Origin of the sequence: Allobosea sp. LjRoot9 (assembly GCF_964252745.1) — a bacterium.
In the GTDB taxonomy this organism is placed as follows: Bacteria; Pseudomonadota; Alphaproteobacteria; order Rhizobiales; family Beijerinckiaceae; genus Allobosea.
The window spans coordinates 166,819-222,707 of record NZ_CAXUPC020000004.1 but is presented as its reverse complement, the minus strand read 5'-3'; the positions used below and the strand labels follow the sequence as shown (position 1 = coordinate 222,707).

Annotated in this window: 56 protein-coding genes and 1 pseudogene (2 of these 57 only partly in view); 25 read left to right on the top strand and 32 right to left on the bottom strand. The window is 65.1% G+C overall.

From position 1 onward, the window contains the following. A protein-coding gene (locus tag ACSQ3P_RS18360; protein ID WP_436167187.1) for an FAD-binding oxidoreductase crosses the window boundary here: on the bottom strand, positions 1 to 356 show its beginning. It extends 1,069 nt beyond the left edge of the window; only the first 356 of its 1,425 coding nucleotides appear in the window; the start codon lies at positions 354 to 356; the stop codon falls past the left edge of the window. Between the two features lie 136 nt (positions 357 to 492). Further along, positions 493 to 1,821: a cytosine deaminase gene (locus ACSQ3P_RS18355; RefSeq protein ID WP_436166949.1), complete on the bottom strand. Its 1,329-nt coding sequence runs from the start codon at positions 1,819 to 1,821 to the stop codon at positions 493 to 495. A 159-nt stretch (positions 1,822 to 1,980) separates the two neighbouring features. Between ACSQ3P_RS18355 and folD the strand changes: the two genes are divergently transcribed. After that, positions 1,981 to 2,841 carry a bifunctional methylenetetrahydrofolate dehydrogenase/methenyltetrahydrofolate cyclohydrolase FolD gene (gene folD / locus ACSQ3P_RS18350; protein ID WP_436166948.1) on the top strand — a complete coding sequence of 287 codons (861 nt, stop codon included), beginning with the start codon at positions 1,981 to 1,983 and terminating at the stop codon, positions 2,839 to 2,841. 120 nt (positions 2,842 to 2,961) lie between these two features. On the opposite strand, the gene lpdA is transcribed toward folD, so the two are convergent. The 10 genes from lpdA to zapE form a co-directional block, all read right to left on the bottom strand. After that, entirely contained in the window at positions 2,962 to 4,359 is a 1,398-nt protein-coding gene (lpdA, locus tag ACSQ3P_RS18345; RefSeq protein ID WP_436166947.1) for a dihydrolipoyl dehydrogenase, read from the bottom strand. A gap of 26 nt (positions 4,360 to 4,385) precedes the next feature. Continuing rightward, the gene (locus ACSQ3P_RS18340; RefSeq protein WP_069688836.1) at positions 4,386 to 4,808 is read right to left on the bottom strand and encodes a VOC family protein; all 423 of its coding nucleotides are present in this window, start codon (positions 4,806 to 4,808) and stop codon (positions 4,386 to 4,388) included. Positions 4,809 to 4,826: 18 nt separating this feature from the next. Further along, entirely contained in the window at positions 4,827 to 5,252 is a 426-nt protein-coding gene (locus ACSQ3P_RS18335; RefSeq protein WP_436166946.1) for a hypothetical protein, read from the bottom strand. Positions 5,253 to 5,313: 61 nt separating this feature from the next. Then, entirely contained in the window at positions 5,314 to 6,549 is a 1,236-nt protein-coding gene (gene odhB, locus ACSQ3P_RS18330) for a 2-oxoglutarate dehydrogenase complex dihydrolipoyllysine-residue succinyltransferase (RefSeq protein WP_436166945.1), read from the bottom strand. Positions 6,550 to 6,603: 54 nt separating this feature from the next. After that, positions 6,604 to 9,561 (bottom strand): 2-oxoglutarate dehydrogenase E1 component, encoded by a 2,958-nt coding sequence (locus tag ACSQ3P_RS18325; RefSeq protein WP_436166944.1) that lies wholly within the window; start codon positions 9,559 to 9,561, stop codon positions 6,604 to 6,606. A gap of 121 nt (positions 9,562 to 9,682) precedes the next feature. Beyond that, positions 9,683 to 10,567: a succinate--CoA ligase subunit alpha gene (gene sucD / locus ACSQ3P_RS18320; protein WP_069688840.1), complete on the bottom strand. Its 885-nt coding sequence runs from the start codon at positions 10,565 to 10,567 to the stop codon at positions 9,683 to 9,685. Positions 10,568 to 10,576: 9 nt separating this feature from the next. Continuing rightward, positions 10,577 to 11,773 carry an ADP-forming succinate--CoA ligase subunit beta gene (gene sucC, locus ACSQ3P_RS18315; RefSeq protein ID WP_436166943.1) on the bottom strand — a complete coding sequence of 399 codons (1,197 nt, stop codon included), beginning with the start codon at positions 11,771 to 11,773 and terminating at the stop codon, positions 10,577 to 10,579. A gap of 120 nt (positions 11,774 to 11,893) precedes the next feature. After that, on the bottom strand, positions 11,894 to 12,856 hold the full coding sequence (gene mdh / locus ACSQ3P_RS18310; protein ID WP_436166942.1) for a malate dehydrogenase: 963 nt from the start codon (positions 12,854 to 12,856) through the stop codon (positions 11,894 to 11,896). A 262-nt stretch (positions 12,857 to 13,118) separates the two neighbouring features. Beyond that, on the bottom strand, positions 13,119 to 13,718 hold the full coding sequence (locus ACSQ3P_RS18305; protein ID WP_245928214.1) for a TetR/AcrR family transcriptional regulator: 600 nt from the start codon (positions 13,716 to 13,718) through the stop codon (positions 13,119 to 13,121). A gap of 3 nt (positions 13,719 to 13,721) precedes the next feature. After that, entirely contained in the window at positions 13,722 to 14,900 is a 1,179-nt protein-coding gene (gene zapE / locus ACSQ3P_RS18300) for a cell division protein ZapE (RefSeq protein WP_436166941.1), read from the bottom strand. Between the two features lie 238 nt (positions 14,901 to 15,138). Here zapE and ACSQ3P_RS18295 point away from each other — a divergent pair, with 238 nt between their 5' ends. The 18 genes and pseudogenes from ACSQ3P_RS18295 to ACSQ3P_RS18210 all read left to right on the top strand — a co-directional run bounded on the left by ACSQ3P_RS18295 (position 15,139) and on the right by ACSQ3P_RS18210 (position 32,842). Beyond that, on the top strand, positions 15,139 to 16,794 hold the full coding sequence (locus ACSQ3P_RS18295) for an acetolactate synthase large subunit (RefSeq protein WP_436166940.1): 1,656 nt from the start codon (positions 15,139 to 15,141) through the stop codon (positions 16,792 to 16,794). A 14-nt stretch (positions 16,795 to 16,808) separates the two neighbouring features. Further along, positions 16,809 to 18,191: an aldehyde dehydrogenase family protein gene (locus ACSQ3P_RS18290; RefSeq protein WP_436166939.1), complete on the top strand. Its 1,383-nt coding sequence runs from the start codon at positions 16,809 to 16,811 to the stop codon at positions 18,189 to 18,191. Between the two features lie 652 nt (positions 18,192 to 18,843). Then, a complete protein-coding gene (locus ACSQ3P_RS18285) occupies positions 18,844 to 19,434 on the top strand; it encodes an RNA polymerase sigma factor (RefSeq protein WP_436166938.1) in 591 nt (196 codons plus the stop codon). Positions 19,435 to 19,569: 135 nt separating this feature from the next. Further along, a pseudogene (locus ACSQ3P_RS18280) lies at positions 19,570 to 20,089 on the top strand (flagellin); the annotation flags it as partial. A gap of 101 nt (positions 20,090 to 20,190) precedes the next feature. Beyond that, positions 20,191 to 20,745, top strand: a complete 555-nt coding sequence (locus tag ACSQ3P_RS18275) for a flagellin (protein WP_436167186.1) — start codon at positions 20,191 to 20,193, stop codon at positions 20,743 to 20,745. Positions 20,746 to 20,817: 72 nt separating this feature from the next. After that, complete coding sequence (fliD, locus tag ACSQ3P_RS18270; protein ID WP_436166937.1) at positions 20,818 to 22,560, top strand: flagellar filament capping protein FliD; 1,743 nt, start codon at positions 20,818 to 20,820, stop codon at positions 22,558 to 22,560. A 17-nt stretch (positions 22,561 to 22,577) separates the two neighbouring features. Further along, on the top strand, positions 22,578 to 23,024 hold the full coding sequence (locus ACSQ3P_RS18265; RefSeq protein ID WP_436166936.1) for a flagellar protein FliS: 447 nt from the start codon (positions 22,578 to 22,580) through the stop codon (positions 23,022 to 23,024). 190 nt (positions 23,025 to 23,214) lie between these two features. Continuing rightward, on the top strand, positions 23,215 to 23,496 hold the full coding sequence (locus ACSQ3P_RS18260; protein WP_436166935.1) for a hypothetical protein: 282 nt from the start codon (positions 23,215 to 23,217) through the stop codon (positions 23,494 to 23,496). A 562-nt stretch (positions 23,497 to 24,058) separates the two neighbouring features. Further along, positions 24,059 to 24,379, top strand: coding sequence for a flagellar hook capping FlgD N-terminal domain-containing protein (locus ACSQ3P_RS18255; protein WP_436166934.1), 321 nt, complete (start codon positions 24,059 to 24,061; stop codon positions 24,377 to 24,379). A gap of 35 nt (positions 24,380 to 24,414) precedes the next feature. Beyond that, a complete protein-coding gene (flgE, locus tag ACSQ3P_RS18250; RefSeq protein WP_436166933.1) occupies positions 24,415 to 25,677 on the top strand; it encodes a flagellar hook protein FlgE in 1,263 nt (420 codons plus the stop codon). Then, positions 25,674 to 25,991: a hypothetical protein gene (locus ACSQ3P_RS18245; RefSeq protein WP_436166932.1), complete on the top strand. Its 318-nt coding sequence runs from the start codon at positions 25,674 to 25,676 to the stop codon at positions 25,989 to 25,991. The genes flgE and ACSQ3P_RS18245 overlap by 4 nt, the downstream gene beginning before the upstream one ends. Before the next feature lie 23 nt (positions 25,992 to 26,014). Further along, complete coding sequence (locus tag ACSQ3P_RS18240) at positions 26,015 to 26,479, top strand: flagellar protein FlgN (RefSeq protein ID WP_436166931.1); 465 nt, start codon at positions 26,015 to 26,017, stop codon at positions 26,477 to 26,479. A 10-nt stretch (positions 26,480 to 26,489) separates the two neighbouring features. After that, the gene (gene flgK / locus ACSQ3P_RS18235; protein WP_436166930.1) at positions 26,490 to 28,232 is read left to right on the top strand and encodes a flagellar hook-associated protein FlgK; all 1,743 of its coding nucleotides are present in this window, start codon (positions 26,490 to 26,492) and stop codon (positions 28,230 to 28,232) included. A 23-nt stretch (positions 28,233 to 28,255) separates the two neighbouring features. Then, positions 28,256 to 29,167: a flagellin gene (locus ACSQ3P_RS18230; RefSeq protein WP_436166929.1), complete on the top strand. Its 912-nt coding sequence runs from the start codon at positions 28,256 to 28,258 to the stop codon at positions 29,165 to 29,167. A 102-nt stretch (positions 29,168 to 29,269) separates the two neighbouring features. Beyond that, positions 29,270 to 29,632, top strand: a complete 363-nt coding sequence (locus ACSQ3P_RS18225) for an IclR family transcriptional regulator domain-containing protein (protein ID WP_436167185.1) — start codon at positions 29,270 to 29,272, stop codon at positions 29,630 to 29,632. Between the two features lie 177 nt (positions 29,633 to 29,809). Further along, on the top strand, positions 29,810 to 31,039 hold the full coding sequence (locus ACSQ3P_RS18220) for a hypothetical protein (protein ID WP_436166928.1): 1,230 nt from the start codon (positions 29,810 to 29,812) through the stop codon (positions 31,037 to 31,039). Further along, entirely contained in the window at positions 31,036 to 31,620 is a 585-nt protein-coding gene (locus ACSQ3P_RS18215) for a protein-S-isoprenylcysteine O-methyltransferase (protein WP_436166927.1), read from the top strand. The genes ACSQ3P_RS18220 and ACSQ3P_RS18215 overlap by 4 nt, the downstream gene beginning before the upstream one ends. Positions 31,621 to 32,275: 655 nt before the next feature. After that, positions 32,276 to 32,842, top strand: coding sequence for a hypothetical protein (locus ACSQ3P_RS18210; RefSeq protein WP_436166926.1), 567 nt, complete (start codon positions 32,276 to 32,278; stop codon positions 32,840 to 32,842). Between the two features lie 243 nt (positions 32,843 to 33,085). On the opposite strand, the gene ACSQ3P_RS18205 is transcribed toward ACSQ3P_RS18210, so the two are convergent. From ACSQ3P_RS18205 to ACSQ3P_RS18155, 11 genes are all read right to left on the bottom strand, one after another. Continuing rightward, positions 33,086 to 33,580: a L,D-transpeptidase gene (locus ACSQ3P_RS18205; RefSeq protein ID WP_436166925.1), complete on the bottom strand. Its 495-nt coding sequence runs from the start codon at positions 33,578 to 33,580 to the stop codon at positions 33,086 to 33,088. A gap of 125 nt (positions 33,581 to 33,705) precedes the next feature. Continuing rightward, complete coding sequence (locus tag ACSQ3P_RS18200; protein WP_436166924.1) at positions 33,706 to 34,434, bottom strand: SDR family oxidoreductase; 729 nt, start codon at positions 34,432 to 34,434, stop codon at positions 33,706 to 33,708. Next, positions 34,431 to 36,083, bottom strand: a complete 1,653-nt coding sequence (locus tag ACSQ3P_RS18195; RefSeq protein WP_436166923.1) for an FGGY-family carbohydrate kinase — start codon at positions 36,081 to 36,083, stop codon at positions 34,431 to 34,433. Before ACSQ3P_RS18195 ends, ACSQ3P_RS18200 begins: the two co-directional genes overlap by 4 nt. A gap of 80 nt (positions 36,084 to 36,163) precedes the next feature. Then, entirely contained in the window at positions 36,164 to 37,603 is a 1,440-nt protein-coding gene (locus tag ACSQ3P_RS18190; protein WP_436166922.1) for an FAD-dependent oxidoreductase, read from the bottom strand. 80 nt (positions 37,604 to 37,683) lie between these two features. Continuing rightward, entirely contained in the window at positions 37,684 to 38,979 is a 1,296-nt protein-coding gene (locus tag ACSQ3P_RS18185) for an ABC transporter substrate-binding protein (RefSeq protein ID WP_436166921.1), read from the bottom strand. 23 nt (positions 38,980 to 39,002) lie between these two features. After that, entirely contained in the window at positions 39,003 to 39,836 is an 834-nt protein-coding gene (locus ACSQ3P_RS18180; protein ID WP_436166920.1) for a carbohydrate ABC transporter permease, read from the bottom strand. Then, positions 39,826 to 40,701, bottom strand: a complete 876-nt coding sequence (locus tag ACSQ3P_RS18175) for a carbohydrate ABC transporter permease (RefSeq protein ID WP_436166919.1) — start codon at positions 40,699 to 40,701, stop codon at positions 39,826 to 39,828. The genes ACSQ3P_RS18180 and ACSQ3P_RS18175 overlap by 11 nt, the downstream gene beginning before the upstream one ends. A gap of 64 nt (positions 40,702 to 40,765) precedes the next feature. After that, complete coding sequence (locus ACSQ3P_RS18170) at positions 40,766 to 41,851, bottom strand: LacI family DNA-binding transcriptional regulator (protein ID WP_436166918.1); 1,086 nt, start codon at positions 41,849 to 41,851, stop codon at positions 40,766 to 40,768. 102 nt (positions 41,852 to 41,953) lie between these two features. Further along, complete coding sequence (locus ACSQ3P_RS18165) at positions 41,954 to 42,349, bottom strand: hypothetical protein (protein ID WP_436166917.1); 396 nt, start codon at positions 42,347 to 42,349, stop codon at positions 41,954 to 41,956. A gap of 236 nt (positions 42,350 to 42,585) precedes the next feature. Further along, entirely contained in the window at positions 42,586 to 42,834 is a 249-nt protein-coding gene (locus ACSQ3P_RS18160) for a DUF2249 domain-containing protein (protein ID WP_436166916.1), read from the bottom strand. Beyond that, the gene (locus ACSQ3P_RS18155; protein WP_436166915.1) at positions 42,834 to 43,169 is read right to left on the bottom strand and encodes a metal-sulfur cluster assembly factor; all 336 of its coding nucleotides are present in this window, start codon (positions 43,167 to 43,169) and stop codon (positions 42,834 to 42,836) included. Before ACSQ3P_RS18155 ends, ACSQ3P_RS18160 begins: the two co-directional genes overlap by 1 nt. Before the next feature lie 195 nt (positions 43,170 to 43,364). Here ACSQ3P_RS18155 and ACSQ3P_RS18150 point away from each other — a divergent pair, with 195 nt between their 5' ends. Further along, complete coding sequence (locus tag ACSQ3P_RS18150) at positions 43,365 to 43,565, top strand: DUF1858 domain-containing protein (RefSeq protein ID WP_436166914.1); 201 nt, start codon at positions 43,365 to 43,367, stop codon at positions 43,563 to 43,565. Positions 43,566 to 43,616: 51 nt separating this feature from the next. Here the strand turns inward: ACSQ3P_RS18150 and ACSQ3P_RS18145 are convergent, their stop codons facing one another. Next, positions 43,617 to 44,315 (bottom strand): Crp/Fnr family transcriptional regulator, encoded by a 699-nt coding sequence (locus ACSQ3P_RS18145; protein ID WP_436166913.1) that lies wholly within the window; start codon positions 44,313 to 44,315, stop codon positions 43,617 to 43,619. A gap of 362 nt (positions 44,316 to 44,677) precedes the next feature. Between ACSQ3P_RS18145 and ACSQ3P_RS18140 the strand changes: the two genes are divergently transcribed. The 3 genes from ACSQ3P_RS18140 (at position 44,678) to ACSQ3P_RS18130 (ending at position 47,050) form a co-directional block, all read left to right on the top strand. Next, positions 44,678 to 45,133 carry a pseudoazurin gene (locus ACSQ3P_RS18140; protein ID WP_436166912.1) on the top strand — a complete coding sequence of 152 codons (456 nt, stop codon included), beginning with the start codon at positions 44,678 to 44,680 and terminating at the stop codon, positions 45,131 to 45,133. A gap of 100 nt (positions 45,134 to 45,233) precedes the next feature. Further along, a complete protein-coding gene (locus tag ACSQ3P_RS18135) occupies positions 45,234 to 46,415 on the top strand; it encodes an NnrS family protein (RefSeq protein WP_436166911.1) in 1,182 nt (393 codons plus the stop codon). Positions 46,416 to 46,591: 176 nt separating this feature from the next. Beyond that, on the top strand, positions 46,592 to 47,050 hold the full coding sequence (locus ACSQ3P_RS18130) for a DUF6455 family protein (RefSeq protein WP_436166910.1): 459 nt from the start codon (positions 46,592 to 46,594) through the stop codon (positions 47,048 to 47,050). A 46-nt stretch (positions 47,051 to 47,096) separates the two neighbouring features. Here the strand turns inward: ACSQ3P_RS18130 and ACSQ3P_RS18125 are convergent, their stop codons facing one another. Further along, positions 47,097 to 47,381: a hypothetical protein gene (locus tag ACSQ3P_RS18125; protein WP_436166909.1), complete on the bottom strand. Its 285-nt coding sequence runs from the start codon at positions 47,379 to 47,381 to the stop codon at positions 47,097 to 47,099. An 84-nt stretch (positions 47,382 to 47,465) separates the two neighbouring features. Between ACSQ3P_RS18125 and ACSQ3P_RS18120 the strand changes: the two genes are divergently transcribed. Then, positions 47,466 to 48,302, top strand: coding sequence for a shikimate dehydrogenase (locus ACSQ3P_RS18120; protein WP_436166908.1), 837 nt, complete (start codon positions 47,466 to 47,468; stop codon positions 48,300 to 48,302). A gap of 128 nt (positions 48,303 to 48,430) precedes the next feature. Here ACSQ3P_RS18120 and ACSQ3P_RS18115 read toward each other — a convergent pair whose 3' ends face one another. The 3 genes from ACSQ3P_RS18115 to ACSQ3P_RS18105 all read right to left on the bottom strand — a co-directional run bounded on the left by ACSQ3P_RS18115 (position 48,431) and on the right by ACSQ3P_RS18105 (position 51,459). Next, complete coding sequence (locus ACSQ3P_RS18115; protein WP_436166907.1) at positions 48,431 to 49,261, bottom strand: amidohydrolase family protein; 831 nt, start codon at positions 49,259 to 49,261, stop codon at positions 48,431 to 48,433. Between the two features lie 207 nt (positions 49,262 to 49,468). After that, positions 49,469 to 50,782, bottom strand: coding sequence for a hydantoinase/carbamoylase family amidase (locus ACSQ3P_RS18110; RefSeq protein ID WP_436166906.1), 1,314 nt, complete (start codon positions 50,780 to 50,782; stop codon positions 49,469 to 49,471). After that, positions 50,779 to 51,459 (bottom strand): orotate phosphoribosyltransferase, encoded by a 681-nt coding sequence (locus ACSQ3P_RS18105; protein ID WP_436166905.1) that lies wholly within the window; start codon positions 51,457 to 51,459, stop codon positions 50,779 to 50,781. Before ACSQ3P_RS18105 ends, ACSQ3P_RS18110 begins: the two co-directional genes overlap by 4 nt. A gap of 178 nt (positions 51,460 to 51,637) precedes the next feature. Between ACSQ3P_RS18105 and ACSQ3P_RS18100 the strand changes: the two genes are divergently transcribed. Further along, positions 51,638 to 52,558 (top strand): LysR substrate-binding domain-containing protein, encoded by a 921-nt coding sequence (locus ACSQ3P_RS18100; protein WP_436166904.1) that lies wholly within the window; start codon positions 51,638 to 51,640, stop codon positions 52,556 to 52,558. Positions 52,559 to 52,848: 290 nt separating this feature from the next. On the opposite strand, the gene ACSQ3P_RS18095 is transcribed toward ACSQ3P_RS18100, so the two are convergent. The 4 genes in view from ACSQ3P_RS18095 to ACSQ3P_RS18080 are tightly spaced (at most 14 nt apart) and all read right to left on the bottom strand, a layout consistent with a single transcriptional unit that may run on beyond the window. Beyond that, positions 52,849 to 53,721 carry an alpha/beta hydrolase gene (locus ACSQ3P_RS18095; protein WP_436166903.1) on the bottom strand — a complete coding sequence of 291 codons (873 nt, stop codon included), beginning with the start codon at positions 53,719 to 53,721 and terminating at the stop codon, positions 52,849 to 52,851. Continuing rightward, positions 53,718 to 54,725, bottom strand: a complete 1,008-nt coding sequence (locus tag ACSQ3P_RS18090) for an ABC transporter ATP-binding protein (RefSeq protein ID WP_436166902.1) — start codon at positions 54,723 to 54,725, stop codon at positions 53,718 to 53,720. Before ACSQ3P_RS18090 ends, ACSQ3P_RS18095 begins: the two co-directional genes overlap by 4 nt. Continuing rightward, a complete protein-coding gene (locus ACSQ3P_RS18085) occupies positions 54,722 to 55,720 on the bottom strand; it encodes an ABC transporter ATP-binding protein (RefSeq protein ID WP_436166901.1) in 999 nt (332 codons plus the stop codon). The genes ACSQ3P_RS18090 and ACSQ3P_RS18085 overlap by 4 nt, the downstream gene beginning before the upstream one ends. Before the next feature lie 14 nt (positions 55,721 to 55,734). Beyond that, positions 55,735 to 55,889, bottom strand: the 3' end of a protein-coding gene (locus ACSQ3P_RS18080; protein WP_436166900.1) for an ABC transporter permease. It continues 784 nt past the right edge of the window; 155 of the gene's 939 nt are visible here — the last part of the coding sequence; its start codon lies off the right edge, out of view; its stop codon occupies positions 55,735 to 55,737.

Genomic DNA, 55,889 nt, shown 5'->3' with positions numbered 1-55,889 from the left:
GCGCCAGGCTCGGCGACATAGCGGCCGGGCGCGATCGCCTTGACCTTGTTGAAGCCGGAGAGGTCGAGCAGCACGCCGCCCGAGAGCGGCATGGCCTGGCCGTAATTGCCCGTGCCGGTGCCGCGCGGCGTCACCGGAATGCCCAGCGCATGTGCGGTGGCAAGCACCTCCAGCACCTCGGCCTCGCTCGTCGGCGACACGATGATGTCGGCCGTGACATGGTCGAGCTGGCGCTTCAGCACCGGCGAATACCAGAAGAAGTCGCGGCTCTTCTGCTTCACCAGCGCCGGGTTGTCCTCGCTGCGGATGCCGCCGAGGCGCGCCTTCAACGCGGCGATGTCGTAGCGGGCGGTCATGCGCGACGGGCCTCGGCCGTCATGCTCGCCCTTGTGGCGAGCATCCACGTCTCGAACACCGTCCTCGACATGCGAAGACGTGGATGGCCGGGACAAGCCCGACCATGACGACAGCGGGCGATGGACGAGCCCGCCATCATGCCGAACGCCCCATCAGATGATCGAGCTCGCGATGGTCCGGCAGCGTCGTGTCGATCGCGCGGCCGTTCACCAGCACGGTCCGGTCGGCCTGGGGGCGGGCAAAGAACTCGGTCCAGTCGCGGGCGCGGGTCAGGATCAGGTCGGCCGCTCCGCCAGGCGAGAGCACGCCGGCGCCGATCGTGCCCATGATCGCGGCCGGCGTCCGCGCCACCGCATTCGCCCAATCGGTCCCGGAATGATCGAACTGGAGGATGCGCGTGCCCTCGCGCAGCACCTCGATCAGGTCGAGATCGCCATAGGCATAGAACGGGTCGCGGGTGTTGTCGGAGGCGATCATCACCGGCACGCCCGCCGCCTTCAATTCATGCAGCGCCGTGACCCCGCGCCAGCGCGGCGTGCGGCCGGCTGCGCGGTCCTGCAGATACATGTTGCACATCGGCAGCGAGACCACGCTGATCCCCGCCTCCCTGACCTTGGCGATGATGCGCGCCTCGTCATCAGGCCGCTGCACGGCAAGCGAACAGCAATGCCCGCACAGAATCTTACCGGCGAAGCCATGGCGGATCGCGGCATCCGCGATGTTCTCCAGCGAACGCGCCTCAGGATCATTGGTCTCGTCGACATGGAAATCGAGGTCGAAGCCGTTCTCGATCGCCGCGCGGAAGACGATGTCGAGCGCCGCATCAAGCTCCGGGATCATATAGCTGACGCAGCCGAAGATGCCGTCTCCATGCGCCTTCACCGCCGCCGTCACCGCCCGCATATGCTCGGGCTCGAGCGCGAGCTGGATGCCGAACAGCGGCGATGCCTGCAATGCGATGCGGCCGGCCCATTCCGCCCTGAGCTCGGCGAAGACCGGCCAGGAGATGCCGATCTGCTTGCCGAGCGAGTCGAGATGCGTCCGCATCGCCGCCGTGCCGTGACTGAGCGCGCAGCGCAGGCCGAACTCCATCCGGGCCCGCACATCGTCTGCGGACCAATTCGCCTCGCGGTCGATCAGGACATTGCTCAGCGCGCCCATGAAGCTGCCATCGGGATTGCGGCGGCGCGGCCAGATATGGCCCTTGTCGAGATGGACATGGCAGTCGACGAGGCGCGGCAGCACGATGCCGCCGTCGAGATCGAAACTGGCGCTTGCCTCCAGCGGTTCGGTTCCCGCCGGCAGGATCGAGACGATACGGCCATGCTCGATGCCGATATCGACCTGCGCCAGCCCGTCGCGATCAGCGGCGAGCGAAGCGCCGTCGAGCAGGCAGAGCGGCGCGCGGGCATTGCTCAGGCGAAAGGAGGCTGTGCCGGGCAGGGAAGCAAAACCGCTGGTCACGTCGTCGTCTCTCCCGCTCGGCCCTGTATCCCTATAAGCAGCGATCGATACCGGCCCGCAATGACGCGTGCAACCAAGACGGCGTCGCATCCGGGCTTGTCCCCGCCGGGCCGATCGCGCATGAGGACGGCTCGCGGACGAGACGAGGATTGTCGGACCATGCCGGATCAGGCGCGCATCATCGATGGCAAGGCGGCAGCTGCCGCGCTACGGGCCGAGATCGGCCGCGAGGTCGCGGCGATCAAGGCGGAGCGTGGCCTCGCGCCCGGCCTGCATGTCGTGCTCGTCGGCGAGGATCCGGCAAGCCGGGTCTATGTCACCTCGAAGGAAAAGCTCGCCGCCGAGATCGGCATGAATTCGGTCGCGCACCGCCTGCCAGCGGAGACCAGCGAGGCCGAGCTCCTGGCCAAGATCGCCAGCCTCAACGCCGACGACACGGTCGACGGCATCCTGGTGCAATTGCCGCTGCCCAAGCATATCGACACAGGCACGATCATCGACGCGATCGACCCCGCCAAGGATGTCGACGGCCTGCATCCGATCAATGCCGGCAAGCTCGCCGGCGGCAAGAACGGCCTCGTGCCCTGCACGCCGCTCGGCTGCATGCTGCTGCTGCGGCAGGCGCTGCCGACGCTTGCGGGGCTGGAGGCCGTCGTGATCGGCCGCTCCGAGCTTGTCGGCCGCCCCGTGGCGCAATTGCTGCTGCAGGCCGACTGCACGGTGACGATCGCCCATTCCCGCACGCGCGACCTCGCCGCCGTAGTGCGCCGCGCCGATATCGTCGTGGCCGCGGTCGGCCGCCCGCATTTCGTTAGGGGCGACTGGATCAAGCCCGGCGCGACCGTGATCGATGTCGGCATCAACCGCACGCCCGACGGCAAGCTGGTCGGCGACGTCGATTTTGCCGAAGCGGTCGGTATCGCCGCCGCGATCACGCCGGTGCCGGGCGGTGTCGGCCCGATGACGATCGCCTGCCTGCTGCGCAACACGCTGACGGCGTTCAGGGCAAGGCGGGGGTAGGCGCAACCGTCATGCTCGGGCGAAGACCCGAGCATCTCAGGATGGTGGGGCTACTCTTCCTGCATGAGATTCTCAGGTCGGCGCTGCGCGCCGCCCGAGAATGACGAGAGCCGCCGCCGCTCACATATGGATCTGACGCTTGTCGACGGCGAGCGCGGCTTCCTTGACCGCTTCCGCCAGCGTCGGATGCGCATGGCAGGTGCGGGCGAGGTCCTCGGCCGAGCCGCCGAACTCCATCAGCACCGTGACCTCGGCGATCAGATCGCCGGCATGGGGGCCGATGATGTGGCAACCGAGCACACGGTCCGTCGCGGCATCCGCCAGGAACTTCACAAAACCGTCGGTATGGCGCATGGCGCGCGCCCGGCCATTGGCCGTGAAGGGGAACTTGCCGACCTTGTAGGCGACGCCCGCGGCCTTGAGCTCTTCCTCGGTCTTGCCGATCGCGGCGACCTCGGGAGCCGTGTAGACGATGCCGGGAATCGCGTCGTAATTCACATGGCCCGCCTTGCCGGCGATGATCTCGGCGACCGCCATGCCCTCATCCTCGGCCTTATGGGCGAGCATCGGGCCGCGCACCACGTCGCCAATGGCGTAGATGCCGGCGACATTGGTCTTGAAATGATCGTCGATGATGACGCGGCCGCGCTCGGTCGCAACGCCGGCCGCTTCCAGGCCGAGCCCGTCGGTGTTCGGGCGGCGGCCGATCGCGACCAGCACGATATCGGCGGAAAGCGTCTTGGCCTCGCCCCCAGCGGCGGGCTCGACCGTGACGGTCGCGCCCTTTTTGGCCGTCTCGACCTTGGTGACCTTGGCGCCGAGCTGGAAGGTGAAGCCCTGCTTCTCCAGGATGCGCTGGAACTGCTTGGCGATCTCGCCATCCATGCCGGGCAGGATGCGGTCGAGATATTCGACCACGGTGACCTTGGCGCCGAGACGGCTCCAGACCGAGCCGATCTCGAGCCCGATCACGCCGGCGCCGACCACGACCAATTCCTTGGGAACGGCGGTCAGCTCGAGCGCGCCGGTCGAGGTCACGACGACCTTCTCATCGACGCTCACGCCCGGCAGGTTGGTGGATTCCGAGCCCGTCGCGATGACGATGGCCTTGGTCTCGAGCTCCTGCGTCTTGCCGTCCTCGGCTGTGACGACGACCTTGCCGGCAGCCGGGATCGAGGCCGTGCCGTGGAAGGGCTCGATCTTGTTCTTCTTCAGCAGGAAGGCGACGCCGTTGACGTTGGCGTCGACCGTCTCCTGCTTGTGGACCAGCATCTGCTTGAGATCGAGCTTGGGCGTGCCCACCGTGATGCCGAGGCTCGGGAAGGTGTGGCTCGCTTCCTCGAACATCTCCGAAGCATGCAGCAGCGCCTTGGACGGGATGCAGCCGACATTCAGGCAGGTTCCGCCATGGGTCTTGCGCTTCTCCACCACCGCGACCTTGAGGCCGAGCTGGGCAGCGCGGATGGCGCAGACATAGCCGCCGGGGCCGGTTCCGATGACGACGAGATCGTAGGACATGGTCTCTCTTTCAGTCAGTCTTATGATTACTGCGCCAGCGGCGCGTTGAAGGCCCAGACATGGCCGAAGGGGTCGCGCAGGCGGCCGTAGCGGGCGCCCCAGAACACGTCGCTCGCCGGCATGAACACCTCGGCCCCAGCAGCCTCGGCCTTCGCCACGGCGGCGTCGACATCGGCCGGCGCCGGCAGGTTGATGCTGATCGTGATGCTCGCTGCGGCATGACCGGCCGGCGCCATGACATGTCCGCCGAACTCGGGAAACTCATCATGCAGCATGACCTCGCTGCCGAACAGCGCGAGATTGGCGTGCATCACGCGCAGGCCGTCATCGGCCATGGCCTTGAAGGTGCACTGCGCGCCAAAAGCCTTCTCATAGAAGGCGATCGCCTCAATGCCGCCCTTCACGCAGAGATGCGGCTGGATCGGCGGAGGATTGGGTCCGAAGGCCATGTTCGATCTCCCTGCGGCTCAGATCGCAGGCGCGCCGCCATCAGCGCCATCGCCACCAAGCCGTCTCCGTCCCTTTTCGTTAAAAGCGATCATAATTGTCAGGTGAGCACTGCCAGGTTCAGGATAAGAGGTAATTGATGGGAAAATCCCATCGGCATTCAGCTGAGCCCGTCTTTTTATTATCTCTGGCGCGTTATTATACCCAAATGCTTCTGCAGATTGCTCTTCGGCAGCCGATGAGCCGACAAAATCCAACGGGTCAAAATAAAAACGATATTCGCCGCTCGGATATTCTGGCGCGTTAACTCCGCGACCATCCAGCCGATAGACTCCCCGAAGAGATTCGATATCAAGCATCCGTAAGAATACTGATATCTTTTCATCTATAGACTGGCAGGCGAGATAGTCAGACACAAAACCTGTAGCGACCATCTCACCCGCCATCGCAGTATATGCTCTAAAAATTATATCGCTTTTCTTTATGTAACCGTAACCTACCTGATCTTCAGAGATCCAACACGAGACGCGCCGGATCCTCCAGCGCTTCCTTGATGCGGACGAGGAAGGTCACGGCCTCCTTGCCGTCGATGATGCGGTGGTCGTAGGAGACCGCCAGATACATCATCGGCCGGATCACGATCTGGCCGCCGACGACCATCGGGCGCTCCTGGATCTTGTGCATGCCCAGGATCGCCGATTGCGGCGCGTTCAGGATCGGCGTCGACATCAGCGAGCCATAGACGCCGCCATTCGAGATGGTGAAGGTGCCGCCCTGCATGTCCTCGATCTTGAGGGCGCCGTCGCGCGCCTTCTTGCCGAGCACGCCGATCGCCTTCTCGACGCCAGCAATCGAGAGCTGGTCGGCGTCGCGCACCACCGGCACGACCAGGCCCTTATCGGTGCCGACCGCGACCGCGATGTGATAATAGTTCTTGTAGACGATGTCGGTGCCGTCGATCTCGGCATTGACGGAGGGGATCTCCTTCAGCGCCTGCACGCAGGCCTTCACGAAGAAGCCCATGAAACCGAGCTTCACACCGTGCTTCTTCTCGAAGACGTCCTTGTACTGGTTGCGCAGCGCCATCACCGCCGACATGTCCACCTCGTTGAAGGTGGTCAGCATCGCCGCCGTCGACTGAGCTTCCTTGAGGCGGCGCGCGATGGTCTGGCGCAGCTTGGTCATCTTGACGCGCTCTTCGCGCGAGGCGTCGTCGGGAGCCGACGGGGCGCGAACCTGGATCGGCGCAGCCGGGGCAGCGGGCGCAGGAGCCGCGGAACCCGCTGCGATCGCGGTCAGCATGTCGCCCTTGGTGACACGGCCATCCTTGCCGGTCGCTGCGACATTCGCCGGGTCGACGCCGCTCTCGGCCGCGAGACGGCTGACCGCAGGGCCTGAATCGGCAGCCTTCGTCGCCGCGACAGGCGTAGCCGCAGCGGGAGCAGGCTTGGCCGCCTCAGTGGCAGGAGCGGCGGCGGCAGGAGCGGGAGCTGCGGCCTTGCCGTCGCCAGCCGTGATCATGCCGAGCAGCGCGCTGACGCCGACCGTGTCGCCTTCCTTGGCGACGATCTCGCCGAGCACGCCGGCGGCCGGTGCGTTGACCTCGAGCGTGACCTTGTCGGTTTCCAGCTCGACCAAAGGCTCGTCGGCCTTCACCGCGTCGCCAGGCTTCTTGAACCACTTGCCGATCGTGGCCTCGGAGACGGATTCGCCGAGGGTGGGTACGCGGATTTCAGTCGCCATGTCAGGCCTCTGTTGGTGTCTTTGTCTGGCGTGTCGTGATGGGCGCTACTGGTGTCAGGCCGCGAAGGCTTCGTCCAGGAACGCGTTGAGCTGTGCGAGGTGCTTGGACATCAGGCCGGTCGCCGTCGCGGCCGAAGCCGGGCGCCCGACATAACGCGGCCGCTTCGACTTGACCCCGGCATGACCCAGCACCCATTCCAGATAGGGCTCGACGAAGGTCCAGGAGCCCATGTTCTTCGGCTCTTCCTGGCACCAGACCACGTCGGCGCCCTTGAAGCGCGCCAGCTCCTGCGCCAGCGACTTCAGCGGGAACGGATAGAGCTGCTCGACGCGCATCAGATAGACGTCATCCAGCCCGCGCTTCTCACGCTCTTCCAGCAGGTCGAAATAGACCTTGCCCGAGCACAGCACGACGCGACGGATCTTCGCGTCCTTGACCAGCTTGGTGGTCGAGCGGCCGCGCTCGGCATCGTCATGCAGCACACGATGGAAGGTCGAGCCCTCGGCGAGCTCGGCGAGGTCGGAGACGCAGCGCTTGTGGCGCAGCAGCGACTTCGGCGTCATCAGGATCAGCGGCTTGCGGAAGTCGCGCTTCAGCTGGCGGCGCAGGATGTGGAAATAGCTCGCCGGCGTCGAGCAGTTCGCCACCTGCATGTTGTCTTCCGCGCACATCTGCAGGAAGCGCTCCAGGCGGGCCGAGGAATGCTCCGGCCCCTGCCCCTCATAGCCATGCGGCAGCAGGCAGACGAGGCCCGACATGCGCAGCCATTTGCGCTCGCCCGACGAGATGAACTGGTCGAACAGCACCTGCGCGCCATTGGCGAAGTCGCCGAACTGCGCTTCCCAGCAGGTCAGGGCGTTCGGCTCCGACAGCGTGTAACCGTATTCGAAGCCGAGCACCGCCTCTTCCGAGAGCATCGAGTTGATGACCTCGTAGCGCGACTGACCCTCGCGGATATCGTTCAGCGAGGTGTGGCGCGCCTCGGTCTCCTGGTCGATCAGAACAGAATGGCGCTGCGAGAAGGTGCCGCGCTCGCAATCCTGGCCCGAGAGCCGGACCGGGTTGCCGTCGAGCAGGAGCGAGCCGAAGGCCAGCGACTCGGCCGTCGCCCAGTCGATGCCCTGCCCGGTCTCGACCGCCTTGCGGCGGTTATCGAGGAAGCGCTGGATCGTCTTGTGGACGTTGAAGCCGGGCGGGGTCGCCGTGATCTTCTCGGTGATCTCCTTGAGCACCGCGGCGGGAACGCCGGTCGCACCGCGACGCGGATCGTCCTCGTCGGCGCGGATCGCCTTCATGCCGGCCCAGCGGCCGTCGAGCCAGTCCGCCTTGTTCGGCTTGAAGGCCTGGCCCGCATCGAACTCGATCTCGAGCTTGGCCTTCCAGGCAGCGCGCGCCTCATCGACCTCGCCGGGCTGGATCACGCCCTCGGCCTCGAGCTTGGCGGAATAGAGCTCCAGCGTCGTCTGGTGGCTGCGGATCTTGCGGTACATCAGCGGCTGGGTGAAGCCCGGCTCGTCGCCCTCATTATGGCCGAAGCGGCGATAGCAGAACATGTCGACCACGACCGGCTTGTGGAACTTCTGCCGGAATTCGATCGCGATCTTGGCGGCGAAGACGACGGCTTCGGGATCGTCGCCATTCACATGGAAGACCGGAGCCTCGACCATCTTGGCCACATCGGACGGATAGGGCGAGGAGCGCGAATAACGCGGATAGGTCGTGAAACCGATCTGGTTATTGATGATGAAATGCACGGAGCCGCCGGTGCGATGGCCTTTCAGACCGGACAGGCCCAGGCATTCCGCCACCACGCCCTGGCCGGCGAAAGCGGCGTCGCCATGCAGCAGGAGCGGCAGAACCTTGGAGCGCTCGACGATATCGCCGAACTGGTCCTGCTTGGCGCGGACCTTGCCGAGCACGACGGGGTCGACGATCTCGAGATGCGACGGATTGGCGGTCAGCGAGACGTGGACATTGTTGCCGTCGAACTCGCGGTCGGACGAGGCGCCCAGATGGTACTTGACGTCGCCCGAACCCTCGACGTCGTCAGGCGCGAAGGAGCCGCCCTTGAACTCGTGGAACAGCGCACGGTGCGGCTTGCCCAGAACCTGGGTCAGCACGTTGAGGCGGCCGCGATGGGCCATGCCGAAGACGATGTCGCGCACGCCGAGCGCGCCGCCGCGCTTGATGATCTGCTCCAGCGCCGGGATCAAGGATTCAGCCCCATCGAGGCCGAAACGCTTGGTGCCGGTGTATTTCAGGTCGATGAACTTCTCGAAGCCTTCGGCCTCGACGAGCTTGTTCAGGATCGCCTTCTTGCCCTCGCGGGTGAAGGCTATCTCCTTGTCGGGGCCCTCGATCCGCTCCTGCAGCCATGCCTTCTGCTCCGGATCGGAGATGTGCATGAACTCGATGCCGACCGTGCTGCAATAGGTGCGCTGCAGGATCGCGGTCATCTCGCGGATCGTGGCGAACTCCATGCCGAGCACGTTGTCGATGAAGATCTTGCGGTCGAGATCGGCCTCGGTGAAGCCGAAGGCGGCGGGCGAGAACTCCTCGGGATCCCGGGCTTGCTCGATGCCGAGCGGATCGAGCTTGGCGTGGAGATGGCCGCGCATGCGGTAGGCGCGGATCAGCATGATGGCGCGCACGGAATCGCGCGTCGCCTGCTGCACGTCGGACGCGCTCAGGGCGGCACCGGCGGCCTTGGCCTTGGCGCCGAGCTTGTCGGAGACGACCTTCTCGACCACGGCCCAGTTGCCGTCGAGCGCCGAGACCAGCTCGCCATTGGCATGGACCGGCCAGTTCGGCTTGGTCCAGGAGGCGCCTTTGGCGTTCTGGATGATGGCCGAGCCTTCATCCTTCAGCCCGGCGAAGAAACCCTGCCACTGCTCATCGACCGATTTCGGATCGGCCTGATAGCGGGCGTAGAGATCCTCGATATAGGCTGCGTTGCCGCCATAGAGGAAACCCGTCTGGGCGAGAGCCTCGTTGATGTCCTGGCGAGCCATGATCTGTCCTGCCTTTTCCTGCCTGCAACGTCATGGTCGGCCTTGAGCCGACCATCTTTTCGGTAGCGTCCAGCGCGTCACGAGATGGTCGGGCCAGGCCCGACCATGACGCGCGCGACCCTCAGCCCTTCAACACGTCGACCAAGGTCTTTCCAAGGCGCGCCGGCGAAGGCGAGACCCGGATGCCGGCCGCTTCCATGGCCGCGATCTTGTCTTCCGCGCCGCCCTTGCCGCCCGAGATGATCGCGCCGGCATGGCCCATGCGACGTCCGGGAGGTGCCGTGCGACCGGCGATGAAGCCGACCATCGGCTTCTTGCGGCCGCGCTTGGCTTCGTCCTTGATGAACTGCGCCGCGTCCTCTTCCGCCGAGCCGCCGATCTCGCCGATCATCACGATCGACTTGGTGTGCTCGTCGGCCAGGAACATCTCCAGCATGTCGATGAACTCGGTGCCCTTGACCGGGTCGCCGCCGATGCCGACGGCCGTGGTCTGGCCCAGACCCTCGCGAGTGGTCTGGAACACCGCCTCATAGGTCAGCGTGCCCGAGCGCGAGACGATGCCGACAGAACCCGGCTTGAAGATGTTGGCCGGCATGATGCCGATCTTGCTTTCGCCGGCCGTGACGACGCCGGGGCAGTTCGGCCCGATCAGGCGCGACTTGGAGCCCGACAGCGAGCGCTTGACGCGCACCATGTCGAGCACCGGGATGCCCTCGGTGATGCAGATGATCAGCGGGATCTCGGCGTCGATCGCCTCGCAGATCGCGTCCGCTGCACCCGGAGGCGGCACATAGACGACGGACGCCGTGGCGCCGGTCTTGTCACGGGCTTCGGCGACGGTATCGAAGACCGGCAGGCCGAGATGCAGCGCGCCGCCCTTGCCCGGCGAGGTGCCGCCGACCATCTGCGTGCCATAGGCAATCGCCTGCTCGGAATGGAAGGTGCCGTTCTTGCCGGTGAAGCCCTGGCAGATGACCTTGGTGTTCTTGTCGATCAGGATGGACATGGTTTCTCCTCAGGCCTTCTTGATCGCAGCCACGATCTTCTGGGCGGCATCGTCGAGATCATCGGCGGGAATGACGTTCAGGCCGGAGGACGAGATGATGTCCTTGCCTTCCTGCACATTGGTGCCCTCGAGGCGCACCACCAGCGGAACCTGAAGGCCGACCGCCTTCACCGCGGCGATGACGCCGCGCGCGATGACGTCGCACTTCATGATGCCGCCGAAGATGTTGACCAGGATGCCCTTCACCTGCGGGTCGGCGGTGATGATCTTGAAAGCCGCGGTGACCTTCTCTTCCGTGGCGCCGCCACCGACATCGAGGAAGTTCGCCGGCTCCTCGCCATAGAGCTTGATGATGTCGAGTGTCGCCATGGCGAGGCCGGCGCCGTTGACCATGCAGCCGATCGTGCCGTCGAGCGCGATATAGGCGAGGTCATACTTCGAGGCCTCGATCTCCTTGTCGTCCTCCTCGGTCGTGTCGCGCAGCGCCACGATCTCGGGGTGACGGTAGAGCGAGTTGGAGTCGAACGAGATCTTGGCGTCCAAGCACTTGATCTGGCCCTGCGTCGTCACGATCAGCGGGTTGATCTCCAGCATGTCCATGTCCTTGGACACGAACGCCGTGTAGATCTGGCCAAGCACCGTGCCGGCCTGCTTGGCGAGATCGCCGGAGAGACCCAGAATTCGCGCCATGGTGCGGCCGTGATGGGGCATGATCCCGGTGGCGGGATCGACCGAGAAGGTCTCGATCTTCTCCGGCGTGTCATGGGCGACGGCCTCGATGTCCATGCCGCCTTCGGTCGAGATCACGAAGGCGACGCGCGAGGTCTCGCGGTCGACCAGGGCTGAGAGGTAGAACTCCTTCTCGATGTCCGAGCCGTCCTCGATATAGAGGCGGTTGACCTGCTTGCCGGCATCGCCGGTCTGCGCGGTCACCAGCGTGTTGCCGAGCATTTCCTTGGCGTGGCTCTCGACCTCGGCGACCGATTTGGCCAGCCGCACGCCGCCCTTGGCGTCAGGGCCGAGTTCCTTGAACTTGCCCTTGCCGCGGCCGCCGGCGTGGATCTGGCTCTTCACCACATAAAGCGGTCCGGGCAGCTTCTTGGCGGCCTCGACGGCCTCGGCGACCGTCAGCGCCGGAAAACCGGCGGAGACCGGCGCGCCGAACTCCTTGAGTACCGCCTTACCCTGATATTCGTGGATGTTCATGTGCTCGGTTTCCCTGAAGCGAAGGTTATTTTGGCAGTCGGCAATAGGCAGTCGGCAGTAGCGAAGCGAGCCGGCGCCATTTTCACGACTGCCGACTGCCTATTGCCGACTGCCCTTATGTCACGCCAATGACGGATCGACAGCCTTGCAGGCGTCGATGAGGGTCTGGACCGAAGCCACCGACTTCTCCAGCATCGCCTTCTCGGCAGCGTTGAGGCGGATCTTGACGACCTTCTCGACGCCCTTGGCACCGATCACCACCGGCACGCCGACGAACATGTCCTTGACACCGTACTGGCCTTTGAGCGCGGCGGCCGCCGGCAGGACGCGCTTCTGGTCCTTGAGGTAGCTCTCGGCCATCGCGATCGCGGACGCCGCAGGCGCATAGAAGGCCGAGCCGGTCTTGAGCAGGTTGACGATCTCGCCGCCGCCCTTGCGGGTGCGCTCGACGATGGCGTCGAGGCGCTCCTGGGTGGTCCACTTCATCTTGACGAGGTCGGGCAGCGGGATGCCGGCGACGCCGGAGTAGCGCACGAGCGGCACCATGTCATCGCCATGGCCGCCGAGCACGAAGGCCGAGACGTCCTTGACCGAGACCTTGAACTCATCGGCGAGGAAGTGGCGGAAGCGGGCGCTGTCGAGCACGCCGGCCATGCCGCAGATCATGTTGGGCTTGAGGCCCGAGAACTTCTGCAGCGCCCAGACCATGGCGTCGAGCGGGTTGGTGATGCAGATGACGAAGGCCTTGGGGGCGTATTGCTTGATGCCCTCGCCGACCGACTTCATCACCTTGAGGTTGATGCCGATCAGGTCGTCGCGGCTCATGCCGGGCTTGCGCGGCACGCCGGCGGTGACGATGATCACGTCAGCGCCCTTGATGTCCTCATAGGACTGCGTGCCGGTATAGCTCGCGTCGAAACCGTCGACCGGTGCGGATTCGGCGATGTCGAGGCCCTTGCCTTGCGGGATGCCCTCGGCGATGTCGAACATGACGACGTCGCCCAGTTCCTTCAGACCGGCTAGGTGCGCGAGCGTTCCGCCGATCTGGCCGGCGCCGATGAGGGCAATCTTCTTGCGGGCCATATCCTAGTCCTTGTCCTTAGGTGCTGCGGGAGGCCGGTGGCCGGCCGAAACCGTGGGTTTCTTTGGCCCAAACGGGGCTTTTGCCGCAACCCTGTCGTTTGCGGGGATGAAGACCGGCCTCGATGCGCGCCAGTTTGGGGCCCAACCGACCAATCGACCTGATTTCAAGCACTTGCACCGGGCGAAAATGCGGCCGCCCTGTCCAATGTCGAGAAAACCGACAATGACAATTTACATAATTTGTAATTTGTCACAAGATTTTTCAGATGATCCCGGTCTCCAGCACGCGCAGCGCGACGCGGATCAGCGTGGCCAGACGCATATCGACAGAGGCCTGGGGCACATCCGCCTCGAGCGCGAGCGCAGCCGGATGGATGAAGCGGTGCGTGGCGTCGATGACGAAGGCGATGGCCCGGTCGCGGTCGCGCGGCTCGAAGGCGCCCGACGCAATGCCCTCGTCGATGACGCGCTCGAACAGCGCGCGCACGCGGGTACGGTTGCGCCGGCTGATCGCATGGCGCTTGGCGACCGCCTGCGAGAGCGCGGCAAAGAGATGCGGATCCTCGCTCAGCAGATCGCGATTGCCCTTGGCCAGCGCCAGGATCAACCGTTCGAGCTTGTCGGCGGCGGGGTCGGGCCCATCGGCGATGTCGGCGAGCCGCCGCTCGGTCGTCTTCAGCCAGACATCGACGACGGCATCGACCAGCGCCCCGCGCGACGGGAAGTAGCGATAGACATTGGCATGCGTCATGCCCGCTTCCGCCGCCACCGCCACGACGGTGAAGCGCTTCAGGCCGAATTGGCGCAGATGCTCGCTGGCGACCGAGAGGATGCGGGTCTCGCTCGGCTCGCGCATCGGCATGGCTCAGGTTTCCACCAATCCGCCGCTATCGCCGCTCGCGGCGGAATCGGCGCGGCCATGCGGCAAGGCGAGATAGTCGTCGGAGCGCATCTCGATCAATCGCGAGACCGTGCGGTCGAACTCGAAGGCCTCGCGGCCATTGCCGTCCTTGTAGAGTTCGTGCGGCTCGGCCGCCGCCGAAGCGACGAGCTTGACGTGATGCTCATAGAGCGTGTCGATCAGGATGATGAAACGCTTGGCCTCGTTGCGCCGGTCCCGCACCAGCACCGGGATGTCGTCGAGCACCAGCGTGTGGAAGCGCTGCGCCAGCGCGATATAGTCGGAGGCGCCATAGGCCTGGCTGCAGAGATCGGAAAAGCTCGCCCGCGCCACGCCGCCGGCCGCTTGCGGAATCCGCATGTCGTGCCCTTTGACCGACAACGTCACCGGCACGCCATGCGCCGCGCCGGAGACGCGCCTGAACGCCTCGTCGAGCGCAGCCTGCGCTGCGGTATCGGCCGGGACGTGATAGGTCGGCGCGCCCCCGAGCTTCTCCAGGCGGAAATCGGTGCGCGCATCCAACCTGAGCACCTCGACCTTCTCGGTCAGCAGCGCGACGAAAGGCAGGAACAGCGCCCGGTTGAGCCCGCCCTCATAGAGCCGCGACGGCTCGACATTCGAGGTCGCGACCACGACGACGCCGGCCGCGAACAGCGCTGTGAACAGCCGGCCGAGGATCATCGCATCGGCGATGTCGGTGACGGTGAACTCGTCGAAGCAGAGCAGGCTCGCTTCTGTCGCCAATTCGGCCGCGATGGGGGCGATCGGATCGGGCTCCTTGACCTCGCCGGCCTTGAGCTTCTGCCGGTAGGCAAAGATGCGCGAATGCACGTCGGCCAGGAATTCGTGGAAATGCACGCGCCGGCGCTTCGGCACCGGCGCTGCATCATAGAACATGTCCATCAGCATGGTCTTGCCGCGCCCGACAGAGCCCCAGATGTAGAGCCCCCTGGGAGCCTCCGTCGAAGCCTGCTTGCCGCCGAGCAGCCAGCCGAGCGCACTGCTCTTCCTGCCCAGGCGGCGCGCGCCGAGGGTCTCGGCCAGCGCCGCCAGGCGCCTGACCACGGCGACCTGCGCCGGATCGCGTTCGATCGCGCCCGCTTCGACCAGGGCGGAGTAACGGTCTGAAATCGAGGCGGCCATGGCTGGGGATCGTCGGCGGAAGGGAATTTCCGGTTACGGCAGGCAAGGCCCAGCCGCAAGGCCTGTCCCGGCATGGCAGGGCCTCGAAGCCATGCCGCCCTTCCTTGGTAGGCGCGCCTTCCCTGCGCAATCCGGCGCGCTGCATGGCAGCTCTTCCCGGCTCCGCTTTCCGTCCGGGCCGCAAGGGCCTAGCCTGACCGCCCGATGAGGCAATCTTCTTAGCGAAAGGCGGCCAGTGATGAAGAAGGGCTCCGACCTCCTGGTTGAAGCGCTCGAGAACGAGGGCGTCGACCGCATTTTCGGTGTGCCGGGCGAGGAGAACCTCGATGTCGTCGAGTCGCTTCGCACCTCCAGCATCAAGCTGATCCTGACGCGGCACGAGCAGGCGGCCGCCTTCATGGCTGCGACCCATGGCCGCTTGACCGGCAAACCCGGCGTCTGCATCGCGACGCTTGGACCTGGTGCGCTCAACTTCTCGACCGGGGCGGCCTATGCCCATCTCGGCGCCATGCCGATGATCCTGATCACCGGCCAGAAGGCGATCATGACCGCCAAGCAGGCGCGCTTCCAGATCGTCGATGTCGTCGCCTCGATGAAGCCATTGACCAAGATGACGCGGCAGATCGTCAGCGTTGCCAGCATCCCATCCGTGGTGCGCGACGCCTTCCGCGTCGCGATGGAGGAGCGGCCGGGTCCGGTCCATCTCGAATTGCCCGAGGATGTCGCGGCCGAGGAGATCGCGGATGCCTCGGTCATTCCGGTCCACCCGCTGGAGCGCCCGGTCGCTCAAGCCACCGCGCTCGACCGCGCGGCCGAAATGATCCTGGCCGCCAAGCACCCGCTCGTCATGATCGGCGCAGCGGGCAACCGGCCACGCCTCGTCGAGGCATTGTCGTCCTTCGTCAGGCGCACGGGCCTGCCCTTCTTCAACACGCAGATGGGCAAGGGCGCCGTCACCGGCGGCTCGAACCTCTATATGGGCACCGCCGCCCTGTCCGAGCGCGACTATGTCCATCTCGCCATCGACAAGGCGGACCTGATCATCTCGATCGGGCATGACACAGTGGAGAAGCCGCCCTTCCTGATGAAGAGCGCCGGCGGATCGAAGGTCGTCCATATCGGCTACCAATCGGCCAATGTCGAACAGGTCTACCATCCCGACGCCGAGGTCATCGGTGATATCGGCGCGACCGTGACGGCGCTTGCCGACCGGCTCGAAGGCAAGCTCGCGACCGATCCCTCGATGCTGGAGCTGCGCCAGACGATCCTTGCCCGGATCAATGATCGCGCCGAGGAGGACCGCTTCCCGGTCACGCCGCAGCGCATCGTCCACGATATCCGCCAGGTCATGCCGGAGGACGGCATCGTTTGCCTCGACAACGGCATGTACAAGATCTGGTTCGCTCGGAACTACCGCACCCATGTCGCCAACACGCTGCTGCTCGACAATGCGCTGGCGACGATGGGCGCGGGGCTGCCCTCGGCGATGATGGCGGCGCTGCTCTATCCCGAGCGACGCGTCATGGCGGTGTGCGGCGATGGCGGCTTCATGATGAACTCTCAGGAGATGGAGACGGCGGTCCGGCTAGGCCTGAACCTCGTCGTCGTCATCCTGAGCGACAACGCCTATGGCATGATCCGCTGGAAGCAGGCGGTCGACAGCTTCCCGGATTTCGGGATGACCTTCGGCAACCCTGATTTCGTCCGCTATGCGCAGGCCTATGGTGCGAAGGGCTCGCGGGTGACGGCGGTCGAGGAGCTCGTGCCGACGCTGGAGGCCGCCTTCACTGGCGGCGGCGTCCATCTCGTCGAAATTCCGATCGACTATTCCGAGAACACCCGCGTGCTCGTCGAGGAACTGCGCAACCGCAGCCCCGACATCCAGCTCGCCTGACCGGGAGAAAACCCATGCTGCAGGTCGTACAGGCCTTCGACCGCGCGCCGATCACCGAGATCGCAACCGACGACGCGGTCGCGCTGGAAGCCAAGCTTCAGGCCGCCGAGCGCGTCTTCCGCAACCGCGACGGCTGGCTCAAGCCGCATGAACGGATGGCGATCCTGCGTCGCCTCGCCGGGCTGATCGCGGGCAAGCGCGACCATCTCGCTCTGCAGATCGCGCGCGAAGGCGGCAAGCCCCTGCCGGACGCGATCGTAGAGGTCACCCGCGCCATCGACGGCGTGCACAACGCCGCCGACGAATTGCGCAACTTCGCCGGCCGCGAGATCCCGATGGGGCTGTCGCCGGCCGCAGCCGATCGCTGGGCCTTCACCACCAAGGAGCCGATCGGCATCGTCGCCGCGATCTCGGCCTTCAACCATCCGCTGAACCTGATCGTGCATCAGGTCGCTCCCGCGATCGCCACCGGCTGCCCGGTCATCATCAAGCCGGCAGGCACGACGCCGCTCTCCTGTCTCGACTTCGTCGCGCTCGTGCATGAGGCCGGTTTGCCCGAGGCCTGGTGCCAGAGCTTCGTCCCCGAGACCACCGAGCTTGCCGAAAAACTCGCGACCGATCCGCGCATCGCCTTCCTCAGCTTCATCGGCTCGGCCAAGGTCGGCTGGTATCTCCATAGCAAGCTTGCCCATGGCGCGCGCTCGGCGCTGGAGCATGGCGGTGTCGCACCTGCGATCGTCGACAAGAGCGCCAATCTCGAAGCGATCATCGAGCCGATCGTGAAGGGCGGCTACTACCATGCCGGCCAGGTCTGCGTGTCGACGCAGCGCATCTATGTGCATGATTCCATCGTCAACGACTTCACCGAGCGTCTCGTCGCGCGAGTGAAGACGCTACGCACCGGGGATTCCGTGCTGAAGGACACTGAAGTCGGCCCGCTGATCACGCCGAAGGAAGCCGACCGCGTCGCCTCCTGGATCGACGAGGCGGTGAAGGGCGGCGCCAAGCTGCTGACCGGCGGCAGGCGGCTCTCCGAGACGACGCTGGAGCCCACCGTGCTGGTCGATCCTTCCGAGGAGGCGCGCATCTCGCGGGAGGAGATCTTCGGCCCGGCCGTTGCGATCTACCGCTATCGCGACCTCGACGATGCGATCGCCCGGGCCAATTCCCTGCGGGTCGCCTTCCAGGCCAGCATCTTCGCGCAGGACATCGACATCGCCTTGCGCGCCGCCAACCGGCTCGATGCCTCGGCCGTCATGATCAATGATCCGACGACCTTCCGCACCGACTGGATGCCCTTCGCTGGCCGCCGCGAATCCGGCTACGCCACCGGCGGCATCCCCTTCACCATGCGCGACATGACGCAGGAGAAGATGATCCTGATGCGCCGAAGCTAGCGGATACGCTTCACCATCCGAAACCCTCGCGGCGTGAGCCAGCCGAGGTTTTCGGCATGAGCATCCTTCCCTTCCCCCCTGGCGGGGGAAGGTGGATCGGCGAAGCCGAGACGGATGAGGGGGCGCTGTGAGCTTTCCGGCTCAACATAACACGACGCCAACCGGACAGGGCACGGCGCCCCCTCATTCGCCCCTGCGGGGCACCTTCTCCCGCCAGGGGAGAAGGGAAAAAGGGCGCTCGCAAATGGCGCTGGAGCAGCCTTCAGAGCGCGCGATTCGTCCCGTCCTCGGATGAAAACAGCGGCGATCGATCGCCCGTGCCCGCAGCCGGGCCATCTCCGACGCGTGCCCGCTTGCCTCGAGAGTGCCCGGAACAGGCCTCCCGATCGGCAATTCTTGCCTAGTGCTGGGAAAATTTTTCCTAGTTAAGTCTTTGAAATTTATGACCTTTTTTTGATTTTTCCGCGCCTGGTTTCCGCCGCTGCTCCGTTTCACTGGAAGGGACAAGCCACAACTCCATCGATTTGTGCGCGATCTCTCCCTGGGAAATGCCGCTATGACCTGTCCGCCGTCTCATCTAGATATCGCGACATTCGCCGTTCCCATGCCGCCGATCGGGGCCCTGGAGGCGCGCACGGAGCTTCTGCCGAACTTGGGGGACCTCTCAATCCGCAGGCCATTGGATCGCGATGACGAGCTCCTGCGGCTGATCGCGCTCAGCGACGAGACGGCTTTCCGTCAATTGGTCGAACGCCATGTCGACCGGGCCTATGCGCTGGCCCTGCGCATCCTGCGCAATGCCGCCGATGCGGAGGATGTGGTCCAGGACACGCTGCTCAAGATCTGGACCCATCGCGGCAGCTGGGAGACCGGGCGGGCGAAATTCACGACCTGGCTCTACCGTGTCGTGACCAATCGCTGCCTCGACATGCGCCGGCGGCCGCAGACCGAGGGCATGGAGAACCTGCCCGAGATCATCGACGAGCAGCCAGACGCCCTCACCGCGCTGCACCGCCACGAAGTCAATGACCTGCTGACCCGGGAAATGGGGCGCCTGCCCGACCAGCAGCGCGTCGCCCTCATCCTGTCCTATTACGACGATTTCAGTAATGCGCAGATCGCGGAGATCATGGAGACGACGGTGTCGGCCGTCGAGGCCCTGCTCAAGCGCGGCCGCCAGCATCTGCGCAAGCATCTGCGCCGTTCGGAACGCGACATCCGGCAGTCGTTCACAGACGATTAGCCATAGTCCGCTTCTCCCGTAGAAACCGCGCCCACCTGGCTCTGCCGTCCCGTTGAACTGGCAGACACGGAAGCACCGCGTCCTCGCCCTCCTGAATTGGAGGGCGGATTCCCAGCCGCGCAAGGAGAAGCCGTCATGGCTGTGATCTCGACCAACATCGCCGCCAATTCGGCGGTCCGATACCTCAACATGAACTCCGTCGACCAGTCGTCCTCGCTGTCCAAGCTGGCCAGCGGCTCGCGCATCACCAAGGCCTCGGACGATGCCGCGGGCCTCGCCATCTCGACGCGGATCTCGTCCGATGTGACGGCGCTGACCCAGGCGGCCACGAACGCCTCCCACGGCACCTCGATCCTGCAGACCGCCGATGGCGGCGCCTCCAACATCAGCGACATGCTGCAGCGCATGAAGGCGCTGGCCTCGCAGTCGGTCTCCGGCACCGTCACCGATTCCGAGCGCGCCTATATCGACGCGGAATTCTCGCAGCTCGCAGAGGAAATCGACGGCATCAGCGAGAGCACGCGCTATAACGGCGCCAGCCTGCTCGACGGCACCAGCGACTTCGCCAACGGCATGGTCGTCGTCGTCGGCTCGAACGCCACCAGCGACACCATCAAGGTGACGATCGACGCCCTGACCACCTCGGCGCTCGACATCACCGCCGCGACGGATGAGGCTCCCGCCAGTCTCGTCGGCAGCGCCAGCGGCTATGACGCCAGCGGCGGCGACGTCTCCTTCACCGTCAACGGCACCTCGGTGACGCTGTCGGCGACCGGCGGCACGGCCTCGGACGGCGTCTATACCGCCGACGACATCGCAACCGCGATCAATACGGCGCTGGGCACCAGCACCGTGTCGGCTTCCGTCGATGCGACCACGGGCAAGCTGACCCTGTCGAACACCGCGACGGGCTCCACCGCCGGGATCACCATCGCGGGCACCGGCAGCTTCGATGTCGCCGATCTCGGCTTCGACGACACCAGCAGCACGGGCCGCGATGCCGGGACCACTCTCTCGGTCGCGACGCAGGATGGCGCCCAGGCGGCCATCGCCGTGATCGACGCCGCGATCGACACGGTCTCGAACGCCCGCGCCAATATCGGCGCGCTCGAATCGCGCTTCGAGTTCCGCTCGAACACGATCGCCACCAGCATCGAGAACCTCGAGGCCGCCAATTCGGCGATCAAGGATGTCGACGTGGCCTCCGAATCCGCCACCCTGGCCGCAGCCAAGGTCAAGACCCAGGCCTCCGTCGCTGCCGCCGCCCAGGCGAACCAGATGCCGCAGGAACTGCTCAAGCTGCTGCAGTGATCCGATGCAGTGATCCGATGAACGAAGCGGGCCGGTATCCTCCGGCCCGCCTTTCCACCGGGATGCGATGAGATGGCGTCAGTCAGCAGTACGAGTTCGAGCACGTCGGATCTGTTGTCCTCGGCCTATAGCACCTCGACGACATCGAGCTCGGGCAGCACGTCGAGCACCTCGGCAACCACCGATCCGTCCGATATCGATTGGAGCGCGCTCATCGAGGCCTCGGTCCAGGCCAAGCTCAGCAAAGCCGACACGATCGATCTCAAGATCACCGCGAACCAGGCCAAGATCTCCGCCTATGAGCAGCTGCAGTCCCTGCTCGACGATCTCTCGGACGCCGCCGATGCGCTGCGCGCCGTCTCCGGAACCTCGAACAGCTCCACCGACGTTTTCCTGGACCGGGCCGCCTATCTCTCCGCCAATGGCGATGTCGACGCCGCCTCCTCGCTATCCGCGACGGTCGAGGACGGGACCGATGTCGGCAGCTACGACATCCAGATTCTGCAGCTCGCCAAGGCCCACAAGATCGCGAGCAGCGTTGTCGCCAGCAGCTCGGAGGATCTCGGCTATTCCGGCGTGATCTCGCTCGGCACCGAAAGCGGCAGTTCCGTCGAGTTGACGGTCACCGAGAGCATGTCGCTGGCCGATCTCGCCGAAGCGATCAATGACCAGTCGAGCACCACCGGCGTACAGGCCACCGTGCTGAAGGTGTCGTCCTCGCAATATCAGCTCATTCTTTCCACGAGCGAGACCGGCGAGACGATCAGTGCGAGCACCGTCTCGGGCGACGATGTGCTCGCCTCGCTCGGCGTCACGGACAGCACCGGCGCTCTCGCCAATGTCCTGCAGGAATCGCAGGACGCCATCGTCACGCTCGATGGCATCACCGCCACCCGCTCCACCAACGACATCGACGACCTGCTCGACGGCGTGACGCTGCATCTCTACCAGACGACCCAGAGCGACCCGGATACCGAGAGCGACGTCTCGATCACGATCGAGATCGGCGCCGATGTCAGCTCCGCCAAGACGGCGATCCAGGCGTTGGTCGACGCCTATAACGCCTTCCGCGATTTCGTCACGACGCAGCAGACGCTGTCCAGCGATGGCATGGCCGCCGACGATGCCGTGCTGTTCGGCGACGGAACCATGCGCAGCACGACTCTCTCGGTCTACAGCGCGCTCACGCGCACCGTCGGCGAGAATTCGATGGCGCTGATCGGCCTCTCCTTCGACAGCGACGGCACGCTCGTCCTCGACGAGGACACGCTCGACGACGCGCTTCTGGACAATCTCGACTCGGTCAAGGCGCTGCTCAGCTTCCAGATGGATGCCTCGTCCAGCGATCTGAAGCTGCTGGCGCGCGGCACCAATGTGCCGAACGCCTTCACCCTCGACCTGACGGTCGATGCCAGCGGGGCGCTGAGCTCGGCCTCGGTGAACGGCGACTCCTCGCTCTTCACCATCAAGGGCACCCGGATCGTCGGTGCCGCCGGGACCGCCTATGAGGGCTACAGCTTCGTCTATACGGGCTCGACCTCGAAATCGATCGACGTCTCCATGAGCACGGGCATCGCCGAGCTGCTCTACAACACGTCGAGCGCCGCTTCCGACACTTCGGACGGCACGCTGCAGACGCTGATCGACAATCTCGAGGCGACCGACACGACACTCCAGACCAAGAGCGATGCGATCCGCTCCGCCGCCGAAACCTACCGGACCAATCTCACCAATCGCTACGCCCGCTACCAGGCCGCGATTTCCGCGGCGGAATCGACGCAGGACTACCTGACTGCGCTTCTCGATCAAGATTAAGAATGGACCCGAGAGACATGAACCAGAATGCAAGCCGAGCCATCGCCACCTACCGGATGGTCGCAGCGCAAGTCCATCCGCTCGTCGCCGTCGTGAAGCTTTACGATGAGGCCATCCGCCAGCTCCACCGCGCGGTTCGCGCCATCGAGGCCAAGAAACACGAGGAGAGCTATATCTGCATCTCCAAGTCATCCACGATTCTGCGGGGCTTGTGCCACAATCTGCGCTTCGACAAGGGAGAGGACGTCTCCCAGCAGCTGATGAAGGCCTACACCTATAACATCGTGGCGATCCATACGGCCTATGGAAAGCCGGACGCGCCGGTTCGTTACATGAAGATCATCAAGCATCTCGGCGAATTGCGCGATTCCTGGGCGATCGTCGCCGGCATGAGCCCGAAGCGCGAGGAAGCACCCGCACCGCGGCCTCCCCAGGCTGCCATCCGCCCGGCCAGGGTCGGCTGAGCATCCCAATCGGCTGAACCTCCAAAGCGCCGAGCCGGCCCGCACCCCAACCGCGCACCAGGCCTTCCCGCCTCATTCGCCGCTCGGCCCAGCCGGGCCGGGCGTGAGTTCGCTCGGCGATTTTTGCCTATTTCCCTGATTTGCGAAACAGTTTATCAACAAAGGAGATACGCTCAGAAACGAGACCGCAATGAAGCTCGGCGAATTTCAGGACGCGATTGATCGGCATGGCGACGATCTGGCGACCTGGCCGGCTGGGCTGCGGCAACCGGGACTGGCCTTGCTTCTTGCCTCTCCGGCAGCGCGCAGGACCCTCGATGAGGCCAGAAGCCTGCGCTCTGCGTTCAAATCGGTTTCTCCCATCAGGGCGCCCAAAAGCCTGATCGATCGCATCGTCCTGGGAGCTGTCGGCGCGGTTTCACAGCCGCCGACATCCGCCACGCAGTCCAATCTGCAAAACCGGCGCTCCTAACAACGCCAAGATAGTCGGCGCCAAGACAGTCGGCTTCATCTAAAGCCCGGCACGCCGTATTCGCCCCGCCAATCCCAGCGTTGTCGCCTGAATGATGACAGCGTGACGCGCTGTCGCGCCTTGCTCGGCTCGATGCGAGCCATGAACAGCGCTCCGAAATCATGGGCGGGATGTTTCGGCGCCGCGGCTCTCCGGCGGGGCTCACTTATCAAAATTTGTTTCCCGCGGAAACGCGAAAGCAAGGCGCTTCCGCGCTGCCACAGCGTGTCCCGGCATATCCGCTGGACCCGGGGGCGGGCGCGCCGACGCCTGCTTGCGGCGACTGACGCCCCCGGCACGGCCAAATCTTACTCAGAAGCTAATGAATAGAGTTAATACTTGTTTAATTGAGATCAAAGCGCCCACCGCTCGCGCGAATTGCGACGCCGCCAATAAATTGCGCCTGAAAATCCTCCTCCACCCGTATCAATACTGAAGGCGGCTCAGACCGCACTTCCATAGGCCAGATCGCAACACAGGCTTCCCGGACAGCACCCGTCCGGGCTGTCGATGGAGGTTTGTCATGAGCGTCAGCTCGGTTTCGTCGGTTGCATCAACAGCGTCGACCACGTCGACGAGCTCGTCATCGTCGTCTTCCTCGCTCACGGAAACGGACTTCATGCAGTTGATGGTCAGTCAACTGCAGAACCAGGACCCGTCGAATCCGACGAGCACCAGCGATATGAATTCGCAGATGATGTCCTACGCCAGCTACAGCCAGCAAGTCGCGATGAACGACACGCTGTCTTCGCTGTCGGAAACGATGACAACCTTGTCGTCTACGGTTTCAGATCTCTATTCGAGCGTCAATACCATCGCATCTCAGCTCAATATCTCGGCCTGATTCTATCCAACCTGAAATAGAGTTGAGTAACCGCCATGAGTCTCACCGGCGCATTGAATTCGGCTGTCTCGGCCCTGTCGGCACAAAGCGCAGCCCTGGCCATGGTCAGCCAAAATCTCGCGAATTCCAGCACTTACGGCTACAAGACGACGACCGCGAGCTTCGAAAGCCTGATCGCGGATTCCTCGTCATCCGCTTATTCCGCCGGCGGAGTCGCCGCCTCCGGTGTGTCCAACATCGCCGCCCAGGGCTCGCTGACCGCTTCGGCGACAGCCACCAACATGGCGATCGAAGGCAACGGCTTCTTCGTCGTCAGTTCGAGCGCAACCAATGGTGACGCCTACTATACGCGCAATGGCGAGTTCACGATCGACAAGACCGGCTACCTTGCAAGCAACGGCTATTACCTGCAGGGCTGGCCGACCGACGCCGACGGCAATATCACCGGCTCTACCAGTTCCAGCGCGCTGAAAACCATCGACACCACCTCGGTCTCGAGCATCGCTGCGGCAACGACCAGCCTCTCGCTGCAAGCCAACCTGCCGGCGGATGCCGCTGTCGGCGACACCTTCGAGAGCGATGTCGAGATCTTCGACTCGTTGGGAACGGCGGCGAAGACGACGGTCACCTGGACCAAGACGGCCGAGAACAGCTGGACCGCCGCCTTCTCCGACGTGACGGATTCAAGCGGCAGCGCCACACTCGCCACCTCGGCGACGAGCAATACGATCAGCATCAGCTTCAACAGCGACGGGACGCTGGCCAGCACCACGCCCAGCCCGCCGACGCTCTCCTTCACCGGCTGGACGACCGGCGCCGCCGACAGCACGATCACGCTCGACATGGGCACCGCCAACAGCTCGAGCGGCCTCAGCCAGCTCTCGTCCGGGGACGACACTCTCAGCGTCTCCCTCGAATATGATCAGGACGGCATCAGCTATGGCACGCTGACCGGCATCGAGATCGGCGACGACGGCACCGTCTACGCGAATTACGACAATGATCAGCGCCGCGCGATCTACAAGGTGGCGGTGGCGACCTTCAGCAACGCCAACGGCCTGACTTCGATGAGCAGCGGCGTCTATGCCGCGAACTCCGTCTCGGGCGCCAGCTCGATGCATGTCGCGGGAACCGCCGGAGCCGGCACGATCTCGGGCGGGATGCTGGAGACCAGCACCACCGACACGAGCCAGGAATTCAGCAACATGATGGCGGCCCAGCAGGCTTATTCGTCGGCGGCGCAGATCATGTCCACGGTCAGCAGCATGTACGACACGCTGCTGAGTGCGGTCCGGTGAAACGGACGCGGGTTGCGCGCGCGGCGCAGCCGGACCTGCTGGCGGAGGATCCGCTGCTCGCCCGCCTGGCGCGCATCGACAAGGAAGCGAAAGGCCATATCGAGGCCAGGCAACGCAGCGCCGGGCGCATCCCGCCGCGGCAGCGCAACGAGGTCCTCGTCACGCTGGCGGATCTCGATCTCGTCCTGGAAGCGCTTCGCGGCGCCCGCGACGAGATGAGCATCGCCCTCGACAAACGCCTCAATACGCATCGCGCCATGACCGCCTATCAACGCGCCGATGAGCTTTCCATGACGCCGCCGAAGCGATCATGACCGAACCGAAGGATGATCGACCCATGCCTGATGCACCCGCGCCCGGCAACCCGCGGCAATCGGCGAATGCCGCGGCAGCAGCCGTGATTGCGCTCGTCGAAGAGCTGATCCTCGTCATCGATGAGGAAAATCGCCACCTCGCCACCGGCGCGCCGGCATCGACCTCCCACCTCGTTCAGCGCAAGCGCGAGCTGGCGGAAAAATTCACCCATTGGGTCGCCGGCGTCCGGCGCCGGGATATCGACTTCCGTGACGCCGATGCGGCCGTGCACAAGCGCCTGGTCGAGAGCAGCAAGACCCTGCGCGAGCATATGAATGACAATGTCGACAGTTTGCGCTCATCGATCGCGGCCACGCGGCGTCGCGTCGATGCGATCATGCGCGCGATCCGCGAGCAGGCCGCCCCGACACCGAACCAATATGGCGCGAATGCCCGCCTGGCGGCCGCGCGCGCGCCGTCTCCCGCTGGCTCGGGCCGCTATCTCTAGAGGGTAAGCCATGTCGTTCACAGCCATCCGCAGCATCGCCTACAGCTCGCTGGCGACCACGCAGCTGCAGATGGCGCTGACCTCCTCGAATGTCGCCAATGCCGACACGGAGGGCTATTCGCGCAAGGTCGCGGTCCAGACCTCCGCCTCCACGGGCACCGTCGGAACCGGGGTCTCAGTCACTGCCATCAGGAGCAATGTCGACAAATACCTGCTGAAGGATCTCGTCGCCTCAACGAGCACGCTGGGCGCCGCGACCTCGACCGACAGCTTTGCGAGCAAGCTGCAGAACCTGCTCGGCTCGACAACGGGCAGCGACAGCGGCGGCACCTCGCTTGCCAACAGCATCGCCAATCTCGAAACGGCGCTGTCCTCGCTCGCCGGCACGCCCGAGAGCCAGACGCTGCAGGCGCAGGTCGTCGATGCGCTCGACACGCTCGCGAGCCAGCTGCGCGAGACATCCTCCGGCATTCAGGGCCTGCGCGCCGATGCCGATGACGGGATCGAGGACTCCGTCGACAGCATCAACGCATCCCTGAACAGCATCGCGACCCTGAACAGCCAGATCGCGGCAGCCCAGGCGCGGGGCGATGCCACGGGCGATCTGGAAGACCAGCGCAACACGGCGCTGCAGACCCTCTCCAGGCAGATGGACGTCAAATACTATGTGACGTCCGACAACCAGATGCGGATTTCCACCTCTTCCGGCACGACGCTGCTCGACAGCAATGTCCACGAACTCTCCTATTCCAGCGCCGCGGCGGTCACCAGCGCGACGGTGTTCGACGGCATCACCGTCGACGGCAAGGACATCACCGCCGAGATCACCTCAGGCACGGTCGGGGCGCTGATCGCGCAGCGCGACACCGAGCTCCCGGCAGCCCAGGCCGAGCTCGATGAGCTGGCGGCAGGGCTGATCGAGACGCTCAACAGCATCCACAATGCCGGCACCTCGTCGCCGCCACCCACGACGCTGACCGGCACCACCACGGTTTCCGCCAGCGACGCCCTGTCCGGCAGCGGCACTGTCCGCTTCGCCGTGACCGATGCGGATGGCGCGCTCGTCAGCTATCAGGACCTCGACCTCTCCGCCTACACGACCGTCGGTGATCTCGCCTCGGCGATCGACGCGATCGACGGCCTCTCGGCCTCGGTCAACAGCGCCGGCAAGCTCGTCGTCACGGTCGATGCTTCGGATACCGCCGTTGCGGTGGTGGACATCGACAGTGCGATCGGCAGCGACGACCAGGGTCTTTCCGACTATTTCGGCCTGAACGACCTGCTGACCGGCAGCAGCGCCGCGACGATCTCGGTGCGCTCCGATCTGCTCGCGACGCCTGGCCTGCTTGCCACCTCGGCCTTGTCGACCGCGTCCACGCTGACGGTCGGGGCCAGCGTCGTCAGCGTTGGCGAGAGCAGCGTCGCTGAGGCGATGAACGACGCCTTGAGCGGCAATCACAGCTTCGCCGCTGCCGGCAAGCTCAAGGCAAGCACGACGTCCTTCGCCGATTATGCGACCAGCATCGTCTCGACCATCGCCACGACAGCCTCAAGCGCCTCGACAGCACTCGACAGCGGCACCTCCGCCCGCCAGTCGCTTGCGGATTCGCTGTCCTCGCAATCGGGCGTGAACCTGGACGAGGAAACCGCGCGCTTGTCGGAGCTCGAGCAGCAATACGCGATGGCGGGCCAGCTCCTCGAAGCCCTGAACAACATGTTCGACACGCTGCTCCAGGCCGTGCAGTCGAGCTGACAAGCCAAGCGGAGGTAGGGACAATGGTCACGCGCATCGCGACCTTCGCCTTGAACGACAGGATGCTTGCCGCCTCGCTGCGCACCCAGGCAAAAATGGGCGAAGTCCAGGTGCAGGAAGCATCGGGCTCGGTGTCAGCGGACTATGGCGGGCTTGGCAGCTCGGCGAAGACCCTCGTCAGCCTCGAGGTCTCGCTCGCCCGCTCCAAGGCCTATGCCAGTGCCGCCGACGAAGCCGGCAGCCGCATCGACGTCATGTACGACGTGCTCAATTCGATGACAGACATGTTGTCGAGCTTCAGGGCGAGCCTGTCCGGCGCCATCAGCGCCAGCGCGACCGATGCCTCTGACACCACCCTCGCCAACACCGCACAGAGCTACCTCACGGAGTTCGCCTCGCTGCTCAATACGCAGTTCGAAGGCCGCTATCTGTTCGCCGGCAGCGACACCACGCAGCCGGCAGTCGATCTCACCAATTACGCCGCCACCGACATCGATACCGCCGATACGTCCTATTATCAGGGCAACGCGACGACGGCCTCCGTGCGGGTCTCTTCCGAGCGCACGGTGAACTATGGCGTGACCGGCGACGATACCGCCTTCGAGCAGGCGCTGCGTGCCCTCAGCGCCGTAGCGAATGCCACAACGACGCCGGATTCGGACGCGTTGCAGGCCATATCCGATCTCGTCGTCTCCGCGGTCGACGCGGTCTCGGCCGTGCAGGGGCGGCTCTCGGTCAATGCCGCGACACTCGAGCGCGCTTCGGCGACGCAGACCGACTACCAGGACTTCACCTCCGGGCTGATCAGCAACGTGAAGGATGTCGACATCACCACTGTTGCCGCCCAGCTCTCGTCCTACGAGACCCAGCTGCAGGCATCCTATGCCGCTTTAGCCAAGATCCAATCGCTCAACCTGCTCGACTATCTGAAGTGAACGACAACCCGATACCGGGCCGAGGCCGGGCTTGTCGAGCCGCCGCCCGGGCGCTCCAGGCATTCTGGGCGATGCGAAGGCTGGAGCCGCCATCGGGGCGCGATCGGCTCGGAAACCCTAGATCACGTCGCCTTCGAACGGAAGTGTTCGAAGGCGATTCTTGCGTTTCAGCCCGCGCATATCATCGAAGGGATCGAGCGGAACCTTGCCGTCCTCACGCCGCAGACCGTCAATAGCCTCAAGGCTCTCCAGCGCGAGCTGTCGACGATCCGCTCGCGGGGCTATGCCGTCAATCTCGGGGAATGGCGTGGTCGAGGCAGCCGTCGGAATCTCGGGGCCGTCGACCCGCCTGAGCTTGGAAATGATCGCACTGGTCGCCGAACAGGTCGTCGAGGCTGCGAACGACATATCGCGGGGGCTTGGCTATCGGGGAGGCCGGGGATAATCACTCTCCATCTCCGATAGCCCCGTCAGCGCCCTGTTTTTCACGCCTCCGAGTGGCCGGGACTGCGTTCCCAGACCACCTCGCCTGGACCATCCGCATGCGCTTACCCGCTTGACGGGGGCTTGCTGGAGCAAGCACAGGCTATCCAGTAACAAAAAATTGGGACGGGAAACGCATTGGCGACGGGACAGCCGGGGGTGACAGAGGCGAGGGTCTTCCGCCGCCGCATCTATCATATTGGCGGGTATGACCATGCCCGCCCGGAGGTTGTGCATGGCCGGTTCGTCAGGGAGCTACGGCGCTTCGAACGCGTCTGGGCGGCGGCGGCCACGGCGTCCGAACCCGCCATCGGCGAGGATCTGGCGACCTGGCAGGTGCAGACGCGCGGCGCCAATTGGCAAAGCGAGACGGAATTCTGCCTGGTCCGCTGGGATGACGTGATCGCGACGATGGGCGCCGCTCCGATGTGGCGGCGCCTTCCCGGTGGGCTGTTGTCGTTTTTCGACTTCATCCTGGCTGGAGCGTTCTGGGGATATCTGCGCGCCAGCTGGCGCTATGCGATGTTCTTTCTCTATCCCTTCCTGATCCTGGCGGTCTTGACCTTGCTCGCTCTGGCTGGGGGGCTGGCTCTGGCGCGCTCGACCAGCTCCAGCCTGATCGGAATCGGGGCCGGCATCGGCATTTTCCTGGTTCTGTTTCATGCAGCCCAGCGCTGGCTCTATCTCGGACTGCTTCTGGACGATTGGATTTTCTCGCGCCGCTACATCCGCCGTGGCGATGCCGTCCTCGACAATCGCTTGCAGCGCGTGGCGGCCGACATCGTCCAGGCGGCGCAGGGCGACGCGGTCGATGAAATTCTCATCATCGGACACAGCCTCGGGGCCGTGCTCGCCATCGATCTGATCGATCGCGCGATCACGGCCGGGTTGGCGCGGCGGGATGGCGGCCCCCGCATCGCGTTTCTCTCCGCCGGCTCCTCGACGCTCAAGATCGGGCTCCATCGCGGCGCGAGCCGGCTTCGCGCCGCCGTTGCGCGCTTGAGCGCCTTCCCCGCACTGTTCTGGGCGGATTATCAGGCGCGTTCGGACGTGATGAACTTCTACCGCAGCGATCCGCTGCCATTGATGGGCCTCGCCAAGACGGATTCGCCGCTCATCCGCAGCGTCAGCATCAGGCGCATGCTCGACCCCGCGCGCTATCCCCGCATTCGCAGGAACTGGTACCGGATGCATTGCCAATTCGTCAGGGGCAACGATCGGCGCGCGCCATACGACTATTTCATGTTCACCTGCGGGCCGCTCGATGCGGAACGGCAAGCACGATTGAAGGAAGGCGCCATGCACGCATTCGATACTGAGGGCAGAGTTCTCGACCCGGCCTCGTCGACGCAGGCTAGCGCAAATCCGACAGAGGCCCCCCAGCAATGACCCTGACCATCGCGAAGGCGATCTACGTCCTGCTTGCCGTCGGCTGGTACGTCATCCGGATTCCACATGAGCGGCGCTCACGGCGCACGCCGATCTCCCGCAGCGCCCGCGGAATGCGGGAAATCGTGTTGCTGACGATCTCGTTCACCGGGCTCGGGCTCCTGCCCTTCATCTATGTCGCATCCGGGTTTCCACGCTTTGCGAATTATCCGTTCCAGCCGCTGCTGGCCTGGATCGGCGCCGTCGTCGCGATAGCGTCCCTGGTCCTGTTCCATCTCACGCATCGCGCGCTCGGTCGCAACTGGTCGGTGTCGCTGGATCTGCGGGAGAGCCATCGCCTCGTCACCGAAGGCGTCTACCGCTATGTCCGGCATCCCATGTATTCGGCCTTCTGGCTCTGGGCGATCGCGCAGGCCCTGCTGCTGCCGAACCTTATCGCCGGCCTGTCGGGCCTGGTCGGCTTCGGCATTCTGTATTCCTTTCGCGTTGCACAAGAGGAACGCCTGATGCTCGACGCCTTCGGAGCGGAATACGCTGACTACATGGCGCGCACGGGCCGAGTCGTGCCGAGAATCAGCTAGGGAACATAAAAGCTCTCACCGCGTTTTGAAGCGCATGCAGCCATCGCTGCAGGGTAGCCTGTTAAGCCTCATTCGGAAACCATAAATCTGAACACTTTAACCTCCTGCGCTTAGGTGATTGAAAACGCAGGCTATCTGGAATACTATGAAGTGTGCCTCACGACCGTTGTCCGGCACGGAAAATGGGTATGGTGTTGCGCATCCGCACGAGTAGTCGAACTTCTATTCTCCATAGTTAGACTGTTCTCAACGAGGGCGAACCGATGAAAAAGCTTCTGGTGTTGACCGTATCTGTTGCGCTGCTAGGCGTCGGAGGATGCGCATCCCTTGGCAAGGGCAAAGGCAAAGCCCCGCCGCCGGCTGCCGCACCGATCGTGACGAAGGGCTAGCCCCAGCTAAATAAAAAACGGCCGGTCCAACCGGCCGTTTTCTGACTCTGGGTTTGAGATGACTCCGGTCATTCGACGATACGGCAACAGTGATCGCTGTGCCGATATACGTTCCTCGCGAAAGCAGGAGTAATGCGGTGTGGTTTGACCTGAACCAACGAGCGCGCTCTTGGGCCTATATAGCCTGCACTGCAGGCCTGTTCTGCGGCTTCGGCCCGCTCCCGACCCAGGCGCAAGATCGCTTCTCGCCCCCTGACGACAATCGGATGACCGCCACGCAGGACGCTCCGGCCATCCGCGGGACCCGGCATCGCGCCTCGCGACGGGAAGCGAGTCCTATGGCCGGCCAGTATTTCGTGGAGTTCCGGTCGCGCTACGCCCTCAGCTATGGCCATACCTTTCTCGTCTATGGCCGGCTGAACGCCAACGGTGAGGTCGGCCAGGTCACAGCCGATCAGGTCGCCGGGCTACATCCGGCGGGCGAAGGCCCGCAGCTTTGGTCCGTCGGGCATGTTCTGCCTGTTCCGGCCGAGACCGGCCCCAGCGACGGCGATCTCGAAGACGAGTACATCTCGGCACGCTTCAGGGTTCCCCTGAACGAGGCTCAATATTACCGCGCCGTAGCCTATATCAGGAAGAAGCAGAAGACCTCTCCGACCTGGCACGCCGTGCTCTATAACTGCAACAGATGGGTCGGCGAGGTCGCGACATTCATGGGATTGCAGGCGCCCAGCAACACCCTGCTCTATCCGGCTGATTACATCGCCAGCCTGCGGTCTCTCAACAGCAGCAGGGTTACGGAGTCAGCCTTTTCGACCCATCGCGTTCAATAAGAGCCCGGTCGGAAATACCAGCCCTCATCCTGAGGAGCCGCGAAGCGGCGTCTCGAAGGATGCTCCAGATGGTCCCGGAGCCTCCTGGAGCATCCTTCGAGACGCCATTCCTCGCGGAATGGCTCCTCAGGATGAGGGCTCAGGGAGTTTCCAAACAGTCTCTAAGCGGCAGCGTTTCCGGCCTTCGCCCGCCGCCAGACCGTGACAAAGGCGGCCGCTGGAAAGACTGCGCGCCTCTAGCGATCAGCGCAGGACCAGGACCGGGGTTCCGACCGAGACGCGTTCGAACAGATCGACGATGTCGTCGTTGTACATCCGAAAGCAGCCATAGGACGCAAATGTGCCGATGGATTCAGGCCGATTGGTGCCATGGATCGCATATTGGCCGCCGCCGGACAGCGTCAGCGCACGCGCGCCCATCGGGTTGCGTGGCGAGCCCCCTGGAATGACATCGGGAAGCTTCGGGTTGTCGCGCTTGATCTCGTCGGGCGGTGACCAGGCGGGTTCGACATGCTTGCCCTCGACCAGAACCTCGCCAAGCCATTGCTTGGAGGCTTTTCCAACGGCGACCTGATAGCGGATGGCCGTGCCATCGCCCCGCACCCAGTACAGACGCCGTTCCTTGGTCTTGATGACGATCGCGCCCGCCGCCGCCTCGCCCTTATAGGCAACGACTTCGCGTGCGCCGGCCGGCATGGCAACCGCCAACGCAAGCAATACGAGACTTGTCCGCAACATCACGTGTGAGCCCCAGCCAGTGTAGAGCAGCGAGATTACCATAACTGAGCAACCTATGGATTTCCAACCGGAAATTGGCAACCGAAGACGCTGGCCAAGCCCGCCATCCGTCCGGGATCGTGCAGCTAAAGATCAGTGCTTTGCGGCAGGATCACGAGGTCGCGGATCGTGACGTTGCGGGGCCGGCTGAGCATGAAGAAGACGGCTTCCGCCACCTCCTCGGCTTCGATCAGGCCGCCGGCCGCGCGCTCGGCTTCGAACTTTTCCCGAGGCCAGTCCGCGATCAGCGCCGTCACGACCGGGCCGGGCAGGACGGCTCCGACACGCAGGCCATGCGGAATGACCTGACGGCGGACGGTATGAACGAAGGCCTGCACCGCGTGCTTGGAGGCGGTGTAGATCGGCTCCCACACCACCGGGACGACGCCGGCGACCGAACTCGTGACAATGATGTCGCCGGTCTTGCGCGCGATCATATGCGGTAGCACGGCGTGGATGCTGCGGAAGGTGGCGTTGACGTTGAGATTCAGCATCCGGTCCCAGGCGTCAGGATCGCCATCGCTGACCGGCCCGCCGACATAGGAGCCGGCATTGGCGTGAAAGATGTCCAATTGGCCGGTCCTTGCGAGAATCTGCGGCATCATGCCGGCGACCGAAGCGGCTTCGGTCAGATCGACGACGAGCGGTATCGCCTTCGCACCGAGCGGGCCGCATACACGAGCCAGCGCTGCTTCGTCGCGATCGACCAGGATGACGCAGGCTCCGGCTGCGAGCAGGCGCTTTGCGCAAGCGAGCCCGATCCCCGAGGCGGCGCCGGTGATCGCGGCGGTCTTTCCGGCCAATTGCTGCGTCACGGCGTCGACTCCGATACTGCGTGATGTTCGGTTGCATGCATCAGCTCGCGCGCCAGGCGCGCGGCGTCCTGCAGATGTTCGAAGGCGGCAAAACGCCTGTCGTGCAGCGCGGCGATGTCGCCGCCGGCTGGTGTGAAGGCGCTCGCAGCCGGGGCCATCTCGGTCATGGCCTGGGCGAGATCCAAGGTGCCCGCCGCGGCCGCACCGAGCATCGCCGCGCCCAGCAGGACGGGGTCGACATCGTCGGGCACGAGCACGGGCAAACCGGCGCAGTCAGCCAGCACTTGCCGGATCAGCGGATGGCGGCCCGCGCCGCCGCTGAGCACGATCGCTTCGATCATGGCGCCCTGGGCGCGGCTGGCCTTCAGAATCTGCCGCAGCCCGTAGCCGATACCCGTGAGCCCGGCGACATAGAGCGCGACGAGGTGATCAAGGTCGCGCTCCATGCCGAGACCGGCGATCAGGGCGCGCTCCTGCGGATCGGCATGGGGCGAGCGATTGCCGAGGAAATCGGGCACGACGACGAGGCCCTCCGCCAAGCGCCCGGCATCGGAGAGGTCCTCGCTCCGTCCAGCTGCGCGGTCTGCCAGCCAGTTGGGCAGCGAAAGACCATCTTTCACGGCCAGGCGCTGCGCCTCCGGCGTCGCCGGATGGAAGCCGATCAACTGCTCGATGGCCGCGCCGGCGGCGGACTGGCCGCCTTCGCTGAGCCAGAGCCCCGGCGCCATCGCCGAGAAATAGGGGCCCCAGACGCCCGGGATGAAAAGCGGCTCGCGGCTGCTCGCCATGGTGCAGGCCGAGGTGCCGAAGACATAGGCCATGCGGGTCAACACCGTGCCGTGGGGCGAACGCACGCCGACCGAGCCGAGGCCTCCCGCATGCGCGTCGATCAGCCCTGCCGCAACGGCCGTGCCCGGCTTCAAACCGAGATCCGCCGCGGCCTGCACCGTGAGGCCCTGGCCCAGGGCCGTGCCACCGGGAACGATCTGCGTGCCGATGCGCGCAAAACCTTGCTCCACCAGATCGCCGAGCCCGATCTGGTGGAAATAGCCGGTGTCCCAGTGCGCCTCATGCGCCAGATAAGTCCATTTGCAGGTAACCGTGCAGGATGAGCGCGCCAGCGAGCCGCTCGCCCGCCAGGTCAGGAAGTCGGCGAGGTCGAAGAACTGCCAGGCCGCATCATAGCTCTCCGGCAGATGCTCCTTGAGCCAGAGCAGCTTCGGCGTTTCCATCTCGGGCGAGATCGTGCCGCCCACATAAGCGAGCACCGGATGCTTGATGCGGTTGATGCGCTCAGTCTGCGCAAGCGCGCGGTGGTCCATCCAGACGATGATGTCGCGGCTCGCATCGCCATGGGCACCGACAGGCAGCGGGGCCCCGTTCTGCCCGAGCACGACCAGCGAGCATGTCGCATCGAAGCCGATGCCGGCGATGGCCTCTGCTGTGAGCTTCGCCTGCGCCATCGCCGCGCGCACGCTGGCGCAGACGGCGCGCCAGATATCCTCGCTCGACTGTTCCGCGATATCCGGTCCGTCCTGATAGAGCGCGATGTCGCGCTTGCCCGTCGCGAGCATGCGCCCGTTGCGGTCGAAGATGCCGGCACGGGCGCTGCCGGTGCCGACGTCGATGCCAATGAAATGCTCGGTCATGTCCTCGCGATCCTGTCGGCGGAGGCGGCCATGGCCGCCCCGTGCAAGAGCCACCGTGTGCAAGAGCGGCCAGGCTGCGGTCAGGCCGCCGCCCGGTTCGGCGGTCCGGCGCGGCTGCCATCGGGGTTGCGCAGATAGACGCCATGGTCGAGCTGCTGGCGGCGCAGCTCCTCGATGTCGATATCGGCCGGCAAGCGATTGCCGCGCACTGAAATCTTGGCGGCGCGCCCGGCGGCCTCGCCCATCGCCATGCAGGTCGCCATGACGCGGATTGCGCCCATGGCCTCATGCGTGGCCGAGATGCTGCGGCCGGCGACCAAGAGGTTGCCGATCTTCTGGGGAACCAGCGACCGGTACGGGATATCGTAGCAATCGCCACACCAGATCAGGGTGCAGCCATCATCGGAAGGACGGTGGATGTCGATCGGATAGCTGGCGACGGCGATCGCATCGTCGAAATGCTTGCAGGCCAGCACATCCTCCTGCGTCATCACATACTGGCCGAGGATGCGACGCGTCTCGCGGATGCCGAGGAAGGGCGCCGTCTTGGTGAAATAGGCCTTCTCGAAGCCCGGCACGTAGTTGACGAGATAGGTCACGATATCGTCGATCTGTGCACGGCCCTCGATCTCGCCCTTGGTCAGGCTGCGGGCATTGGTGCCGTCGGTACCCTTGACCCGGGTCATGTTGATCCAGACCTCGCCCTTCTTCAGGCCGGTAATGATGATCGTGCGCTCATTGGGAATCTCCAGGCCGCGCTCGGCCTTGGCCTTGGCGATGAGTTCGCGCATGCCGACCACGATGAACTGCCGGTTCTGGCCGAAATACTCGGCGGGAATGAAATCGGTGAGATAGGTGCGCGCCTCGGGAGGAGCATTCGCGATGCTCATCCGCAGCGCGTCGGTATCGACGCCGGCGAGGCAGAACATCAGCGTCGGCGGCTGCATGCCGCCATCGGCATTGCCCTTTTCGGTGGGCACGCCAGCACTGTAGGCGACATCGGCGTCGCCGCTGCAATCGATCACGACCTTGGCGAGGATAGCGGTGCGGCCGGTTTTGCTCTCGGTGATGACGCCGCGGATAATGTCGTTCTCGACCAGCGCGCCGGCAAAGAAGGTGTAGAACAGCACATCCACGCCGGCCTCGATCAGCATCTCCAGCGCCACGGTCTTGACCGCTTCGGGCTCGACCAGGGTGATGCCCATATGCAGCGGGCAGGGTCGATGCTCGCTCGCCCCGTCACGCTCCTTGCGCAGGCGCTCGATGAATTTCTGCGGCAGCCCGTCAATGATCTGGTTGCCCTTCTGGCCGAGGAAGCCCAGCACCGGCAAACCGATCGTCATGTTGCCGCCGACGAAGCTGCGGCTCTCGATCAGCCCGACGCGCAGGCCGTCCTCGGCGGCGGCGAGCGCGGCGGTAAGGCCCGATGGCCCGCCGCCGACGACGAGCACGTCGTATTCGGCTGAGACGGGGATGGAGCGCGCCGGCTCCTCGATGAAGCGAACCCCGGTCATGGACATGAGGCGATTTCCTTCCACTGGCGTTATGTCGATTGGCTGAGCAGGGGCCGGCACCACAGCGCCGGCCGTTATCCGTCGGATCAGGCCGGCATCATCGGCTTGATGCGCTCGATGATGGCGGAGACCGCGTCCTTGACGGGCTTGCGCCCGAGAACAGCGAGCTGAACCTCCTCGAGGAAGGTCGCCTGGGCGCGCGCAGCCTCGGGAAATGGCGGGAAGGCGCCGCGCGCCGTCGCCAGGACCTTGGCCTCGACGGCTGCGAGCGCGTTCTTCGCCTTCAGCCCCGCATCGGCATAGGTCGAGACGCGCACCGGCCCATTGCCGTTGATCGCCATGCCCAGCGTCACGCGCTTGCTCGAGACCTCCTTGATGAAGCTCCAGGCGAGCGCCTTGTCCTTGGCGTTCCGGGGGATCGCCATTGCCCAGGCTTCGACGACGGAGGCCATCGGCACCTTGCCCTTGATCGCGGCCGAGCCGGGGAATTCGACGGCCTTGATCTTGCCCGGGTATTTGCTCTGCTCGGGGTTGTTGAGCTGCGCGCCGCGGGCGAAGGGCAGGATGGTGAAGGCCGCCCGCCCCTGTTGCAGCCACGTGACCTGGTCGTCGTTCTTGGTCGTCGCATAGCTGCGCGGCAGGCTGCCGGCCTCGAACATGCCCCGCAGCGCCGCAAGGCCGCTTTCCATCGCCTCGCGATTGGGGACGAGCTTGAAATCGGAGCTGACGAAATCCCCGCCATAGGCACGGGCGAACATCACCGGGAAGACCGCCAGATCGCTCGCGAGCACCATGCCGGTGACCGGCGTGCCGGCCTTGGAGGTGAAGCTCGTCTTCTTGGCCTGCTCGATCAGCTCCTCGAGCGTGGTCGGCGGTGCCGAGATGCCGGCCTCCTCCAGCAGCGCCTCGTTGTAGAACAGGCCCTGCGTGGCATGGCGGACGGGAATGCCGATCAGCTTGCCATCGATCGTCATGCCCTGCACGAGGCCGGGCGCGATGTCTGCGAAATCCTCGATCGCATCCTGCTTCTGATAGGGCTCCAGCGGCTCGAACAGTGCCGCGATCTGCGAGGTCGGGCGGTTGTCGATGAGATAGCCGACACCGTATTCGGTCTCCTTCAGGCTGGCCTCGCGGAAGAGGCGGTCCTGCAACGGGTTGGAATCGAAGGTCGTGAAGGCGATGTCTGCATCCTTGGCCTTGAGCCAGTCCTTCAGCAGGTCGCCATCGCCGGACCCCAGCACGGTCTGGTGGACCTTGTGGCTGAGCACGTTCAGCGTCTTGCCGGCGGCAAGCACCGGCCGAACCGAGAACGCGACTGCTGCGCCGACGGCGCCAGCGACGAAGGTTCTGCGGGTCAGTTTCGTTTCAGGCTTCTTCGACATGGTTTCCTCCCTTTTATGGTTGGCTACCCCTTCGTCGAACCGGCGGTGAGGCCGGCCACGAGGTAGCGGTTCATGAAGACGACGAAGAGCAGGACGGGCACGAGCTGCACGGTCGAGGCAGCAAAGAGGATTCCCCAATCCACGCCATCGATGGAGCCGATCATCTCGGAGATGACGAGCGGCGCCGTCTTGGCGCGCGTGGCCGTGAAGACGAAGGCGAAGAGGAACTCGTTCCAGGAAAACACGATCACGAAGACCGCGACCGCCAGCACGCCCGGCATCGCCAGCGGTACGATCACCTTGCGCAGGATCGTCAGGCGGCTGGCGCCGTCGATGGCGGCCGCCTCGTCGAGCTCGCGCGGGATCTGGTCCATGAAGGTGCGCATCAGCACCGTGCCGAGCGACACGAAGAAGGTCGCATAGAGCAGGATCAGCACGAGATGCGTGTCGTTGAGGCCGAGTGCGTTGACGATCGGGAACAGCGGCAGCGTCACCACGATCGGCGGGATGAGGCGCACGATGATCAGCCCGGCGATGCTGGCGCCGAACCAGCGCCCGGAATGGCGGGAATAGACATAACCCGCGCAGGTGCTGGCGACGATCGCGAGCAGCGTCGCGCCGACCGTGATCAGCAGGCTGTTCAGCAGGGCCTCGAAGAAGACGCCCCAGGATCGCCAGAGCTCGGCATAGTGCTTCAGCGTCGGGGCGAATATCCATTTCGGCGGCACCGCGAAGATGTCCTGGCCCGGCTTCAGCGAGGAGACGGCGATGAACAGGATCGGGAACAGCGACCAGAGCAGGATCGCGGCGACCGCGGCCGCCTTGCCCAGCCCGATCAGCCAGCGCTCAGTGCGCATGGGCGAGCCCTCCCCGCCTGAGCAGCAAGACATAGGCCCCCGCCAGCACCAGCGAGATCACGACCATGATCCAGGCGGTCGCGGCCGCCGAGCCGAAGGCGTTGAAGCTGAAAGCCTCCTGGTAGAGATAGATCGCCACGACCTCGGTCGACCGCGCCGGACCGCCTTTCGTCAGCAGCCACGCCTCCGAGAACAGGCGGAAGGCGAAGATGTAGCGGAACAGCAGCGCGATCAGCATCGCGGGCGCAAGCAGCGGCAGCGTCACGCGCCGAAAGGCCTGCCAGCGCGTGGCGCCGTCGATCCTGGCCGCCTCGTAGAGTTCGGCAGGGATGGCAAGGCGCGCGGCATAGACGATGACGAAGGTGAAAGGCAGGTGCAGCCAGATCGTCAGGAGCCCGATCAGGGTCATCGCATGCGATGGCTCGAACGACCAATCCAGCGTCGGTAGATTGAGCGCGCGCAGCGCCAGCGTGATCGGCCCGGCATCGGGATCGAACAGGAAGCGCCACATCACCACGGCGGTGACCTCGCTCACCGCGTAAGGCGCCAGCACCGCGACGAGCAGGAAACGGCGGAACGGCAAACCGCTGGCGAACAGCAGCGCCATGCCGAGCCCAACAGCGAGTTCGAGATGGACCGCGACGACGACGAGCACCACCGTGTTCAGCAAGGCGTGGTGAAAGGCCGGATCGGCAAGGACGCGAACGTAATTCTGCAGCCCGACGAAGCTCGGCGCCTGGCCGAAGCTCGACATGTTCAGGCTGAGCCACACCACATAAAGCGACGGCAGCACGATCACGCTCAGGATGAGCAGATGCACCGGCGCAAGCAGCGGCAGAAGCCGTGCTGTTGTTGGAAGCTGCACTATTTCCTCCGGAACTCTCTTGATCCGGGCTCTCTCGGCCCGGTGATCACGTCGTCATTGTCTTTCAGTGGATGGCGTTCAGCGCCGTCTTCGTCTCCTGGTCCTGCAACAGATTGAGGCTTTCGCTGTCGTCCTTGGCGGCAGGCGAAAGATCGCGCACGGAATCGCGCACCTGCAGGCTGGTCTGCAGAACGCTGCCCAATGGCGGCGAGGCATCGCCGGACATGCGCCGGCGCAGGCGCTCCCAGGCCGCAGCGGCGATCTCGGCGATCGGCTGACGGATCGCGGTGAGGCCGGTCTTGCGCGCGCTCATCCAGGGATAGTCGTCGAAGCCGACGACGGAGACCGGATCGGGGATATCGATGCGCAGCCGCGCCAATGCCGACAATGTGCTGAGCGTGGTGACATTGGTCAGGGCGATGACCGCGCTCGGCCGAGGGTGCCGTTCGAGCCAGTGCACGAAGGCCTCCGTGCCGCGCTCCGCATTCGATCCGAGTTCGATCACGATGGGGTCGCCCCCCCTCGCACGGATCAGCTCGGAGGCGCCGCGGACGCGCTCCCGGATCGGGGAAATGGCCAGGTTTGAGGCCGCGACCACGATGTCGCGGTGGCCCAGCTCCAGCAGATGGCGGGCGGCGATCTCGCCGGCCTCTCGATTATCGATCGCGACCGTGTCGACGATGGAGCCCTCGGGCGGCACGCGGTCGGCAAAGACCATCGGCAGGCGCGCAAACTCGCTGTCCAGCCCGGCGGGGACAGCGTCCGAACATGGTACGACGATCAGACCCGAGGGACGCCAGGCCAGCAGCGTCCGCAGTCGCGACTGTTCCAGCCCGGTGTCGTCGCGCGAGCTGGCGACGATGATGTCGTAGCCGTCCTTCTGCGCCATGACCTCGAGCTGCGAGACGAGCGAGGTGAAGAACACGTCGTCGAGATCCGGCACCAGCACGCCGACGACCTTGGCCTGGCCCGAACGCAGTTGCGAGGCCGCACGGTCGACCTGATAGGACAAGTCGCGCGCCGCCTTCTGCACGCGCTCCTGCAGATCGGCATTCACCGGCTTGTTGCCACTGAAGACATTCGACACCGTGGCGATCGAAACGCCCGCGCGCGCCGCAACATCCTTGATCGTGACGCGCCTCTCCGACATGCGGTCCACAGCCTGTTAAACGTTTTACAGTAAAACGTTTAACAGGCTGTTCGCGGCTTTGCAAATGTCTTGTTCATGGCTGCGATCAGGCCGGCGCGGCGTTCACTCCGGGGCGGTCTCGTCCGGCCTCCGGACCTCCCGTGCCGCCCGCATATCCGCTGCGCCGCGTGCAGCTGCCTCCTCGATGCCTTCAAACAGCAGGGCGACCTCCTCGAACACGCTCAGGTCCGGCTCATCCATCGGGAGTTCATCGAGTTCGCGGGCGAGATCAAGCAGTGCGGCAATGCGCTCCGTCTGCTGGCGGGCGTCGAGGATGAGGCGCCGGAGCTGACGTCGATCCTCCAACGCCTCGAACCGCTGCAGGGCACTGTCGAGTTTGCTCCGGCACTCGCAATCGAGCTCCAGCCCCCGAACGATTCCGCGCACACGCTGGATCACGCCCGCAGCTGTGGGTGGCGCCTCCAGACCCTCCGATGAAGCAGGCGTCACCTCAATCATCACAGTCTCCCCAAGCCGGGCGCCCGGAAAACGGAATCAGGGCCTCGCGGAGCGCGACTTGCCCGCAGATGGAACGGGGAAGCGCGGTCATGGGGCGGGCTCCACCGCTTCGGCCACCGAAGCGCGAGGCCGCCGCAAGGGGAGCAGCAGCGCGAGGGCGAAACCGAAGAGGGCCCGCGCGGTCAGGGAGCGGCACCCGGACCGCCAGACGGTTGTGCAGGCGTCCTGCCGCCAGATCAGGCCGCGCGGGTGATACGGATGCGCCAGACATCAGGCCCCTCCTCCTCGTAGCGCCACATGAACGCGCCGGGATGGCGGACGTTGAATTGGTAGAGCAGCGGCCAGGGATCATGATCATTGACCAGGACCAGGGCGTCGCTTGGCTGCAGCTGCCCGAAGGTGGCGAAGATCAGCGGGTGACGGCGCATGCGCGGCAGGATCTGGCGCACATCGATGACGGTTTCGGACGCATTGCGGACGCTCATCAGGCAGCTTCCTTCGATCGATGTCCCAGCAACCTTCGGCCTCGATCGATGATCAGGTCCGGGCTCCAGGTCGGATGCCAGACCAGATCGAGTGCGATGCGCGCGGCATCCCGGAACCGATTGGCCAGCCGTTCGCGGGCATCCTCGAGTATCATCTCTCCGAGCGGGCAGGCCGGGCTGGTCAATGTGAGGGCCACGTCGATCCCGCTCTCGTCGCGGGTCGCGCGGTAGACGAGCCCGAGATCGACCACGCTCAGACCGATCTCGGGATCCATGACTCCGAGAAGGCACTCCAGCAGATCTGGATCGAGGGGCGGCTTCGCTGTTCGGCTCATGGCTGTTCTGCATCCGGGCTGGAGGCTTGGACAATGCCCGCAGCTTCGCCATCCCTCTTTGCGGCCGCGCAAACAGAACGACCGAACCTTGGCAGAGCCACCGGCTTCACCGTTGGCGGGTTTGTGCCGGCGCAACGATCGCCGGGCCCCAAGGACGCAGCGTCCGCCATGCCAGATTTACGGAAGGAGGCGGCCATGCCCATCGAGTTCACGACGCTTGTCGACGAAGTCATGCGGCGATGGCCGGCAACCATCCGGATCTTCCTCGATCACAAGATGCATTGCGTCGGCTGCCCGATCGCCTGCTTTCACACCGTCGATGACGCATGCCGGGAGCACGGCGCAGACCGCGGCAAAGTCCTGGCCGATCTCCGGGCGGTCGCTGCGCGGCGGTGACATCCGTCAGCCTCCGACGGCGCGGAGGCGGGACATCACGGCAGCCGAAGCCTATGGCAGGCCGCCCTCGGCCAGTACGAACAGCCGGTGCGGCTCGAGAATGGTGATCTTCTGACGCCCGCCTGCGACGAAGCCTCGGTCCTCCCACGCGCTCAGGACCCGGCTGACCGTATGCAAAGTGGTGCCCGTCATCTCGGCGACGTCCTGACGCGAGATCGGGAAATCGATCTGCACTCCAGCCTCCACCTTGCGCCCAGACTGCTGGGCCAAGCGCAGCAAGGCGTGTGCGATCCGCCGCTCGACCTGCTCGGTCGACATCTCGACAACGCGCACATGGGCATCCTGCAACCGGCTGCCGACGGTCTGGAGCGTGTTGACGGCGAGTGTCGGATGCTTGGCGATGAGGCGCGGCCAGGCGACGGACGGCCACACCAGCGCGATGCTGTCGACGACCGCGACGGCGGTGGCGGGATAAGTCGTCCGCCCGATGGCCATCGCGACCCCGAACACTTCACCCGCGGACACGAACCGCACCACCACCTGCTGCCCGTCCGGCGTGAGTTTGTAGACACGCAGGTGTCCGTGGAGCAGCACGAAAAACGAGTGCGCCTCAGCATCCTGCTGAAAGACAGTCGTTCCCTTCGGGTAGCGCACGGACTGCGCCTCGCGCAGCAATTCGTCGAGTTGCTCTGGCACGAGACCGGCAAAGAGCGGCAGGTCGGCAATAAGGGTCCGGTCGACGCTGGCCATGACGAGCACTCCGAAGCAGGGGGCAAGTCAACGTCTTCACGGATCGGGACGGACGCCAGCGCCCGCGGCAGGTCTCGCCGATGCGGGCTCGAGCCGGCAAGGCCGGATTGGCAGGGCAACAGTGACAATAGCCAGGACTGCCGCTGTCGCAAACAGCGGCCGGGTACGTCCTTGGATGACGCGACCGAAGCGGATTTCGCCGGCCTGGCTTATTGCCGCGCAAACAGGATGCGACCGGGCCGTCCCTCATAAAAGCGGCTCTCTTTGCGCGGCATCAAACAGCAGCCCGAGGGCCAGGAGTATCACGCCCCCCAAGAGCCTCGATGCGGTTCGCGATTTTTGCATCACAACAGGAGACGACAATGCGCAAGGCGATGATGCTCGGGACCGTCGCCGCGGCCCTTGGACTGACCGGTATGGCACAGGCAGCCGAGGTCCAGGTCCGGATGCTCAACAAGGGCAACGAAGGCGTCATGGTCTTCGAGCCGGCGCTGGTGAAGATCGCCCCTGGCGACACCGTGAAATTCATGGCTGTTGACAAGGGCCATAACGTCGAGACCGTCGAGACGATGCTGCCGGAAGGCGCGAAGGCGTTCGTCGGCAAGGTCAACGAAGAGCTCGCCATCACGTTCGATAAGCCCGGCGTCTACGGCTACAAATGCAAGCCGCACTACGGGATGGGCATGGTCGCGATGGTCGTCGTGGGCGACGCGGCCAATCTTGATCTGGCCAAGGCGGCAACCCATCCCGGCAAGGCGAAGCAGGTCTTCGCGACACTCTTCGACAAGCTGGCCATCATGACCGTCGCGGCGAAATAAGCGCTCATCGCAGACGCTGTGCCGCCGCGACGCCCCGTTGCGGTGGTCCGTCTGTCCTGGATCTCGTCGAGATTGTCCTCGTCCATGAAGGAGGCCGGTGATGGCTCCGATTCCGCGCCTGCGTGAATATGTCGGCCCTGCGGTCCTTTCTTACGGCTTCCGCCCATTCTTCCTCCTGGGCTCGATCTATGCCGGCCTGGCCATTCTGGCATGGCTGCCGATGTTCTATGGGGAGCTTGAGATCGCGACCCTCTTTTCCCATCGCGACTGGCACATCCATGAGATGCTCTACGGCTATCTCCCGGCCGTGGTGACGGGCTTCCTCCTGACCGCGATCCCCAACTGGACAGGGCGGTTGCCCCTGCAAGGCAAGCCGCTGCTGGTTCTCGTCACTGCCTGGATTCTTGGCCGTGTCGCCGTGACCGGCTCTGCCTGGATCGGTTGGCTTCCCGCCGCCGCAATCGACCTTTCCTTCCTGCTCCTTGTCGCCGGGGCGGCCGGGCGCGAGATCGTCGTCGGAAGAAACTGGCGGAACCTGAAGGTGCTGGTTGTGCTGGGTCTGCTGCTGGGTGGCAACGCGATGTTCCACTTGGAAGCCCATCTGTACGGCGCCTCCGATTATGGCGTCCGGCTCGGCATCGCTGCGACCATCCTGCTTGTGATGCTGGTCGGAGGCCGAATCGTGCCGAGCTTCACGCGCAACTGGTTGGCCCGGGAGAACCCCGGACGATTGCCTGCATCCTTCGGACGATTCGACATCGCCTCGATGATCTGCGCCGGAGCTGCTCTCCTGGCCTGGATCGCGGTTCCGGAGGGGCCTGCGACGGGTGCGGCCCTGTTGGCGGCGGGCGTCCTTCAGGCCGTGCGGCTTGCGCGCTGGGCCGGATACCGGACCTGGCGGGACCAGCTGGTGCTCATCCTTCACGTCGCCTATGCGTTCGTGCCGCTTGGCTTCATGCTGCTCGGCCTGGCGTCGCTCGGCTTCGGATCGGCAACTGCGGGCATCCATGCCTGGACCGGTGGCGCCGTCGGCACCATGACGCTCGCAGTCATGTCCCGGGCGAGCCTCGCACACACCGGGCGGCCCCTTGCCGCGAGCCGCGCAATCCAGGCCTTCTATGCCCTGGTCGTTCTTGCGGCGCTGGCCCGGATCTGCGCTTCGCTCCATCCCGCCTGGAGTCTGGGCCTGCTGCATTTCGCCGGCCTTGCCTGGGCAGGGGCATTTCTGGGCTTCGCGCTGGCGTATTGGCGCGTTCTGACCCAGCCCCGCCTGGGGCATTAGAGTATTTTCCAGCGAAATGGCCACCGGGTCGCGTGAAGAAAACGCGTTAAAACAAACAGCTAGAGCAATTGGACGGCCCTATCGGATGGGAAATCGCTCTATCGGAAATTGCTCTAGAGTCGGTTGCGTCCCGCAGTTTGCGCTGGCGCAATGCGAAATGCGCGTTGCTCTGCATCATGCCTGCGGTCGACGGAAAGGCCGGGACGCGGCCGGAGAGCACGAGCGACCGATCTGCATCGTGGCTGCCGCAACCCGAACCCTCGGAGGAGCTGGCTTGTGACGAGACCGGGATCGTGCCTGGCAAAGCCGTGCCGACCTGGGCACTGAATTCGAAGGACACAAAGATGCGGGGATGGTTGAGAGATCGGGTCGAGCGGCAGGCACGCCTGATGAGCACGATGCTGGAGCGTATCGGCATCGACCCCGGGCTTGCCGCTCTAAGAGGCAGGACCTTCGCAGCAGCCGGCCGCCGTTGCCTCTGGTGCGCGGCATCGCAGCAATGCGAACGCTGGCTTGAGGAGACCGGTTCTGCAGCCCGTGGCCCGTCATTCTGTCCGAATACGCAGATCTTCGAGGAGGTCCGATCCGTCCGCAGCACGGCGACGAATTCGGGTGCAGGGACGGTCTCGGGATAGGTTTGCCGAACGGTTGAGGCATCGCGCGATGGAATTCGCAGCTTCGTCAACAGAGCGGGCCACGCCTTCCAGCCGATGAAGGCGCACGAGCGGCCACAGCCGCATTTTCTGAAATGGCACTGGAAAAGGGATTCGAACCCTCGACCCCGACCCTGGGCCTCCCCTTCATCCCGCCCTTGTTGATCGGCGCCATTCCCAGCGGCTTGCCGGTCGGCGTAGCCGTGTCGGTCCGGAAATAGGCAGCCCTGGCTTCGATGCGCTGGGCAAATCCAATCTTGCGGTTTTGCAGCGGCACCGACAAGGATGTGTGCGCTTTCGTGTTGTTGATCATCGTCGTGCTGGTGAAGCCATCCGACGTCCCCAGCACCGACGCGAAAGTGAAGGCGTGAGCGCGCCACTGTTTCGGGAGACGACCATGCAGCAGCCTGATCGCTATTTGATGGCCGGCGTGATGGGCTATCCCATCATGCATTCGCGCTCGCCCGTGCTGCACAATTATTGGCTGCGGGAGCACGGCCTGAATGGCGTTTATGTCCCGCTTGCGGTGAAACCCGAGGGGTTGGCGGCAGCCTTGCGGGCGCTACCGGCCCTCGGCTTTTCCGGCTGCAACCTGACGATGCCCCTCAAGGAGCTGGCGCTGTCCATCGTCGATCGCGTCTCGCCCATCGCGCGCCAGATCGGCGCCATGAATTGCGTCATCGTCGCCCCGGACGGAAGTCTCGAAGGACACAATTTCGAAGCGTTCGGATACGCTGAGTCGCTTGCCCAGGACGTGCCGGGATGGACGGCGGATGCGGGGCCGGTGATCGTCATCGGCGCAGGCGGCGGCGCCCGGGCTGTCATCGCCGGCCTTGCCGATCGTGGCGCCACGGATATTCGCATCTGCAATCGCTCCGCAGCGCGGGCCGAGCAGCTTGCAGCGGAATTCGGTGTGAAGGTGCTGCCCTGGGATCGGCGGCACGACGCCATCGGGGATGCAGCCCTGCTCGTCAACACGACCAATCAGGGCATGGGCAAGGAGCAGGCGCTCGATCTCGACCTCGCCAAGCTGCCTCCCTCCGCTGTCGTCTCCGATCTGATCTACGTGCCCCGGGAAACGCCGCTGCTCGCAGCGGCGCGTGCGCGGGGCAACCGCACTGTGAATGGCCTGGGCATGCTGCTCAATCAGGCGCGGCCGGCCTTCAAGAATTGGTTCGGCGTCATGCCCGAGATCACGCCGGGCTTGCGCGCCGCCATCGAGGCGACGCTCTGAGGCAAGAGCAGGATGCGAAAAAGTGGGAACCGGTTTTTCGCATCCTGCTCTCACTCCCGGGATGAGAGACGGATTCAGATTTCAGTTGGGATCACTTGGTGATCCCAACTGAAATCATCCGGCTCTTGTCACGCGCCGAATTGGAACAGCCGCATCGGCGTATCCCACAGGAGCTTGGCTCGGTCTGCGGCGCGTGGAAACAGCAGATCGACCATCTGCAGCAACGGCCCGTAATCCATTCGCTCCGGCGCGCGCAGATGTGGCCAGTCGGAGGCCCACATGCAGCCATCGAGGCCGTGCGACTCGACCAGCGCCTCGATGAAGGGCCAGACATCGCGATGCGGAAAGCGCTCCTGCGAGAACTTGGCGAAGCCTGAGAGTTTGACGAAGCAGCGTCCGCTCGCGCCAAGGCGGCATAGCGCGGCAAAGCCCGGCTGCTTCAGCCCGTCAGTAATGATCGGCCTCCCGCAATGGTCGATGAGGATTTTGACAGTGCGATCCTCGATGTGCGGCAGCAGGCCGAGAAACTGATCGCCTTCCGTCTGAATCTGCAGATACATGCCGAGCGCTTCGAGATGGCCGATCAGCGGAGCGATGTCGTCATAGTACGCGACGCTGTGATAGGTCGCGTTGATGGCGACCCCGACAATCCCCATCGCCTGCAGGGCCGCGAGCGTTTCACGATCGCACGCGTTTGGCACGACCGCGATGCCCTTATAGTTGCCATTGCCGCGTTTGATCGCATCCAGCAGGCAGCGATTGTCGTTTCCGTAGCCGGAATTGGGGCCGACGATGAGGCAATGTTCGACGCCGTAGAAGTTGCCGACAGCCGCCAATTGCTCTGCTGTGCCGATCTCCTGGCCCGATGGCTGGTATTTCACATCCGGCGCGTAAGGGAACCGCGCAGGGTCCAGGATGTGGACATGGCAGTCGATCTTGCGTTCTTCAAATGCGCTCATGCCGATCACACCCATTTTGCGCGATATCTATCGGCAATAAGCCATCCATTAACCAGCCATATTGCGGGCTTGTCGATCGACCGTTCGACCGCGCGGAGATTTCGGCGTCGCCCTCTCCGCCCAGCATCACAACGAGTGGGCGGTGCGGGAGATTTGTGAGCGACACCGCAAATACCTTCAGTGGGAGGCTGCGCAATCGGCGCGTGATCAGGCCAAGGCGTGAGGGCAGGTGGAGATCTTTGACGGCACCGCTTTTCGCAGAGCCTTGAGCATGAGATCGACGCCGTCGGCAAAGTCACCGATCGCCATGGCCTCATCGGGATTATGGGAGCCGTTGGCGTTGCGCACGAAGATCATGCCCGAAGGCACGCCTGCGTTGGCGAAGACAGCCGCATCATGCCCCGCCCCGCTTGCGATCTGCTCGACGCTCGTTCCGCGCGCATGGCCGGCTGCCTCGATGCAGCCGATCCAGCCTGCATCCATCACGGCGGGTGGCGAGGCGAGGCACGCGTCGAAGGCGAACCGGACGCCGCGCGACGTCGCCACGGTTCGGCACTCCTCTCGGAAGAGCTCGTAGAAGCGCTCCAGCGTCGCGGAATCCTGGCTGCGCACCTCGAAGCTGAAGCTGACTTCGCCGGGGATGACCGAGACCGCATGGGATTCCGGCGCGGTCGTGCAGATGCCGGCTGTCATCACAAGGTCCATGCCCATCTGCAGGAGCACGCGCCAGTGCTCGTCCATTCGCGACAGGAGCTCGGCGACCGCCAGTACCGCATCCTTGCGCAGCCAGCGCGGTACGGCGCCGGAATGGCCAGCCTCCCCGAGGCAGCGGATGCGGTTGTGGCGCAAATTGCCCCGAATCCCCGTGACCACGGCCGAGGGCCAGTCGCGGGCGGTCATCACCGGACCCTGCTCGATATGGAGTTCGAGATAGGCCGCGATCTCGGCTGGTGCGAGCAGGGCTTCGCTGCGGGCGACGGCATCGACATCGACGCCGCTGCGCGCCATGGCCTCACCGAGCGTGCCGCGGCCGCTGCGATGGTGCAGCGACAATGCGCTGGCCGGCAATTGGCCCAGCAAGGCAAGCGAGCCGATGCAGGCCTTGCCGTAGAACGCGCTTTCCTCGCCGCGTAGCGCCAGCACCCGCAGAGGCGGGGCGGTCATCGCCTGGCCACGCAGGGCGTCAAGCAAGAGCAGCCCGGCCACGACGCCGGCGAGCCCGTCGAAATTGCCGCCTCGCGGCACGGAATCGAGATGGGAGCCGATCACGACAGGCGGTTCTGCGCGCGAATCCTCCGGCAGGCGCAACCAGAGATTCTGGAAACGATCACGCTCCGCGGCGAGGCCCAGCAGGGCGGCGCGACGTTCGATCGCCTGCATCGCGCGCTCCTCACCCTCGCCATAGGCCTCGCGGGTGATGCCGGCCTCATCGCGCGTGAGCGCGCCGACCTCGTCGAAGATCGCGGCAGCGAGTTCCTGCCTGATGAGTTTTTGCCTGATCAGTTCTTGCCGGGGGCTCATGCGCCGACTCCGCCATGGGCAACCGACCATGTCACGGGATCGGCACCGAAGGCTGCCAGTACCCGTTCCGCCTCGTCGGAGAGGCCGCCATCATCCTTGAGAGCGATGAAGAGATCGCGCCACTGCGTCAGCGCGTGCAGGGTCAGGGCGTTCTCGGCGAGCAGCGCATCGGTGTGCGGGTAGATCCCATAATTGACGATCACCAGCGCGTCCTCCACGACGGCCCCGCTCTGGCGCAGCGCCGATACGGCCGCGACCTTGGAACGGGCATCGGTGGTGACGTCGTCGACATAGAGGACACGCGCTGCCTCCGGCAATTTGCCCTCGAGACGCGCGGCGCTGCCCCACCCCATCGGACGTTTGCGCTGATAGAGCAGGGGCAGGGCGAGGCTTTCCGCGAGCCAGGCAGCGAAAGCAATGCCGGAGCTTTCGGCGCCGACGACAGCGTTGATCGCCTTGGCGGCGACGATGCCGGCCAGCTGCCGCGTCGCAATGCTCATCACGACCTGGCGCAGGCCGACATCCGACATGATGAGACGGGTGTCGATATAGATCGGGCTCGCCCAGCCCGAGGTGTAGACGAAGGGCTGTCCCGTCGTGATACGCAAGGCGCCAAGCTGGACCAGCGCGCCGGCGACGCGCGCCGAGGTTTCGGAGGAGAACGCGGTCTGGTGCATGATGGCGACGGCCTCGGGACACGAAGCCGCGACGCTAGCCGCCCTCCCCCGGCCACGAGAAGTTCAAAGAATCCCACGAGCCATCGCATCTTGCGATGGCTGGCGCGTTTCGGTCATGATCCTTGCTCCGACCTGGCCGGAGCCGCAGGCGTACCGGCTCTCTCGTTTACGGCTTGCCATGAACACTATGACGTCATTGCGCAGCTTCCTGCGCCAGCTCGACCTGGCAACGCTCGATCTTTTCATGCTGGTTTGCGAGACAGGGAGCATCGCGCGTGCGGCCGAGCGCGGGAGCATCGCGACATCAGCGCTGAGCCGACGCATCGCGGAATTGGAACGCGCGATCGGCGCGCCGCTGCTGGAGCGTCACGCCCGCGGCGTCAGGGCAACGTTCCTCGGCCAGCAGCTTGCGGGCCATGCGGCCGACATCATCTTCGAGGTCGAGAGGTTGCGCAGCGGTCTCGACGAATTCGCCAGGGGTGTGCGTGGTCGCGTGCGGCTTGCCGCCAGCGCTTCGGCGGTGGAGCAGTTCTTGCCGGGCGATCTCGCCGTCTTCGCGCGGGCGCATCCCGAGATCCGCATTGATCTGAGCCAGCACAGCAGCCAGGCCGTCGCCCATGCCGTGTTCAGCCGCGAGGTCGATCTCGGCATCTGCGGTGAGAGCGAGCATGTCATGCGCCTGCAGTCCCGGCCCTACCGCACCGAGCAGCTCGTCCTGGTGACGCCGCTCGACCATCCGCTGGCAGAGATGGAGCACATCGCCTATGCCGCCGCGCTCGATTACGAGCAGATCGGTGTGCGCGGCAGCAGCACGGTCCAGGTCAATCTCAGCCGCGTCGCCCGCGAGGCCGGGCGCGTGCTGCGCCAGCGCGTCGAGGTCGATAGCCTCTCGGCCCTGTGCCGAATGATCGAATGCGGCATGGGCATCGGCGTGATGGCGCAAGGCGCCTTCGATGCGCTCGGGGATCGGCGCCTGCACGCAGCCGCCTTGATCGACGACTGGGCTCTGCGAGCCATCAATCTCTATGCGACTGACTTTGCAGCCTTGCCCACCCCGGCACGTCGTCTGGCCGAGGCCTTGAGTGGTGGGCATGGCTAACCGGAGCCGGTGTCTGCCTGAAGGCCAGAGCTTGATGATTTTCACCGGACCCACCGCCGTCATTCCGGGGCGATCCGCAGGATCGAGCCCGGAACCCAGAACCGATACCGCTGCTTGAGAAGGCATAGGTCGCCGGGGCGCTTCACGAGGACACACATCGGTTCTGGGTTCCGGGCTCACGCCTTCGGCGTGCCTCGGAATGACGGGAGAGAGTAACGCCATCGGTGAGCGCCGAAAACCGCCGGCCAGCAGCGACCGGCCAACCCGCCCCTGCGAGACAGCGCAAAACCTCAGGCCACCGGCGATGCCTCCGGCTTCAACTCCTCGGCCGTCGGAATGCGGCCCTCGAACCAGCAGGCGGCGGCGGCGCGCGACATCGCCGCCCCGTCATGGCCGATGCCGGGCACGGTGGTCAGCGACCAGTTGCAGGCCACGCCGCGCCGCGCCGCCTCCGCTTTGGCGAAGTCGAGGACGAAATGCGCCCGCGCATAGCGCATCGGCCCTTGCGCCAAGGCCTCGACTTGCGCCGGCAGGTTGGGATCGCTGGTGACGATGTCCTGGTCGCCGGCGAAGATCACCATCGGCCAGGCCAGCCAGCGCGCCAGCTCCGCCTCGCCGAGGCCGAGCCCGTCTAGGCCCTCCGGAAAACGCCGCTCCAGCGTCGGCAGCGTGTACCAGCCCGAATTGGCGGCGAAGGCCGTCTCGAACGGCGTCTGCTCTTGCGTCGCCAGCAGGCGGTGGACGAACTGGCCGCCGGCGGAATGGCCAAACAGCCTGACCTTGTCGCGCTTGGTTACGCCAGCTTGGCGCAGCGCCGCCAGCACGCGGGCGGGCACGGCATAGAGCCAGTCGCCCTCGGCGGCGATGGCGCCGCCTTCGCCGACGACGAGACCGTTATTATAGCCTTCCGCCTTGGGGAAATGGTCGTTGCCGAAGGTCGGTGCGACGATCAGCAAATTGTGCTTTTCGGCGGCCTCGATCCAGAAGTCGCGGTAGTCGTCGCCATTGCGCAGCATGCCGTGCTGGACGAAAACGACCTCGTCCTGCGGGCGATGGCGCGCCGGCCGGTAAAAATTGACCTCCAACGGCCGCTGCGGATGACGGGCGTCGATGAAGGACAGGGCGCTGCGCCCCACCGGTGGATCGAGAACGAGCGTGGTCATGCGGCTTTCCCTGTGGTGTGCAGGTGGCAGGCGGCGCTGCGGCCGGGCGCGATCTCGACGAGGTCCGGGCGGACCTCGCGGCAGACCGCCATGGCGTGCTCGCAGCGTGGGTGGAAGGGGCAGCCCGGGGGCGGGGCCAGCGGCGACGGCAATTCGCCCTTCAGCGGCTGGAAGCTGCTCTTGCGCCGCGCCGCCGAGGGAATCGCCTTGATCAGCGCCGCGCTATAGGGATGCGCCGGCTCGGCGAAGATCGCGGTCGCGCTGCCGATCTCGACGATGCGGCCGAGATACATGATCGCGACGCGGTCGCTGATATGGCGGACCAGGCCGAGATCATGGCTGACGAAGAGATAGGTCAGCCCGTGCCGCGCGCGCACATCCATGAACAGGTTGATCACCTGCGCCTGGATCGAGACGTCCAGCGCCGAGACCGGCTCGTCGCAGACCAGGAAATCGGGCTTCACCGCGAGTGCGCGGGCAATGCCGATGCGTTGGCGCTGGCCGCCGGAGAACTGGTGCGGGTAGCGCTCGCGATAGGCGAGATCGAGCCCGACTTCGCTCAGCGCCCGGTCGACCGCACCATTGAGCTCCGCCTTCGGCACGAGCTTGTGGACAGCAAGCGCCTCGCCGACGATGCGGCTCACCCGCATCCGCGGATCGAGCGAGGCGTAAGGGTCCTGGAAGATCATCTGCACCTTGAGCAGATAATCGAGCCGCTCCTTGCCCTTGAGGCCGGCCGCGGAGCGGCCCTTGTAGAACACCTCGCCCCCGGTCGGCGGCAGGATGCCGGTGGCGATGCGCGCCAAGGTCGACTTGCCGCAGCCGGATTCGCCGACAAGCCCGAGCACCTCGCCCTTCCCGATGCTGAGATCGACACCGTCGACCGCCTTGAGCGTCGCAGGCGGCGCGTGCCGGCCGATCGCGGTCAGGATGCGCTCGGCGATATTGGCCTTGCCGCGGAAGTATTTGCGGACACCGCGCAGTTCGAACAGGGGCTCGCTCATGCCGCCACCAAATTCGGCTTGGGGGCTGCCGGCACGGGGTTGTGGCAGCGCAGGGTGCGGCCGTCATAGGCTTGCGGCTGTGGATCGCTGTCGGCGCAGACGGGCAGAGCCCGCTCGCAGCGTGGTCGGAACGGGCAGCCGGAAGGGCGCGAGTCGATGCGCGGCGCGACGCCGTCGATCTGGTGCAGGCGCTCGCCCGGCTCGACCATGCTGGCCGAGGAGTTGAGCAGGCCAAGCGTATAGGGATGGCACGGCCGGTCGAGCACGGTCTCGACATCGCCGATCTCGACGATGCGCCCGGCATACATCACCGCCACCCGGTCGGCGAGCTCGGCGACCACGGCGAGGTCGTGCGTGATCCAGATCACCGCGGCACCGGTTTCGCGCGAGAGCTTCTGCATCTCGTAGAGGATCTGCGCCTGGATGGTGACGTCGAGCGCCGTGGTCGGCTCGTCCGCAATGATCAGGTCGGGGTCGTTCAGGAGCGCGGTCGCGATCGCCACGCGCTGGCGCATGCCGCCGGAGAATTCATGCGGGAACTGTTTCAATCGCGTCTCCGGCGAGGAGATGCCGACCCGCGCCAGCGCCTGCGCCGCCTTGGCGAGCGCCTCGTCGCGGCTGCAGTCGCGATGCTCGAGGATCGCCTCGCTCATCTGCTCGCCGATGCTGAGCACCGGGTTCAGCGTCATCAGCGGGTCCTGGAAGATCATCGCGATCCGGTCGCCGCGCAATTGGCGCAGGCGCTCCTGCGAGGCGGCGCGCAGATCGATGCCATCGAACAGGATCTCACCGGCAACGACCTCGCCCGGCGGGTCGATCAACTGCACCAGCGAGAAGCCGGTCACCGACTTGCCCGAGCCGGATTCACCGACAAGGCCGAGCACCTCGCCCTTGTTGACGTGGAAATCGACGCCGTCCACCGCCGGCCAGGCGCCATCCTGCGCATGGAACACGGTCTTGAGGCCGCGCACGGAAAGGAGAGGCGTCTCGCTCATGTCCACGTCGAAGCTCATGCGCGCACGTTGAAGCTGCGGCGCAGGCGGTCGCCGACGAGATTGAGCGACATGATCAAGAGCACCAGCGCGATACCGGGGAAGACGGCGATCCAGTATTCGCCGGAGAGCAGGAACTCGAAGCCGTTGGCGATGAGGAGGCCGAGCGAGG

Bases quoted from the DNA above. Each gene is read 5' to 3' on its own strand.
- folD (WP_436166948.1), top strand. From the start codon at position 1,981: ATGCCGGATCAGGCGCGCATCATCGATGGCAAGGCGGCAGCTGCCGCG.
- lpdA (WP_436166947.1), bottom strand. From the start codon at position 4,359: ATGTCCTACGATCTCGTCGTCATCGGAACCGGCCCCGGCGGCTATGTC.
- ACSQ3P_RS18340 (WP_069688836.1), bottom strand. From the start codon at position 4,808: ATGGCCTTCGGACCCAATCCTCCGCCGATCCAGCCGCATCTCTGCGTG.
- ACSQ3P_RS18335 (WP_436166946.1), bottom strand. From the start codon at position 5,252: ATGGCGGGTGAGATGGTCGCTACAGGTTTTGTGTCTGACTATCTCGCC.
- odhB (WP_436166945.1), bottom strand. From the start codon at position 6,549: ATGGCGACTGAAATCCGCGTACCCACCCTCGGCGAATCCGTCTCCGAG.
- ACSQ3P_RS18325 (WP_436166944.1), bottom strand. From the start codon at position 9,561: ATGGCTCGCCAGGACATCAACGAGGCTCTCGCCCAGACGGGTTTCCTC.
- sucD (WP_069688840.1), bottom strand. From the start codon at position 10,567: ATGTCCATCCTGATCGACAAGAACACCAAGGTCATCTGCCAGGGCTTC.
- sucC (WP_436166943.1), bottom strand. From the start codon at position 11,773: ATGAACATCCACGAATATCAGGGTAAGGCGGTACTCAAGGAGTTCGGC.
- mdh (WP_436166942.1), bottom strand. From the start codon at position 12,856: ATGGCCCGCAAGAAGATTGCCCTCATCGGCGCCGGCCAGATCGGCGGA.
- ACSQ3P_RS18305 (WP_245928214.1), bottom strand. From the start codon at position 13,718: ATGCCGATGCGCGAGCCGAGCGAGACCCGCATCCTCTCGGTCGCCAGC.
- zapE (WP_436166941.1), bottom strand. From the start codon at position 14,900: ATGGCCGCCTCGATTTCAGACCGTTACTCCGCCCTGGTCGAAGCGGGC.
- ACSQ3P_RS18295 (WP_436166940.1), top strand. From the start codon at position 15,139: ATGAAGAAGGGCTCCGACCTCCTGGTTGAAGCGCTCGAGAACGAGGGC.
- ACSQ3P_RS18290 (WP_436166939.1), top strand. From the start codon at position 16,809: ATGCTGCAGGTCGTACAGGCCTTCGACCGCGCGCCGATCACCGAGATC.
- fliD (WP_436166937.1), top strand. From the start codon at position 20,818: ATGGCGTCAGTCAGCAGTACGAGTTCGAGCACGTCGGATCTGTTGTCC.
- ACSQ3P_RS18265 (WP_436166936.1), top strand. From the start codon at position 22,578: ATGAACCAGAATGCAAGCCGAGCCATCGCCACCTACCGGATGGTCGCA.
- ACSQ3P_RS18260 (WP_436166935.1), top strand. From the start codon at position 23,215: ATGAAGCTCGGCGAATTTCAGGACGCGATTGATCGGCATGGCGACGAT.
- ACSQ3P_RS18255 (WP_436166934.1), top strand. From the start codon at position 24,059: ATGAGCGTCAGCTCGGTTTCGTCGGTTGCATCAACAGCGTCGACCACG.
- flgE (WP_436166933.1), top strand. From the start codon at position 24,415: ATGAGTCTCACCGGCGCATTGAATTCGGCTGTCTCGGCCCTGTCGGCA.
- ACSQ3P_RS18240 (WP_436166931.1), top strand. From the start codon at position 26,015: ATGCCTGATGCACCCGCGCCCGGCAACCCGCGGCAATCGGCGAATGCC.
- flgK (WP_436166930.1), top strand. From the start codon at position 26,490: ATGTCGTTCACAGCCATCCGCAGCATCGCCTACAGCTCGCTGGCGACC.
- ACSQ3P_RS18230 (WP_436166929.1), top strand. From the start codon at position 28,256: ATGGTCACGCGCATCGCGACCTTCGCCTTGAACGACAGGATGCTTGCC.
- ACSQ3P_RS18215 (WP_436166927.1), top strand. From the start codon at position 31,036: ATGACCCTGACCATCGCGAAGGCGATCTACGTCCTGCTTGCCGTCGGC.
- ACSQ3P_RS18210 (WP_436166926.1), top strand. From the start codon at position 32,276: ATGACCGCCACGCAGGACGCTCCGGCCATCCGCGGGACCCGGCATCGC.
- ACSQ3P_RS18205 (WP_436166925.1), bottom strand. From the start codon at position 33,580: ATGTTGCGGACAAGTCTCGTATTGCTTGCGTTGGCGGTTGCCATGCCG.
- ACSQ3P_RS18195 (WP_436166923.1), bottom strand. From the start codon at position 36,083: ATGACCGAGCATTTCATTGGCATCGACGTCGGCACCGGCAGCGCCCGT.
- ACSQ3P_RS18190 (WP_436166922.1), bottom strand. From the start codon at position 37,603: ATGTCCATGACCGGGGTTCGCTTCATCGAGGAGCCGGCGCGCTCCATC.
- ACSQ3P_RS18185 (WP_436166921.1), bottom strand. From the start codon at position 38,979: ATGTCGAAGAAGCCTGAAACGAAACTGACCCGCAGAACCTTCGTCGCT.
- ACSQ3P_RS18180 (WP_436166920.1), bottom strand. From the start codon at position 39,836: ATGCGCACTGAGCGCTGGCTGATCGGGCTGGGCAAGGCGGCCGCGGTC.
- ACSQ3P_RS18170 (WP_436166918.1), bottom strand. From the start codon at position 41,851: ATGTCGGAGAGGCGCGTCACGATCAAGGATGTTGCGGCGCGCGCGGGC.
- ACSQ3P_RS18165 (WP_436166917.1), bottom strand. From the start codon at position 42,349: ATGATTGAGGTGACGCCTGCTTCATCGGAGGGTCTGGAGGCGCCACCC.
- ACSQ3P_RS18160 (WP_436166916.1), bottom strand. From the start codon at position 42,834: ATGAGCGTCCGCAATGCGTCCGAAACCGTCATCGATGTGCGCCAGATC.
- ACSQ3P_RS18155 (WP_436166915.1), bottom strand. From the start codon at position 43,169: ATGAGCCGAACAGCGAAGCCGCCCCTCGATCCAGATCTGCTGGAGTGC.
- ACSQ3P_RS18150 (WP_436166914.1), top strand. From the start codon at position 43,365: ATGCCCATCGAGTTCACGACGCTTGTCGACGAAGTCATGCGGCGATGG.
- ACSQ3P_RS18145 (WP_436166913.1), bottom strand. From the start codon at position 44,315: ATGGCCAGCGTCGACCGGACCCTTATTGCCGACCTGCCGCTCTTTGCC.
- ACSQ3P_RS18140 (WP_436166912.1), top strand. From the start codon at position 44,678: ATGCGCAAGGCGATGATGCTCGGGACCGTCGCCGCGGCCCTTGGACTG.
- ACSQ3P_RS18135 (WP_436166911.1), top strand. From the start codon at position 45,234: ATGGCTCCGATTCCGCGCCTGCGTGAATATGTCGGCCCTGCGGTCCTT.
- ACSQ3P_RS18130 (WP_436166910.1), top strand. From the start codon at position 46,592: ATGCCTGCGGTCGACGGAAAGGCCGGGACGCGGCCGGAGAGCACGAGC.
- ACSQ3P_RS18125 (WP_436166909.1), bottom strand. From the start codon at position 47,381: ATGATCAACAACACGAAAGCGCACACATCCTTGTCGGTGCCGCTGCAA.
- ACSQ3P_RS18120 (WP_436166908.1), top strand. From the start codon at position 47,466: ATGCAGCAGCCTGATCGCTATTTGATGGCCGGCGTGATGGGCTATCCC.
- ACSQ3P_RS18115 (WP_436166907.1), bottom strand. From the start codon at position 49,261: ATGAGCGCATTTGAAGAACGCAAGATCGACTGCCATGTCCACATCCTG.
- ACSQ3P_RS18110 (WP_436166906.1), bottom strand. From the start codon at position 50,782: ATGAGCCCCCGGCAAGAACTGATCAGGCAAAAACTCATCAGGCAGGAA.
- ACSQ3P_RS18105 (WP_436166905.1), bottom strand. From the start codon at position 51,459: ATGCACCAGACCGCGTTCTCCTCCGAAACCTCGGCGCGCGTCGCCGGC.
- ACSQ3P_RS18100 (WP_436166904.1), top strand. From the start codon at position 51,638: ATGAACACTATGACGTCATTGCGCAGCTTCCTGCGCCAGCTCGACCTG.
- ACSQ3P_RS18095 (WP_436166903.1), bottom strand. From the start codon at position 53,721: ATGACCACGCTCGTTCTCGATCCACCGGTGGGGCGCAGCGCCCTGTCC.
- ACSQ3P_RS18090 (WP_436166902.1), bottom strand. From the start codon at position 54,725: ATGAGCGAGCCCCTGTTCGAACTGCGCGGTGTCCGCAAATACTTCCGC.
- ACSQ3P_RS18085 (WP_436166901.1), bottom strand. From the start codon at position 55,720: ATGAGCGAGACGCCTCTCCTTTCCGTGCGCGGCCTCAAGACCGTGTTC.